The sequence below is a fragment of the Paenibacillus sp. FSL M8-0228 genome (genome assembly GCF_038007385.1).
Lineage (GTDB): Bacteria > Bacillota > Bacilli > Paenibacillales > Paenibacillaceae > Paenibacillus > Paenibacillus polymyxa_D.
In genome coordinates, this window is record NZ_JBBOXA010000001.1 from 4,151,418 (window position 1) to 4,209,088 (window position 57,671).

The window sequence follows — 57,671 nt, forward strand, 5'->3', positions numbered from 1 at the left end:
GATGCTTTTTGGTATGGAACCCCGTTTTTGTTCTACCTTTGAGTGAATAACTTGTTTTACACTTTTTACGTTTGTTGATCTTGCAATGTACGGTTCTTTTTCCTTGCCTTCTTAGTGATGAATCGCGTCTCCTCATACCAGTCGTATACACCTCCTTCTCACATGCTTATTTATGTATTGTATGCATATCCCTCTTTAGGGTTTTAGGCATTTGTAGGATGCCGATTCCAAGTATTCGCTTCCATCTGTATTTGTAGCAAAATAGGCCTTCTCCATTCACCCTATTATTAATAGAAAGGTTAATATGCCGTTTCCGAATAGGTTGAGAAATCATTTATTGATTAAGAGCCACCGAATGGCTCATACCAGTAAAGAAAGGAGATGAAAACTATGCCCATCATAAAACCTGTGTACACAGCAGTAGCTACTGCTCCCGTAGCAACTGGTGGTGCCATAAGCACGACTGTAACCCCAGCCGTGACTCGTTTTTTTGCAACAATTACAGCCGGGATGATCGGAGCAACAACAACAACTATTCCTGCTGCAAGCTTCGTAGATGACGCCGACGCTCCCGTTGTTGCTTTACCAACATTAACGGCTACTGATTCTGCTAATTATTATATTAATGGAGTTATTCAGCAGAGCTCCTTATTCACCCTGACCACGGCAAGTCTGGTCATTGCCTCTGTAGATATTACACCAGGTGTCCCCGCTGTCATAGAAATATCTGATTTTAGCGGCACAACCTCCACCATATCAACTCAGCCCACCATCTCTGCCCCTACCGTAACGATTATCACTTAAGATGTTTCATCATGTTGATTCAAAGATGGACTGAACGGTCATTCAGGCTGTACATTCCCCGTATAAGCTAGAAAAGACCGATTCAGATGTCGATATCTGAATCGGTCTTTTAAGCTCAAGATGAATATACAATCGTTTTCAAATGACTGGGTACTGTATGATTAAGGCAAAATAGCAAAGGAGCGCACTGGAAATCCGGGGGAATCTTGAATGCTCGGAACGATATTATATATGACCGCCCCCGTCGGGGGCAACTTGTCCAAATTCGTCAGCACCTCAACTTGATACCGATCCTGCTCCAATATGTAATATTCCCCTACCAGCTTGCCAGCTTTGCGATAAGCTACAGAAGAATCCGTATCTAGCGTTTCATGTCCAATGGCAGCCACATTCCGTTCTTCTACCAAAAAGCGTAGCGCCTCTAGCGACCAGCCCGGACAGTGTGCATCTCCGGCGTCATCCTTGTTCGAGAAGGCATCTGAATCAGGCCAACGTTTGCTCCAATCACTGCGAAAAGCGACAAAGGACTGATCAGCAATGCGTCCATGCTCTTTCTCAAAGTCCAAAATATCCGCAACCGTAAGTTCATAGTCAGAATTGGCTTCAACGGCTGCTGAACGGTCAATGACAACGAGCGGCAAAACCAGCTCCTTCAACGAAAGCTCATGCAAGTAACGTTTGCCCTTCACAAAATGAACGGGTGCGTCAATATGAGTCCCATACTGACCTGGAAAGCAGTATTGTTTTACAAAAAAGCCATCGTCGTGGGTAAACAGGGTATCCACCTGAACATTATCGAATACTGGAAAATGAGGGATTTCAGGATAAAAAGCGTGGGACAAATCTACCCAGTCTTTTTGCTTCAACAACTTCAAGATATCTGCTAAATGCTCTGCCATGATGCCCATTCCTCCTCAGCTTTATTACAAGCCATTTTACCTGAGGATTCTGCAAAAATCTATAAATCGACCTTCCAGAATGTATAGATTGAAATCGTTAACATTTTGAGAAAAAACACAAAAACAATTCCATATATTCATATATACATTTCCTATTCCGTGTGATTGTTAACGTTTTCATTATTACATATACGTCTTGATTGGAAAAAGTAGGGGTCTATTGAATTATATAAAAAATTCGACAAAAATTTTAGTATGTAACTTTTATTATATTAACAAATACTGGAACACGAAGTATGATAGAAAATGTAGAAACCACAGGAGCACCCGGGACTCCCTTCGTTTGTCTACTCTATTCATCCAATATACGGAGGTATTTTATGAAAAAGAGATTTTCACTCGGAATTGCAGCAGCTCTGCTATTCACTACCCTGTCCCCTCTTGGTTCACCTGCTCATGCAGCCAGCGATATTGGTAAAGAAACGCTTGGTAACAAAAACGGTTGGGCAGCCTTTTCTACAGGCACAACAGGCGGAGCTGCAGCCTCTTCTTCTAATATTTTCACCGTAACGAATCGCAAGCAATTAGTCGATGCTTTGGGCAAAAACAGCAATAGTACGCCTAAAATCATTTATGTCAAAGGCACGATCAACGCCAACGTCGATGACAATAACAAGCCGTTGGGATTGAACGATTACAAGGACTCTAAATATGATTTTGACGCCTACCTCAAAGCTTATGACCCATCCACTTGGGGTAAAAAGGCTCCGTCCGGCACATTGGAAAAGGCACGTGAGGCTTCACAAAAAAATCAGGCCAGTCGTGTCGTCATTGAGATTCCTTCTAATACAACGATTGTCGGTCAGGGTAGCAATGCCGTCATTAACGGCGCGAACCTTCAACTAAAAAAAGGGACAGATAATGTCATTATCCGTAATATTGAGTTCCAGGATGCCTACGATTATTTTCCTCAATGGGACCCAACGGACGGCAGCACAGGCAATTGGAATTCGGAATATGACAGCATTACAATTAACGGCGCCACACATGTATGGGTAGACCACAATACCTTCAATGATGGATCTCACCCAGATAGCCAAAACGGCTCCTTTTACGGTCAAGAATACCAGCATCATGATGGGCTTCTCGATGTGATTAACCAGGGCGATCTGGTTACGGTTTCTTACAATCATTTTTACGATCATGATAAATCATCGATTATTGGCAACAGCGACAGTAAAACAGCAGATGAAGGGACTTTACGTGTAACCCTGCATCACAATTATTATGAAAACACGGTACAACGCACACCACGCGTGCGGTATGGACAAGTCCATCTGTACAACAATTACTATACAGGTGATGTAAAACGCTCCGAATATCCTTCACTGTATATATGGGGCGCAGGTAAATCCTCCAAAATCTTCGCCGAAAACAATGTTATTGACGTTGCCGGTTTATCTGCAGCTAAAATCGTGACTGTCTTTGGTGGAACTGCCCTGTCAGATACGGGCACAATCCTGAATGGACAAGCTGTTAATGCAGGCTCCAGTGCGGGTCTTAGCTCCTCTGTAGGCTGGAAACCATCGCTGAACGATAAAATTTCCCCATCCGCCAGTGTGAAGGCAGAAGTCACTTCCCAAGCTGGCTCTGGTAAGCTGTAAACACTGCCCATTAACACAAATAACCGCAGACGCATACAACCTGCGATTTTACACCAAAAAGGCTGCTTCCTCCGTAGAATGATTCCACACGGAGAGAACAGCCCTTTTTTTTATTTTTCATTTTTTTAATTACAAATTATAGCGCACATTAACTACCGTATTGTTCTACCAAAACCGGCTTTTCAAATGCGTTATCCAGCTTGCGAAGCTTAGCCTTTACCGCATCTGGTGGCTCAACCGCTGGCGCATCTGGATGCAGCAACCATGATTTCACAAAATGCGTATCGGATAATTGAAAGAGTGGAGGCTCTTTCTCAAAGTCAATTTTCATAGCATAAGAACTGCGAGCTGCAAAAGCATCCCCTACAGGTGGGTGAAGCAGATCCGGAGGTGTTCCCGGAATAGCTGCCAGCTTCTGACCATGGCTGTCCAAACTTGGCATAGAGGCGAGAAGGCCCCATGTATATGGATGTTTCGGGTTGTAGAAAATTTCATTAACCGTACCTGTTTCCACGATTTGTCCTGCGTACATAACGGCAACGCGATCAGCCATCTTCGCTACAACACCGAGGTCATGAGTAATAAAGATGATGGAAGTATCAATCTTTTTCTGAAGATCTTTCATCAGTTCCAAAATTTGAGCTTGAATCGTTACGTCCAACGCAGTCGTCGGCTCATCGGCAATCAGAAGTTTCGGATTAGCAGCCAATGCCATCGCAATGACGACACGTTGACGCATACCGCCACTAAATTCATGCGGATATTGGTTAAAACGCTGTTCAGGATGTGGGATACCTACTAGATTCAGCAACTCAATACCCCGCTTGCGAGCAGCATCCTTGGATATTTTTTCATGCTTGAAAAGCACTTCCGTAATCTGCTTGCCCACTTTCATCGTCGGGTTAAGCGAAGTCATTGGGTCCTGAGAAATCAGGCCAATTTCCTTACCACGAATTTTTTGCATCTGCTTTTCCGTTTTATTAATCAGCTCTTGTCCGTCAAACATAATTTGACCCTTTTGATAAATGCCCGGAGGGGTCGGAATCAACTTCATAACAGCTTGTGAGGTTACGCTTTTACCTGAGCCGGATTCGCCCACAATCGCCAGCGTCTCTCCTTTATTGACATGAAAGTTTACGCCACGAATGGCCTGCACTAGTCCCTGGCGGGTCTTGAAAGATATCGTTAAGTCCTTCACTTCCAAAAGGCGGTTCATCTCATCACTCTTTCATTTATTATTCATCACTATTATTGACCACTATCTAAAAAAACGACGTCCATGAGTCAAGGTATATACGATTAATTTTACTCAGTTTAGTACCTACCAGTCAAGCTATATCTCAAATATCACCGAAAAACTTCCATTCGATGTTAGATAAATGAAATGTTTCTCCGAAAAAACGATCATTTTTAACCATTTTTGTACTCATTTATAACATGCGCTGGATATAGCTGAAGCGTGCTCCACCCAATGGCGAACGTGTGCAGAGTAGTTCTCCATTCAACCGGGTAGCAATTTGACGACAAATAGCCAATCCAAGACCTGTGACACCATTCGAGCCCGCATAGAATCTTCCGAACACCTCGGTTGCCTCTTGTTCGGTCAGCCCTTCCCCATCATCATCCACATGTATAACCCATACAACCTCCGGTGTTGTCCCTGTCTCCAAATGAATGACAACCTCCGTAGAGGTATGCCGAACTGCATTTTGCAGCAAATTCAATATCATGCGGAACAATTGCTCGGCCGGAACGGCCACATGCAGACCCTCTCCCTCCACTCGGAGCGAGATAGAACGTTCAGCAGCCACCGGCATCAATAGATGAACAGCATCCTCCGCCATGCTTCTAAGATCAACCAGAGAGACAGGCCATTCTTCATTCAGCGCCTCCAGCCTCGATAGCTGCAGCAGCTTTTCCACCATGTCAATTAACCGCTGGGACTGCACTTTGATGATACTCAGTCCCTCGTCCTGGGATACCACTTGATCCTGAATGGCATATACATAGCCTTGAATCGACATTAACGGTGTCCTTAGCTCGTGAGATACATTTTGTAGAAATTCAATTTGACCGTGATGGTGCTGCTGAATACGGGCGGACATGGAATGAAAGGTGCCGATCAGCTCGCCAATCTCACTTTTATCCGCCTGCGGAAAATCACTATCCTGCGGCTGATTCGGCTCATAGTTGCCAACCGCCTCCTTCAATCGTTTGAGCGGACGCACCAGACGTGAGACCACCATCAGACCAATGACGAGAATCACTAAAAAACCCGCGATGATAGACAGTAATGTGGTTCTCATTAACGGTACATACAGGGCTCTCAAAGAAGATAAAGGTGAGTATACAAAAATACGAAAAGGTTGTCCGGGCAATTCTTCATTCGTAAACAGTACCTTTTTACCTTGAAGCACAGCCACCCCTTCATGTGTAGCGGTCAGATCCTGGGCAGACGGATGAACCGATGCAAAAAATCCCTGGCGGATCAAAAGCAAATGTTCGATCTTTTTGCCTTCCATTCCAGAAACGCTTGAGTCGATGATGTGGTTATCCGTGCTTAAAATAAAGTAATCGGTAGATAAAAGCACGCCCTTGATAACATAGTTAAATTCAGCATTATCCAGTCGATCAAAGCCTCCATCGCTCATAATATGGACGGCTTTGCGTGCCTGCTCATGAAGTTTGGATTTGGCTTGATTCACCAGAATGTCGTCGATAAGCCTAACGAATAAAACCACCGTAATACAGACGGTAATAAGCATGGCGATGGACAGGGAAAGCAGTATTTTAGCTCTCATCGTACGCATGATTACAACTCCTGAACCGTTGCTTTATATCCGAAACCCCATACGGTGTTAATGACGAGCGTAGAGTGATATTCAGCTAACTTTTTACGAATCCGTTTGACCAGATCATCCACGACTCTCACATCACCTATAAAATCATAGCTCCACACCTGCTGAATCAGATGTTCCCTGCCAAAAGGTCTTTCCAGATGATTCGCAAGAAACAGCAACAGATCGAATTCACGTGAGGTTAAATTCAGCTCTTGTCCGTCCACTGTGACTTTACGAAAGTCAGCAAAAATACACAGATTGCCCGCATGGCATAGATCTGCGTTTTCTGCCGCTTGCCTATCGTCCGATGCAGACATTCCGGCCTTGCTCAGTCTCAGCATCGCTTTGACCCTTCCTACCAACTCCCTTGGATTAAAGGGCTTGGTCAAAAAATCGCTGCAGCCCAGCTCCAGCCCGTGAATACGGTCGTTCTCTTCTCCACGGGCAGAGATCATAATGATCGGCATTTCCGTAAACTCACGAAGCTGAGTCAGTAGAGAAAGCCCATCAATGCCAGGCATCATAATATCAAGAACGAGACAATCCGGACGGTTCATACGGATATGCTCTACCAGTGTTTTACCGCTGGAAAAGGAAGTCACCTCGTAGGATTCTTTTTTCAAATATTCAGATATTAATTGCAGAATGAACACATCGTCATCCACTACTACTATTTTTGTCATGGCCTTAACCCCTTGCCGTTGTTCTGGATGCTTCCATCCTCTCTTTAAGCTTAACAGAAGCCTAGCAGAATAGACAAAAGACGGGTATACCGTTCCCGGTCCCGTCTTTCTTATCATGAATCGCTGCTGTATATGCCAGGCGAGCTGAGTGCTAACTACGCATCAAACTTATTTCTTGGTTGTTACTACTTTGGCTGCTGCTTTTGGAGTTGTTTTTGCTGGGACTGCTTTTTTAACTGGAGTTTTGTGGGTCACTTTTTTAGCTACGACATGATGTGTACGAGTTTTATGAGCTGTTGCTTTGTGTTTAACAACATTATGTTTTTTGGCATGATGTTTAACTGTACGGTGCTGCCCTTTCACTGCTTTTGTTTTGTGGCTTGCCGCTTTTTTCGCAACGGATTTTTTGGCAGGGGCTTTCTTCGCTTTGGTTGTTGTTTTATGAGCTGTTACAGCTTTTTTAACCGGTGTTTTTACCACAGGTGTTTTCGTCACAGGTGCTTTTGCCGGTGTTTTGGTAGCCGGTGTCATAACCGCAGGAGCTTTGGTTACTGGTGCAGTGCTCGCTAGAGTCGTTGTTGCTGTAGCGGCGAATGCGCTGCTTGCTCCTCCCAGTACACTTACTACGGTCAATACGGCTGCTGCATTTTTAGTCCATTTTTTCATGATTGAATCACCTCTCCTTTAAAGTATCTTTAGCTTATCAGGAGAATTCGGCATAATTGTGTAGCAAATGTGTGAAAAGTATATGAAAAAGCGTGCAGCTCTGTACTTAGAAAATACATGAGTCTGCACGCTATGAGTTTTACAATAACCGTCTTCACTAGCCAATGGCGATCCAGGAAATAATACCGTAGTTATGCGCGGTTTCGTTCCACTTGGTTACGACGATCACTGCTCCATTCGGCGTCTGAGATTTCAGCGTCGCATGAAAGAGAGGGTGGTTCGTCATCGCTACTAATGTGTAGTCCGGGTTTACAAAAGGCTCCCCGAATACAATGGTCACTTCCGTCTCTCCTTCACTGCCTTTCAAAAGAAACGGCGCTCTGCCGAACTGCTGCAATGCGGGCTGATTCGCACACGTACGAACCGGAGTGATGCTCAAATGCTCCGGCTTCACTGCGTTCAGCTCCAACTCACGTGAGCCTACAGTGCCTTCCACCAGATGATGGCCTTCAATGCTCTGCTCTGCCACATGATGGCTTTGTACCGCAGCGGCCTGCAGATGCTCTGCTCCCACAGCTCCCGGGCTCAGCACCTCGCTGTCGACGGCCTGAGCTTGCAGATGGTTTCGAGATATACTGTTTGCCTGAAGTCTGTCGCCACTGATACCTTCCTCTGGCAAAAGTCCCGAGAGATGAATATCTGTGGACAGCTGAGCCCGTGTCACTGAACCCGGTTTTAGGTGATGCGAATCAATAACTTCCTCTCCAATGTGGTGGCTCTCAATAGCCTCCTCAGCCACATGACGGGACTGTACCGTTCCATCTGCCAGCTTGCTGGATGTTACCGCTCCTTCTTGTATAGCATCCTCAACCACCGCCTGCCAGCCTACATGCTGTGGTTGAATAGCCCCTGCTTGCAGATGCTCCGACTGGACTGAATCCAGCGCGATATGCCTGGACTGCACCACGCCTTCTGCCAGTGCGGACCCTTGGATCGCCCCCTCGGCCAAATGCTGAGCGTGTACGGCATGCTCCGTTAAATGCACGGAGTTTATGCTGGCTTCTGCCAAATTCGAAGCACGCACCGCCCGAAGTGCAAGCTTCTCAGCGTTTACGCTGCCTGCCTGGAGCGCGTGAACCGATATACTCCCCGGCGCAATATGCCGAGTCATCACTGCCGAAGCCTGCAAATGATCAGAGGTGACGGATTCAGGAGCCAGGTGGCTCGACTGGACGGCCTCTTCTGCCAAATGATTGGCTTGCACCGCTTCGTCTGTAATGTGCCACGGCTGGACCGAATGAGGAGATATTTTAGCGGCAGTTACGCCGTCATCCGCCAGTTTGTCGGACGTAACGGACTCATTCTGCAAAGCATCGGTCGATATTGCTTGTGAGGCGATATGCACACCTTGAATAGTTCCAAGGTGCAGATGGTGCGGTTGAATAGACTCCGGTGCGATATGCACGGACTTCACCGCCCCCTCTGCCAGCGCTCTGTCCTGTACAACACCGGGTGCCAAATGCCGAGGGTGTACGGCATGCTCAGACAGCTGTGAAGGACCAACACTTCCTTCCGCGAGATTCGTCGCGTGCACCGAGCGTGCCGCCAGTTTTTCCGAGGTGATGCTTTCTGCTTGAAGCGCACGACCTGACACACTGTCCTGGGCCAGATGTCTCGCAAATACCGAGGAAGCCTGCAAATGATCAGAGGTGACGGATTCAGGAGCCAGATGGCTCGACTGGACGGCCTCTTCTGCCAAATGATTGGCTTGCACCGCTTCGTCTGTAATGTGCCATGGCTGGACTGAGTGAGCAGACAGCTTGGCGGCAGTCACGCCCTCATCCGCCAGTTTGTCGGACGTAACGGACTCATTCTGCAAAGCATCGGTCGGTATTGCTTGTGAGGCGATATGCACACCCTGAATGGTTCCCATTTGCAGATGATGCGACTGGACGGACTCCGGTGCGATATGCACGGATTTCACTGCCCCTTCTGCCAGCGCTCTGTCCTGTACTGCACCAGGTGCCAAATGCCGGGGGTGTACGGCATGCTCAGACAATTGTGAAGGGCCGACGCTTCCTTCCGCGAGATTCGTCGCTTGCACCGAGCGTGCCGCCAGCTTTTCCGAGGTGACGCTTTCTGCTTGTAACGCACGGCTAGACACACTATCCGGGGCCAGATGGCTCGCAAGTACCGCCGAAGACTGCAAGTGGGCAGAAGTGACAGATTCCGGTGACAGATGGCTCGACTGGATGGTCTCTTCTGCCAAATGATTGGCTTGCACTGCTTCGTCTGCAATGTGCCACGGTTGTACCGAGTGAGCCGACAGTTTGGCAGCAGTCACACCCTCATTCGCTAATTTATCAGACGTAACGGACTCATCCTGTAATACATCGGTCGATATCGACAGGGATGCCAGATGCTCGCTCTGAATAGTTCCAGGGTGCAGGTGATGCGGCTGGATGGATTCCGGGGCAATGTGTACTGACTTCACTGCCCCCTCAGCTAGCGCTGTATCCTGCACAGCGCCGACTGCCAAATGCTGAGTGTGTACCGACTGTGCAGATAAATGCGAAGGACCGACGCTGTCTTCCGCAAGATTCGTCCCTTGTACCGAGCGTGCTGCCAGCTTTTCCGAAGTGACGCTTTCCGCTTGTAGCGCAAGACCGGATACACTATCCGGCGCCAAATGACTCGCAAGTATCACCGAAGACTGTAAGTGGGCTGAGGTGACAGATTCCGGCGCCAGATGACTCGATTGAACGGCCTCTTCTGCCAAATGATTAGCTTGCACTGCTTCATCTGTAATGTGCCACGGCTGTACCGAGTGAGCCGACAACTTAGTGGCAGTCACACCCTCATCGGCCAATTTATCAGATGTCACAGACTCATCCTGTAAAACATCAGTCGATATCGACTGAGATGCCAGATGCTCGCCCTGAATGGTTCCAGGGTGCAAATGGTGTGATTGGATTGATTCTGGAGCGATATGCACGGATTTCACTGCTCCCTCTGCCAACGCTCTATCCTGTACCGCTCCGGCTACCAGATGCCGGCTGTGTACGGAATGTGCAGACAGATGTGACGGTCCGATGCTGCCTTCCGCAAGATTCGTCCCTTGTACCGAGCGCGCTGCCAGCTTTTCTGAGGTGACGCTTTCCGCCTGTAGTGCACGACCGGATACACTATCTGGCGCCAGATGACTCGTAAGCACTGAGGAAGCCTGCAAATGGCGAGAGGTAACGGATTCGGAAGCCAGATGGCTTGACTGGATGGATTCTGCTGCCAAATGATTTCCTTGCACTGCTTCGTCTGTAATGTGCCACGGCTGTACCGAGTTGACCGCCAGCTTGGCGGAAGTCACACCCTCATCCACCAATTTATCGGAGGTAACAGACGCATCCTGCAAAGCATCGGTCGATATGGCCTGGGATGCGATATGCTCGCCCTGAATGCTTCCTGTGTGCAGGTGATGTGGCTGGATTGACCCCGCGGTAATGTGTACCGACTTCACTGCTCCCTTTGCCAGCGTTGTATCCTGTACTGCGCCAGTTGCCAAATGCCGGGCGTGTACCGACTGTGCAGACAAATGTGACGGGCCGACGCTGTCTTCCGCAAGATTCGTTCCTTGCACCGAGTGGGCTGCCAGCTTTTCCGAGGTGACGCTTTCCGCTTGTAGCGCACGGCCGGACACACTATCCGGGGCCAGATGGCTCGTGAGCACTGACGAAGACTGCAAGTGGGCTGAAGTGACACTTTCCGGTGCCAGATGGTTCGACTGGATGGATTCTGCTGCCAAATGATTTCCTTGCACAGCTTCGTCTGTAATGTGCCACGACTGTACGGAGTGGGCCGACAGCTTGGCGGCAGTCACGCCCTCATCTGCTAGTTTGTCAGATGTCACAGACTCATCTTGTAAAGCATCGGTCGAAATGGCCTGGGATGCAATATGCTCGCCCTGAATGATTTCAGTATGCAGATGGTGTGGTTGGATCGATTCCGGGGCAATGTGCACGGACTTCACCGCTCCCTCTGCCAGCACTCTATCCTGTACCGCTCCAGCTGCCAAATGCCGCGTGTGTACGGACTGCACAGATAGATGTGAAGGGCCGATACTGCCTTCTGCAAGGTTCATTCCTTGTACCGAGCGGGCTGCCAGCTTTTCCGAGGTTACACTTTCCGCTTGAAGTGCACGACCGGACACACTATCCGGAGCCAAATGTCTCGTTAGCACCGAGGAGGCCTGTAGGTGCACCGAGGTGACCGCTCCAGATGCCAGATGGGTCGAGTCCACAACCGCCACGGCCAAATGGTTGCTTTGTACAGCTTCATCCATAATATGCCCGGACTGCACTGCATGGGCTGACAACTTGGTAGAGGTTACACTTTCCTCTGATAGTTTGGCAGAGGTAACCGCTTCATCCTGTATGGCTTGAGTCGCTATAGCCTGCAATGCAATATGCTCGCCCTGAATGATCCCGCTTTGCAAATGCTCGGATTGGATGGATTCTGCTGCAAGATGCTCAGACTTCACAGCATTCTGGGCTAATATCGTGTCCTCTACTGATCCTGCGGCCAAATGCCTGGTTTGTACGGCCTGTGCAGCCAAATGCCCGGGTCCCACGCTGTTTTCCGCCAGGTTGGAAGCCTGCACAGCCCGAGCCGCTAACTTCTCGGAAGTGACGCTTTCCGACTGAAGGGCATGGCCGGACACACTATCTGGGGCGAGATGTTTGGTTTGGACCGAAGCAGACTGCAAATGGTTGGAGGTGACGGATTCCGGCGCCAGATGATTCGCCTCCACTGCTTCAACAGCCAGATGGTTGCTCAGTACTGCTTTATCCGTAATATGCCATGGCTGCACCGAACGAGCAGACAGCTTGGAGGAAGTGACACTGCCCTCAGCTAGCTTAGGCGCAGTAATCGCCAAATCATTAATTTTATCCGTAGCCACACTTTCCGGCGATAGTTTCAACGAAGTAACGGCATGATCCTGTAAATGGTGGGAGTATACCGCACCACTGGCCAAATGCGCGGTATGAACAGCGCCTTCGCCTAGTATGTCTGCGGTAACGGACTGTTCTTGCAACGCCGCGGTTCCGACACTGTCTTCCCCAAGATGCTTGCTCTGTACAGAGCTCTGGGCCAAATGGGTTGAATCCACCGATTGAGCCTGTAACGCCTTTCCGCCCACACTGTTGTCGGCAAGGTGGTTTTCACGGATTACTCCCGTTGCAATGTGTACGTGGGTAATGACTTGCGACGCAATTTTATTTCCGGTTACCGCCCCTTTACCAATTTTAGTTTCTACAACCGCCTCGTCAGCGATTTTGTCAGACTTAATCGCGCTCGAAGCAATGTGATTTTCCTTGACAGCCTGATTCGCCACATGGTGATCCAGAACTGCACCCTTCCCTATTTTCTCGCTTGTCACAGCCCCGGAATGCAAATGTTGCTCCGTAACCGCCTCTGGTGCAATATGATCTTTCCGAATAATTTCGGATTGAAGATGCACGGAAGAAACTGCCTCTGGAGAAATCTGAGGTCCTTGTATGGCTGCTGTTGCAATATGTCTGGTAAGTACTGCCTCATCGGCAATTTTGTGTGGGAGAATGCTCTGATCCGATATTTTGGATGAAGTGACGGATTGATCAACAATCTGTAATGAGCCTACAGACTGATCTGCCAGTTTATTGGATTGAATACTCCGATCCGCGATATGCCGGGCTGTTACTTGGCCCGTTCCAAGCTGCTCTTCCCCGATGGAGCCAGGACTGAGATGCTTTCTTTCAATCGCTCCTGCCTGAATGTGCGTACTGGTGACTGCCTCAGACTCCAGATGACGCCCGCTGACAACACCTTCCTCCAATTGTTCCCTGCCCACAATTCCGTCGGATAGCTGCTTGCGATTAATCGAACCGGGGGCCAAATGCCTTGCATGAACGGCATGCTCGGTCAGGTGCGCGCTCTCAATGCTGCCTGCCTGGATTTTAGTTCCATCCACAGCCCCATCCCGCAATTTGGAGGTGGTCACAGACTGATCGCCCAGCTTGGAGCTATCAACAGCTTCATTCGCCAAATTGTTCGATTGAATCGTACCGCTGCGAATTTTATCGGAGGTGACCGACTGATCTTGAAGCATATCTGAAGACACGATCCATTGCTTGAAATGACGGCTTTCAATCGAGCCATTGGCAATATGATCGCCGCTGATAATTTTATCCGCCAGCTTTTCTGGAGTGATGCTGCCATCACGAAGTTTTTCACCACTAATAGAGCGATCCTGCAATTTACTGCCTGCCACTGATGCGTCTGACAGATGCTCGACCGTAATGGAGTCGGGAGCAATCTTCGAAGCAGTCACAGCACCGTCAGCTATTTTAATTGTATGAACAGCATAATCTGCTAGAAATTCCGTTTGGATACTCTCTTGTTTCAGCTTGCTGGAATCTATGGAAGCGGGAGCGATCTTTTCACCTGTCACAGCGAAATCACTCAAATCGTCTGTATAGATGAAAGCATTGTTTACATGCGGAGCCTTCTTATTGTTCAAAATTTCTTCCACATCAATTGGATCAGGTTCTGGTTCTGGTTCCGGCTCTAGCTCTATCTCTGGCTCTGGCTCTAGCTCTGGCAGTCGGGGTTCTTCCATCAAAGCTGGAGTCTCCTCTACATCTGCAACCTCAATTTCTTTCTCGTGCAGAGCCTCGACTTCAGGCTCGACAACTGTCTTTAGCTCCGACTCCTCTGTAGTTGGGGGAGGCGGAGAAGCAACTTGATGAAGTCTTGCTTCTGTCTCCCTCTCCGCAGGCAGTGGTTTTGAGCGTTGTATCATACTTAACTCATTCATATCCGGGTCAATTACACGATAGAGCGGCTTTTTGTTTCTGTTGGTTTTTCGGCTCTTGTTCTTCAAGCAGCTCTCTCCCTTCTCATGTTTATCGTTACAGCATCATATGCAGACCCTTAGGCACTTGCCACCCTGTACAGAGATTCACTTTTGGGTAAAAAGGATACTTACTAAAATCCACGTTTGAAAAAAAATAGTTAAAAGTTAAAATAGTAAGGGTGAAGATCGCTACAAGAAGAGAGGAATTACAATAACATGATTATCAAACCAAGAACACGTGGCTTTATCTGCACCACTGCTCATCCGGTGGGCTGTGCCCAACATGTTCAGGAGCAAATTGACTATGTACAGGCCCGTCCTGCTATCCAAGGCCCCCGTAATGTACTTGTAATCGGGGCATCTGCCGGATATGGATTGGCTTCTCGCATTACTGCCGCCTTCGGTGCGCGTGCCAATACAATTGGCGTGTATCGTCCTAGCAATGCTACGGCAACACGTACAGCATCGGCAGGCTGGTACAATTCTGCTGCATTTGAAAAAGCTGCTCAGGAAGCTGGGCTTAAATCCTTAAGCGTGACAGGCGATGCCTTCTCGGATGAGGTCAAGACCAAAACGGTGGAAGCCATTCGCGAAGAACTGGGACAAGTCGATCTGGTGGTTTACAGTGTCGCTTCAGGTCGCCGTACAAATCCCCACACAGGCGAAACGTTTAATTCCGTACTCAAACCTATTGGTAAGCCTTACACAAACAAGACCGTTAACTTCCACACCGGGGAAGTCAGCAGCGTGACGCTCGAACCCGCAACAGAAGAAGAAGTACAAGCAACTGTAGAGGTTATGGGTGGTGAGGACTGGAAATTGTGGATTGACGCCTTGCGTGAAGGCGGTGTATTGGCTGATACTGCAACGACCTTCTCCTTTTCGTATATTGGTTCGGATATTACGCAAGCCATCTACAGAGAAGGCAGTATCGGAAGTGCAAAGGATCATCTGGAGGAGACAGCACATCAGCTGAACGATCAGCTGAAAGTTACAGGCGGACGCGCCTTCGTCGCAGTCACCAAAGGACTCGTTACCCAATCTAGCTCCGCTATCCCTGTCGTTCCTCTGTATATTTCTGCTTTATATAAGGTAATGAAGGAAAAAGGGCTGCATGAAGGGTGCGTAGAACAGAGCTACCGCCTGTTTGCTGAGCGTCTGTACGCACCAGAAACTCCTGTAGATGAAGAAGGACGTATTCGTATTGATGATTGGGAACTACGTGAAGACGTGCAGGCAGAAGTTGCAAAAATATGGGAGGCGCTGACGACCAACAATATCTACGAATTGTCCGATCTTGAAGGATATCGTCGCGAATTTTTCCAACTGTTTGGCTTTGAGTTCGAGGATGTAGACTATGATGCTGACATTGATCCCATCGTAAATATTCCTAACGTGCGCTAAGTCTTTTAATATCGTCATTATGTCAAAAAACAAAAAAAGCTGTTCTCCAGCAGAGAAACATTTCGTTCTGCATGGAGGACAGCTTTTGTTTTTAATTAAAAGGGACACTTATGTCCGCTTTGAACTGCAAATGATGCTAACATTGCAATTTTAAATTTCATTTGATATTGTACAGGTAGGCATAGCAAAATCCCTCTTCCTAACAAGAGGGTAAGCACAGTTGGACAAGTCCTACCTTGACTGACCGTGATACTATTTGCTCAGCCCATCACACCCATATAAGGAGGTGTACAACATGGCAAAAGACGTTCTGTGTGAAGTCAACTCTTGTACGTACTGGGCCCAAGAGAATAAATGCAGCGCTAGCTCCATTTACATCGTAAGCAACAGACCTGAAGACACTCACAAATCCGAAGAAACAGACTGCAAAACCTTCGAAGCCAAGTAAATCTTTGATTTCAAGCCTAGCTTTATAATGAAGGAGCCCATGCCCGGGTTCCTTCTTTCTTATGATATTCTAACAAGAATGATAATTATTATCAAGTCCTTTTTCGGTACAGAAAGGCGCTTTTCGCTTGTATACAATCATTTCTCTGCTACTTTATAAATCCACGCTGAAAAGGACACTGCTGTTCTCTCTAAAGACAAAAAAAAGAAGCGTCGCTCTGAACGATTCGCTTCTTGTGCTTGACCTTTTGTAATTGTTCCTGCTTGGTCGGCTTCATTCGTATGTGCTGTGAAATCTCGCCATAATGGTCATTTGTTTTGCGGCTCTGTGCCGCGCAATAGATTCCAGCGCGTTTTGCCTTGCTTAGCGCTTTTTGTGTTTGAGTACGTGCCATACGGCTTCACTCTCCTTCATTGGACTCCTTTTATCATAGCATCCAATAGTCAAATCGTGAATGGTTTGTCTGACTCAAGCATTCTTCAATTCATTAAATGTCTGAAAAAATATCCGGATCGCCACTGGAGGCCGCTACAATAAAAACAATAACTATAAAAATGATGATCAGTGTATAAATCAGTGTACCGATAATACTACATACCAGTCCAGCAATGGCCATACCTCTGCCTTGCTCGCCATGACGATTAATTTCCTTCAGGGAAAGACTGGACAAAATAATACCCACAATTCCGATAATCAACCCAAGATAGGGAATGACAACAGATAAAATCCCGAGCACCATCGAGGCAACAGCTTTACTATTGGTAGGTGGAACTACTGGGGGCGGGTTAAATGGGGCGTTATAATCGTTCGTCTCCTGAAAAGGATCGGAAGATCGAGGCTCCTTGTACAAATCACTCATCTGTTAAATTCAACTCCAATACGAAAAATAGCAATTATATAAGTTCTAGGGTACCACAATCTTACAAATCAGGACAGTACTTATTTCGAATTTTTAAATTAGAACGTTAAAAAGAAGAAACATAGCGATATTAGCACTTTTTGAGGTAACTGGGCATACAGTATTTTACCTGTTACAGATCAATTGTGCTCCATGAGAGCATCCTGCCAAGGAGGTCGGAGCTATGCTATATCGTGCAACATCCCACAGAAAGCGCTCGCCTCACAAACGTTTAAATGCAAACACACTTAGGATAATATCCACTGCTATGCTGCCATTTTACAAAGCTATTGCAACCCGACGTGCTTTTGCCGTCCAATGGTCACGAGCTGTCGTTCAGGCGAATTTGGATCGGATGAAATCCCTTCTCTGCTCAGTAGCTCCATTTGCCGCCAAACAAGGCTTAGGCACGAACGGCATCGGCTACTTTATTTCCTTTTTAGCTCAGCCACCGATGCTCTATTATACGAATGGAACAACGATTCCACCGGGGACTGTGCAGTTTACATTTGAGCCGAGAGTTCATCGCGCCATCGCAAAAGCCGTTTTTCCGCTGTATCGCGAATTGGCACGTAATCCATGTTTTGCTTCTGCCTTAGCCAAAGCGATCAACAGACAAGACCAGCGTGCAGTTCATGTCATGATCCGTAGTTTGATTCCATCCTCTGCGCTGAAATCCGTACAAATTGAGGACGATGGCTTTGCATTGCTTTTTAAGTATTCCTTTAGTAAATACCCCTATCGCAATCTGCTCTTTCGAGAGTTCACTTAAAAAGGTTGCTACTAGCGTGCTTGCTTGAGTTCTCCAATGAGCTCTTTTCCCAGTTGTATGGCCATATCTGTCAGCACTCGGATTTCGTCCTTGGATGCATGGTCCAAATGTGTCCCGCAGCAAATGGCAAAATTGCCCGCAAACTCTTTTCGTAAGCGAACTGCAATTTCTTCGGTAATATAAAACTCCTTGTGATTTTGCAATTGCACAGTTTGAATCGGCTCGAGTCTGGCCCCTGCTGTAATCGTTCCCAAATGGGGCTGATCACCGCCAGAAATGAGTACAACGATATCTTCCCCCATAAAATAGGCATCCAGTACAAGACGGATACGTCCGCTTTCTTTTTGCAAATGAATCATATGATCCTCTCCTGCTAAAATATTATTGTGAAACGATTCACTTTATAGAGTTCTACTCATTGTATCGCTTCCTGAACGGTTCGACAATTAAAAATGGCCCACAGCAGCCTATAAACCGTAGCTTGCTGTGGGCCTTCATTGTTATTCTAAAACAAGCATTCCATTTCCTACTGGGTGTTAACGGATCGTGATCGTATGCACAGTCTTACCGCTTGCGCCGTCATTATCCGTCACCGTTAGCTCCACGGTATACGTTCCAGCTGTGGTGAATTTATGCTTCACCTTGGAACCGACCGCCGTATCACCATCCCCAAAATTCCAGCTGTAACTGACGATCTCACCGTCTACATCACGGGAAGCTTTGGCGTTAAATTGTACATTTTTGTTCTTCTTAGCGGATTCATTAGCCTGAATAATGGCTACTGGCTTCTCATTGGATGTAGGTGGATTCGGATCAGGGTTCTGTCCCCCACCATTGGTTACATACAATCTTCCCGGCGCCTCCGTCTCCACTTCATTTCCCGCTGCATCCCTTACCCGGATCACGATGACTCCGCCTTCCAGGTTCAGAGAAGATGAAGTGAAATAAGTACCTTCATAGTGGCCTGACGAAGTCTCATTTAATGGAATATCGTTGCGGCCCAAAGTGGACAGGTTGAAAGGCAGCTCCACATGGAAGGACGCCTCCAAACCGGATGCACTGTCAAAAGATACCCGTACTGACTGCCCTGGAGTAATACGCACATCCTCAGCAGGGTTAATGTTTTCAAGCTTCGGCAGAGCTGTATCGACATACACCGAGCGCGTAACGGTTGTTTCGTTTTCGGCAAGATCCTTGGCCGTCACCGTAATTTGATTTTCACCTTCGTTGATAAGCAATCGCTTGTTAAAGGTGCCGTCACTTCCAAATTCGGCTGGCTCGCCGTTAATCGTCAAATCGGTGAGGAATTCGTCATACACCGTACCGGTGACGCTCACGACACCCGCATTCGTACGGGCTCCTTCATCTGGCGAAGTCAGGATCAGACCCGGTTTAGTCTGGTCAAGTGTCACGACCACCGGTTCGGAACGATCCGTTATTTTGCCGTATACCGCTGCTTGGACACTTAGCGGATTAGCACCTGGTTGAAGATCAACCGACAAACTGAACTGGCGATCCTTCACCTTCGTTGTGCCAGCCAGCTCCTTACCGTTAAAGAGCTGAATATCGGCTCCTTCTGCCGGAGAAGTTCCTGTTACGGTAATCGTCTCTTCCTGCGTATAGGTAGCCTTCGTAGGAGTCGTAATCGTTGGAGCATTCACCGGATATCTGACGATAGCCCGGATCATGTAGTTACCCTCCTCCTCAGGTGATTGGCTCCATGTGCCGCTTACACCTTGCCAACTTCGAAGCGCATTGGGACTGCTTTCATCTGTAGCAAGACCCGGCGACTGTGTGCCTACAGCAGACTGTGTATATACGATGTAGAAGTCACCTTGAACCGTCACCGGCTCTGGGAGCTGTACCGTCGTCCATTGTGTCTCATCCCGTACGGCAGTCCCGTCGAATGGACCAGCCAACAATCGTCCAGGTGCTCCTGCGGCACCGGAGGCGTCATAGACAGAATATTGGAATGCCGTTCCTCCCGGATTCGGGAAGGCAGAGTTCCAGAACAAAAGCGATGCTCCTGTCACTTGAGTCACTTCCGACTCAGGTGTCATTCTGACTGCCCATGAATTGCCTGCCGCGTTAAAGGCTCTAGCATTTTCTCCTGTCCCGTCATCGTAAGCAATGCCTCCTTGGAACCCGATAAAAGGTTTCAACATGACATTCGCTTCCACACTACCGTTCGGAGGAGCAGTAACGGATACACTGTCGCTATAATAATTTTCGGCTGCAATGGACAACGTGTATGTTCCTTCCAGCACGTCCAGCGTAAATTCTCCAGCCTCATTCGTTTCGACCGGAGCAATGCGTGCATCCTCCACCACCAACACTTTCGCTTTTTGGATCGGTTCACCGGATTGCTTGTCGGTAATGACCCCGTGAATCGTACCGTGAGGTATGGCCTGAAGACTAAAGTTTGCTCTGATGACTTTGTTATTCTCAATCGTGACTGCTTTCGTTTGAGGAACGTAACCGTAGGCTTCAGCCTTCAGCGTATAGTCGCCGGCTACATGGGTGAAGCTGTATTTGCCCGTGGTCGGATCCGTTTTTACCGAACGTCCGGTTTCCAATACCGTAACCGTAGCGCTGGCTGGAAGACTGTCGAGACCGACACGTCCACGTTCCACCGTTGTTTCTGCCGGCTTCACTTTCTCCTGGAATTCACTCTTTTCAGTACTTGTAATTTTGTACAGCGGGAACTGTTCTTCCGCTTTTTCCAGCTTGATATTCGACTCAGGTACGATGTCCTTAGTCACTGTCGTAGCTGGAATGCCAAGCACACGGAAATCGTCAATATACCAGCCGTTCTTGTTCACACTGTTATCCGATTTCAAACGGAAGCGAATTTGGATTTCATTGCCGGCGTAGCTATCCAGATTGTAATAAACTGGAGCCCACTTTTTCCCGTTCGTATTGTGAGAGAATTTGCCCAGCTCGCTCCACGTGTCACCATTGTTTTTGGACACTTCCACATAACCGTAATCATAGCCAGCCTCAATTTCAAACCAGTGATTGAAGGTCAGTGTTGCGTTGCGTACAGCTTGCAAATTAATTTTTGGTGAAACCAGCGAAAATTCAGCTCCGTTCTCATAATTGCTATCCAGATCGGTTGCCCACACATTGGGTCTGGACGCTGCGCTCTCTGGTCCTACTTCCTTGGGAATGCCGCGTTCCCACTCATCCTTAGTACCAGAATGAGTCCAGCCATTATCCGAGCTGCCGTCAAAATGATCGCTATACAGCGTATCCGGCACGTCTACTCTCAGAGAAGCCTCATTCGACTTGATTCCTTCATTACCACTATAATCCTCAGCCGCCACTGCATAATGATAGGTCGCTCCACCGACCGTGATGGTATCTGTGAGTGTCAGTGCTGAGGTTGTACCGATGGAAGTATAATTTTTGCCTGATTGGGTAGAACGATACACCTTATACTGCTTCACATCTTCATCGGAGGAAGCATTCCAGGCCAGTGTGACGTTGCCTACAGTATCTGCTTCAGCAGTCAAATTGCTCGGCGCAGCAGGTGCAACGGTGTCTGGCTCCTGAATCGACAGATCGTCAATATACCAGCCATCTTTCACAACCGTATTGTCACTAGTAAAGTTGAACAGGAGGTATACCTTTTGACCCGCGAATGCCCGCAAATCAAGATATTGTGTTTTCCAGCCGTTGCTGGCGCCGGTAAATGATAATACCTGCTCAAACGCATTCTGATTGTTTGTGGTTGCTACGTACACTTTGCCGAAATCAGAATTGTTTTCAAGATCGTACCAATGCTTGAAGCTAACCAGTGCCCCTTTTGAGCTCTCGGTCAGATCAATCGGAGGGGCCATAAAATAACTGTTGGAGTTGGTCTGATATTGGCCTTCGAGATTGGTCGCGATGACCTTTGTACCCGAATGTGCGCTTTTAGGGCCGCTTGTTGGAGTTCCCCATTTCCAAACACTGCCCTGTCCACCGATATTAATACCGGCAATGTCTTTTTCAAAGTCTTGTGTGTAGCCTGGTTTTACCCCTTTAGAGATTTTCACCTTATATACTTCAGTTTCAAATCCGTTATTACCGTAATCATTTACACGAATATAGTATTCCAGACCAGCGCTATCCACCAAAAAAGTCGGGATGGATGCTTGATATGTACCATCTTTGCTGTCGCCGGAGGTCCGTTCCAACGGAATATATACATAATTTGACGTACCCGCTGTTTTGGCAAATGCCTCAACGGCTGTCACGCCGACATCATCCGTTACATGAGCAGTCAGAGGTATATCAATACCCTCGAATGCCGCAGCGGGCGGTGTATGCTCGAGAACAGGTGCTTCCAGATCGTCGCCACCCGTTACAACTTTACCAGACACGGAGCCCAGACCCTGCATGACCGAACCGACCGCATCCAGCGCATTAATGACACCATGTCCGTAGCCATTGTTTGGTGAAGTAGGATATGTGCTGTCCGTTCGTGGTGTAGCCGTATTCATCAAAATTTCCTCAAGTTGATCTACGGTAAGCGAATGATTCGCTTGCAGCAACAGCGCTGCAAGGGCCGCAACATGAGGTCCCGCCATAGAAGTACCGTTATATCCGCCTTTATAGGCGCCACCAGCAACAGATGACCGGATATTAACACCCGGCGCGGAAACTTCGGGCTTCACTTCACCATAGGGTGAGGGTCCTAACAATGAGAAGCTGGCCAGATTATCATTGCTATCCGTGGCTCCAGTAGCGAAGGATTCCGGATAGTTCGCCGGATTGGCTACTGAGGCAGGTCCGCCCGGATTGGAAAGAGAGGTGTTACCTGCAGAGAATTCGGGGAAAATTTGAGCATCCCGCCATGCCTGAACCACAGGCCGGAACCATTCATCAAGACCCGGTCCGCCCCCCCACGAGTTGTTCACTACGTCTGGAGCAAGCTCGGGATGAAGATTCCCTTGGGCATCTTTTGGCGCAAGCAGCCATTGACCGCCATCCAGTATAATTGCATCCGTCGTTTCCGGATTAAAAATCCGAACCGCAATCCACTTCGCGCCAGGTGCAACGCCCACTCGGTTCGTTCCGTTTTCCTCAGAGCCGACCATCGTTCCCATCGTGTGCGTACCATGGGAATCGGCTTCCTGATCGACCGGAAGCGTCGAATGACTATGCGGATCGTACCAGCTCAGCTCGGGATTCACGACATTGCCTGCCGCGTCCAGACCCCGCCATTTGCGATGAAGGGCCGGATGTGTATAATCTACACCTGTATCCAGATTGGCGACCACGATTCCGGTTCCGTCGATTCCTTTTTCCCAAACTTGTGGTGCGTTAATATGGGATATGTTCCATTCCACCGTAGATGGGTCTACAGCGTTCTTACCTGCATTGCCAGGCTTAGCCGATGTTTTGCCATCGTCCTTCTCCAGCTCTACAGCTTTCTCTACCGATGCAGACTTCGCCGTTGCTGCTGTCGCTGTTGCAGCTGTTTCAGCCGTTTTGGCATTTGCTCCCTCTGCTTGCTTGTCAACTGTCACCTTTTGCAGATAACGCGTTTCATTCGGTAAGACTTTATCGACCTCAGGTAGTTTCGAAATATGATCCAGCACCTCCTTGGTGCTTGTTACAGCCAATGCATTGACAATAAAATAGCTTTTATATTCCTTCACTCCGCCGCTCTCTGATTGCTTGTCCAAGTAATTTTCAAGCCCATATTGGGTTCTTGAAGCGGTTTCACGCAGAGAGCTGATCACATGGCTGCGTGCAGCCATTTTGGCAGCGGAGGGTGTTATTTTCTCAAGTGAGGCCTTTTGGAGAGCATTTTTGGAAACCTTGTTGGTGTCTACCTGTTCTTTTAATTTGACCAGATAGGTAACATAGTTATTCTCCTCAAACTGTTTGGTCAGTTTCGGAGATACCTTCGCGGTCGTGACCTTGTGAGAGGCTGATTTCAGCTCCAGCTTGGAGCCATCCGGTGTGTTATTCGCCAAAGCAGGTTGAACAAAGGAAAAGGCCATTAGTAAAGATAGTCCGATAGACAGTGGTTTCTTGAATCGTTTAGGTTTAATCAATTACTTTTCCACTCCTTTTACTAGGTTTAATGTTTCTGAAATAACCTGTACAGAGTAAGACCTCATGCCTTGCACATCAAACACACGGGTTGCGCAACATGATGTGGTTGGCGACCACCTCCTTCATAGAATATAGAGGCACAAAAATATTTGGCTGTTCATAGATGGCAGTACTTCATAGGCGAGTTTACAATCCCAATAGAAGAGCGATGAAATTCAGTAGAAACCAAGGAGAAAAAGCAGGAGAACTTCGAAGAAAAACATGTTATATCATTACAGTTTATATTAAAAATTGATATATAATCATATATTATGGAATAGTATAAAGTTATCAAAACAGATATACAAGTCATTTTTTTGCATTTTTCTTGAAATTCTATGACTTTTATATTCTTTTATGTACGAAAACCCCTTTTTAGCGGCTACGTAATTAGTGCATTACACGGTTAGCAGGTGTATGCAATCTCTGTACGAGCCGCTCAAAGGGATTTTCGGAAGACTTTCTTAATCCTGTCTGATTATTTTTACTTAAGTACGGAGTTCACCGCAGCAAGCGCGTCGATCAGACCATATCCGTAACCATTGTTCGGTGAAGTCCGATACTGGCTGTCTGTCAGCGGAGTTGCTGTTTTTGAAATAACATCCTCCAGTTGGTCCACGGTCAAAGATGGTTTGGCCTGAAGCAGTAATGCTGCTAATCCGGCAGTATGCGGGCCTGCCATGGAGGTACCGTTCCATCCCCCCTCATACACTCCGCCCGGTACAGAAGAACGGATGTTTACACCAGGAGCCGAAATTTCAGGCTTCACTTCGCCATAAGGAGAAGGACCGCGCAGCGAGAAGCTGGCTAGCTTGTTGTTAACGTCCGTGGCTCCTGTCGCATAAGCCTCCGGCAGATTTGCCGGATTGGCTACAGACCCAGGTCCGCCCGGATTGGACAGTGTTGTGTTGCCTGCGGAGAACTCAGGGAAAATCTGAGCCGCTCTCCACGCCTTGGTGACTGGACGATACCATTCATCCAGGCCAGGTCCACCGCCCCAAGAGTTATTCACCACATCCGGTGCAAGCTCAGGGTGCTTTTTACCGTTTTTATCTACAGGAGCAAGAATCCATTGTCCACCGTCCAGTAAGATGGAGTCGGTGGTATCTGGATTGAATACTCGAACCGCAATCCATTTGGCGCCAGGAGCAACACCGATTTCATTCGTACCGTTGCTGTCCGAGCCAACGCTTGTACCCATCGTATGTGTACCATGTCCATTTGAATCAGTTGGCAGCGATGCTCCATCAACCGCATCATACCAGCTCAGTTCTGGATTCACGACCTGACCGGAAGCATTCAGACCACGCCATTTTCTTTTCAACGCCGGGTGAGTATATTCAACGCCTGTATCCAGATTGGCGACAACAATGCCTTTGCCGTCAATGCCTTTGGCCCAAACCTGTGGTGCTTTGATTTTAGAGATATTCCACTCGACACGGCTTGGCGTTACCGCATCCTTATATACGGATTCTTCCACCGATTTTTGCGCATTCTCTTCCGTCACAGCCGTATCTACAGCGGCCTGATCTGCAACCACTTGGTCAGCTGTAGATTCCTCAACCACAGGCTGGGCATCCTTATCTATTTCTACCTTTTGCAGTTCCCGCTTTTCATCCGGTAAAATTTTGTCGATCTCAGGAAGTGTGGCCAGATTATCCATGACCTCTTTGGTGCTGGTGACCGCAAAAGCGTTCACGATAAAGTAACTCTTGTACTTTTTGACGCTTCCGTTATTAACTTCTTTCTTTAAGTATTCTTCCACGGATTGTTGCGTTTTTTCTGCTGTATCCATGAGAGAGTTCACAACTGTTGTACGTACAGAAAGCTTAGCAGCAGCGGGTGAAATCTGCTCTGCAGAGGCCTTTTGGAAAGCATGCTTGGCAACGGACTCCGTATCCACCTGATCCTTCAATTTAACCAGATAGGTGACATACTCACTGGCACTGAATTGTTGGTTCAGTTTGGCTGAAACCTTGGCGGAAATGGTTGATCCTCCTCTGAGGTGGTTGTGCTGGAATCCCCATATACCGGGGAAATTAGAGAAAAGGCAAGAAGAGCGGTAAAACTGACCGACAGCGTCTTTTTGATATTTTTCGACTTAATCAATACTTTCCATTTCCCTTTACTTGGTTTTTTAATTCTCAAGGACAACCTTCCGGACAGCTACGTCAAAAGCTCACAAAATAGCCTCTGGTACTCACCTCCTTTAAAAAATATAGATTCCGCCGGGGTGAAATCCATAGATCATCATTCTGAGGTGAACAACCCTTGGTGCAGACCGTAAAAAACGAGCATCGGGTAGAAACAGGTGGACAAGTTTGAAAATGATAAGTGAAAAAAATGAAGAGAAAGGTAGGATAAGAAATTTAGAAGTAATCGAGGAGGTTAATGTGCAAGTATTAAAATACAATTTAAAACAAAAGAATGAAACATATGGTATCTTTTGAATCTAGTATAGTGTCATAAAATCAGATATTCAAGCATTTTTTTGAATTTTATTCCTTTTTTCCTTGAAGAAAAGAAAAATCTCTTCCATTTTCGAAGCAAATGCAAGTCTTCATTGTGCACTTGGTTTCGGAGATCAGAAGAGATTTTTCGACATTCAGCAAGAAACTTAAAAGAGTGTTATCTGCCGCTATTTACAGGTATGGGAACCGAGACGGCTCCATCTGGAAAGGATGATTTGGTTGGCTGCGGTCTGCGGCACAGACTCGTACATTCTCGGAAAGCCATTTGCCTGCATCCACAGCAATGATCCTGATTCACCAGTGCAAGAGCAGCCGTAAGGGCCTCTCCTGTGTGTTCAAAAAAATGCTTTTGTCCAATCATGTCGTAGCATCCAGTTTTCTGTAGTAATGCCAGCGGTTGAGGCTGGAGTCCGGAAACAAGCACTGTCCCGCCAGACTTCCGGTATTTCTGAATTAATGCAGTAAAGTTACCTTCTCCCGTCATATCCATAAAAGGAACCTTTCCCATACGTAACAACAAAATCCCTTGTAGGTGATCCGTCCGGCCTCCCACACCTGAGTTTTCCAATACCGAGGCTGCACCGAAAAATAGAGGGCCTTCCACATTGTAAATAGCCACTTGTGGACAATCATGCTGATCTGTAACCATATGCGCGCCTACTTTTTCATGTTTTACAGAAGGATCAGGAAGTACCTTGTCTACTGAAAGTGTACTGCTCATACGTTTAACAAACAATACAACCGCTAGAATCAGGCCTACCTCCACAGCCGTTGTCAGCGTCGTAAAAACCGTCAACAAAAAGGTGACAACCAGCACAATAGAATCCGCTGTCCGCGTTTTGAGAATGTGCGCAAAATGCTTGCGCTCACTCATATTCCACGCTACTACCATCAGCACCGGAGCCATACTGGCCAACGGAATGTTAGATGCATAAGGTGCAAAAAGCACCAGAATGAGGAGCACCACGAACCCATGTACGATGCCTGACATAGGAGAAACAGCACCATTACGGATATTTGTGGCGGTGCGGGCAATTGCACCTGTCGCAGGAATACCGCCGAACAGCGGTGTCAGCAAATTAGCAATCCCTTGTCCAACCAGTTCACGATTGCTGCTATGCCGGGCTCCCGTCATACCGTCAGCTACCACCGCTGAAAGCAGAGATTCAATAGCTCCCAGCATTGCAATAACAAGTGCTGGCGGCAAGAGTTTCACGATCAAATCCCACGTCACCGCAGGAATATGTAGCTCAGGCAAAGATGCTGGAATTGCGCCATACGCAGAGCCAATCGTAGCCACCTGCCCTGGAAAAAGTAAAGCTGCCACCAGCGTTGACAAGAGTAGACCAACCAGTGATCCGGGTATCTTGGGCCATTTTTTAGGCACCAAAATAAGCGCGGCAAGACAGATACAAGCCGTCAGGATACTATACACATTCAGTGAAGGAAGTCGATGGATGAGCTCTGCCATGGAAGGCAGAAAAGTTTCATGCCTCTCTACCCCGCGCAAGCCGAGAAAGTTAGCAATCTGACCACTGAATATCGTCACGGCAATTCCGGCCGTAAAGCCAATCGTTACTGGCTTGGGAATAAACTTGATCAATGCCCCCAGCCTGAGTACACCCATTAAAATGAGCATAATGCCCGCCATAAAACCGGCTATGAGTAAGTTCTCATAACCGTATTGCATGACAATAGCTAGCAAAATCGGAATAAACGCGCCTGTAGGTCCTCCGATCTGGAATTTGGATCCTCCCAGCAGCGAAACCAAAATTCCCGCAACAATGGTCGTATACAGCCCATATTCCGGCTTTACTCCTGATGCAATGGCAAACGCCATACCGAGTGGAATCGCCACAATCGCTACAATACTTCCGGAAATGAGATCCTTTCGCAAAGCCCCTGCGTTATAGCCTTCGAACCTTCCTATCCACTTCATTCCTGTAACCCTTCTTTTCTGTAATAGCATTACTTCTCGTTACGTATACCTTCCAGCAACGAGATAGCTTCGACCAAATGATTGTCAAAAATCCGTCGCGCCACTGCAAGCAGCTCCGTCAAAAGCGGATCACGTAGTGAATACACAACCGATGTACCTTCCTTGAAGCTGTTCACCAAATTTTTGGCTCGTAAAACGGCCAATTGCTGCGATACGGCAGAACCTTCAGAACCGAGCGCAGTCTGCAGCTCGTTCACATTCCGTTCCCCTTCACTCAGCACCTCCAAAATGCGGATGCGCAGAGGGTGAGCCAATGCTTTGAAAAAGTCGGCCTTAAATTTCTGGAGATCTCCTTCCATGCCTGCTCCGTCCCCCTCACAGAATTGTCCTATAAACGATCAACAATATCTGAATATTTGAATATTTAGTACAATAACAGCTTCGGGCCAATTGAACTATGATGTTACTCACACTTCACCATGAGTAAAGTCACATTTTTCCACACTTCTACCTTTCAGGGGTTGACAGCTTCCACAGGTTTCCATTAACATAGCAATTAACTTTAAGAAAAGGGGGCCGACAGACATGACCGTGCTTTACATGATAACGACAGACAGGCAGCATGATACAACCACATATTTGAGTTTTCGTCTCATCGGCCCCGTTCGGGCGACATGATGGGTGATATCACGCTGTCTGACGGCGTGATTAGCCAGGCTTTTTTATTTTTTTATGCTATTGGAAGAACAAGTTATTTTACGTATTTATGATGTGTTGATCATAAAATGTAATAACACTTTCGGTGCAAGAAGCCGTAGACGACAAGTCTGCGGCTTTTTTTGTTTTTTAAATCTTTTTATGCAAGTATTTATGAATTTACTTGAAGAAGGGAACTACCCATTTATATGAATATACAACATACAACCGACTCGTCCTTGCATGAAGGACCATACAGCCATCTGATGAAGCTTCCGGCAGGTGATCTAACCGTCTATGCTTCTCAGCAACTTTTCTCCTCACTGGATTACAAAGTGTTCGAGATGGCTAATAACAATTTACAAATTCCAGGTATCCGCTATATGGGATACACACCAGATGTACATGTAGGCGTCGGAACCTGCATCGGTACGACTGCTGTATGGGGAATGGAGGATGGTTACGTATCTCCCTCCATCGTCGGCAGTGATATTGGCTGCGGCATGCGCGTACACCTGACCAATCTGCACAAGGATGCTTTGAAGGAAACCAAGCTGCGCCGTAAGCTGGTCAAAACCATCGACAAATATTTGCCCATGGAAGCCCACCAACGCGGGCATTATTCGGATATCCGACTGGAGCATATTGTACGCAAGGGTCTACACGGCTTACCCAACAAATATATTCCGGACAGCTACACTCCTAAGAAATCCACCTCACTCACCCATGTAGAGCACAGTAAGTTCTCCTTTGACGAGGAGGTGCTGAATCTTGTCGAAGACCGTACATGGCACCGGGCTCACCGACAGCTCGGCACACTGGGTGGAGGCAATCATTTCGTCGAAATTCAGGCGATTGAAATCGCGGAGGAAAACCGTGAAACAGCTGAAGCTTGGGGGATGTTCGACGGTCAGGTGGCTGTGATGATTCATTCTGGATCGCGGGCTTGGGGTGGAGCAGTCAGCCAGGCTAGTTCATCTGCCATTGCCAAGACGATGAGCCGTCTCGGACTCGGTACCTCTGACCCGAGACTGGTATTCGCACCGCTGGACCATCCCGAAGCTGCACATTATGTCGATATGATGTATTCGGCGCTGAATTATGCCGTGGTGAACCGACATCTCATCGCATACTCCGTGCGTGAAGCCTTTCGCGATGTCTTTGGTACAAAGTGCGAGTTGCGTACTTTGTACGATCTAATGCACAATTATGCTTGGGAGGAATCCCATCCGGATCACGGTAGTGTGTTTGTGCATCGTAAAGGTGCTACGCGTGCTCTTCCAGCAGGACACCCCGACAATCCGCGGCCTTATCAGGCGACAGGGCATCCGGCCCTGATTCCCGGCTCTATGGGAACAGCCTCTTATATTATGGTAGGCTTACCGGGCGGTCAGGATAACTTCCACTCCATTTGCCATGGAGCAGGCCGTATTCGTTCGCGTTCTGCGACCAAACGACTCGTCAGTGTGGACGATTTTGCAGGGGCCCTGGGTGTAGGGACAGACGACGAAATTGTGGTCAATCAGGCATCACTGGAAAGCATTATCGACGAATCTCCGCAAGCCTACAAAAATGTAGATGATATTATCGAAAGTGTCACCGGGGCAGGACTCGCAGCAGTTGTAGCCAAATGCAAGCCGCTAGCTGCCCTGAAAGGAGCCAAATAATTTGAGTATAGACATCCCAGCTATTTATGAATTTGATGAACGTACAGATGGACGCATTACCGGTTATGCCGCTTATGCCCGTCTGATCGACGGTATCAGTGAAGCACTCTATAACCGCTATGGCGTAAAATACGTGCTGTATGCCAGCGATGATCCCAATATTGAGTATTGGGATCTGCTGGAGGAGGATATTCGTTCAGGCAGTCCCGACCTGGAGCATGTGGCACGGGTCTTCGATCGTTTGGAGGAACGCACCATCCAGTATGACGATGACGGGCCGACTCCTGAATACGGCGTGCATCTGTCGATGCGTAATAATGTATTCGCCTATCCCAAGTGGGGCATCGCGCTGGCGCGAGTTCCCTTTTTCCGTGATAATGGCGTGTACAATGAAGATTACGTATTTGCGATAGGCGACCAGGAGCTGCAAGGCTTCCTCGCGGGAGTACGCGGTCGTGAACGTAAGCAGAATATGAAGCGTGTCACCGTGTTTACCGACACAAGCCGTGGACTTTCTCGGCAGGCAGAGCCGATAACCCGCGCAATTACGCGAGATGACGTGATTTTGAAAGCGGAAATCAAACGGGATATTTTCCGATCACTTGATCAGTTTTTTGAAGCGGATCGTACCTTCTATCAGACTTATAACATTCCTTACAAGCGCGGCATTCTGCTATACGGCCATCCGGGCAATGGTAAAACAACACTTGTAAAATCAATTGCCAGCAGTGTACCGGGTCCGGCAGCCTACTGGCAAATTACGGAGTATACAACCAGTGAATCGGTCAAAGAGGTGTTCGAGGCGGCTACTCGCCTGGCTCCGATGGTGCTGGTCATTGAGGACATTGATTCCATGCCTCAGGAGGTGCGTTCTTTTTTCCTGAATACCCTCGACGGTGCTACATCCAAGGAGGGCATCTTCCTGATCGGAACGACCAATTATCCCGAAAAAATCGACCCGGGTCTGATGAACCGGGCAGGGCGTTTCGACCGGGCTTATGAAATCAGTTTGCCTGACGAAGCGCTGCGACTGGCATATCTCAAGTTGCGTAACTTCCTTGTTTTTGCAGGAGAAACGGGTACACAGAAGGCGGCAGCCATGACTGACGGGTTTTCGCTGGCACAGCTCGGAGAACTTTATGTCAGCACGGCTCTGGAGTGGCATGAGCAGGGAAAAGCCGATATTGAACTGATTATCAAAGGTATGCGAGGCGAGCTCGATAAGAGCCGTAAGCAGGACTGGCTAAAAAATGTGGCCGAAGGACGAGTCGGGTTCTTCTGATTTATCCTTTCATTGCCTTATCAAGAAATTTATGTTACGTTGATAAACAATAAAGTATCGAAAGGGTGACCTTAAGCCAATGATCTACTAATCCTATTCCACCAAAGAAAAAAATCGTAATCTTACGAATTTTCTGGATAGGATTAGTGTAGGCTTTTGGGTATTAACGATAAGAGCATTGCTTCTTTGACGGGAGCAGTGTATCTTCTTGTTCGTATGTCTGCCTCCTATCCAGAAACCAATGGATAAGGAGGTTTTTTGCATGAAAAGAATACTTGGGATTCTAATGATTAATATCTTCATTGTTATGGTGGGCGTGGGTTTAATTACCCCCATCCTGCCGGAACTGATCATTGAGTTTGGAGCCAGTGGGCGGGCAATCGGTTTATTGGTAGCAGCCTATGGCATAACGCAGTTCCTGCTCTCTCCCCTGACTGGACAGCTGTCTGATCGATATGGGAGAAAAGTTTTTATCCTCGTAGGTGTCATTGTTTTTGCTGTAGCTAAATTTATCTTTGCTATCGGAGATGAATTATGGATGCTGTATACCTCAAGACTTCTGGAAGGAATGGCAGCAGCCTTGATTGTTCCACCCATGATGGCATATGTAGCGGATATTACAACAACCGAAGAACGCGCCAAAGGGAACAGCCTGCTCGCCGCAGCCATGTCATTCGGATTTGTTATTGGACCTGGATTGGGTGGTCTTCTTGCAGGATATGGAACGAGAGTGCCGCTTTACACAGCGACAGGTGCTGCTATAGCTGCTGTTATTTTTTCAGTGTTTTGTTTGCCTGAAAGTTTATCGAAAGAGCAAATGAAAGCAGCACGGGCAAGAATGATTCAGAAGGAATCTATTTATAAACAATACGCGAGATCATTGAAGTCAAAATATACAATGCTCTTTGTACTTGTCCTGGTGATGACCTTTGGACTCGCTAATTTTGAATCTGTTCTTGGTTTATATGTAACGAACCGCTTCCAATTCTCGCCGCAAAATATTGCTGTCATTCTGACCGCAGGTGCTGTGATCGGAGTCGGTATGCAAGCATTAGTTGTTGCTAAAATAATCAATAAGTTTGGTGAACAAAGAGTGATCAAAGGATCGCTTCTTTTCACCTCTGTTGCTTATATTTTATTTCTCTTAGCCAAAGATTTCTGGAGTATCTTCCTTGTCACTTCCCTTATTTTCTTTGCCACAGCTATGCTTCGTCCAGCTCTTAATACACAATTATCGAAGATGGCCGGGAATGAGCAAGGATATGTAGCTGGTATGAATAATGCCTATATGAGTGTTGGGAATATTTTAGGCCCTACTCTAGCGGGTTTTTTATTGGATGCAAATCTGTTCGCTCCATTTATAGCAGGCTGTTGTATTCTGTTGATTACTTTTTTGCTTACATTAAAAATGAAATAAAAGAAGACAACTGATGAGCAAAAGGCAGCTACGGGTGCGAGGCTTATTTTTCAATGCCCGGCTGTAGCTGCCTTTTATTCAGTCTAAACGCTTATTTTAATAAATACTGTAGTTCCCTTTATTCCACTTCCCCGCTCAGACGATTCAAAAACTGAATAGCCCGTGGACTGGTGGGCTGCTCCAGAACCTCATGCGGCGTACCCTGCTCAACGATTATGCCCTGATCCATCAAAATCACATGGTCCGCGACCTCGGCTGCAAATTTCATTTCATGGGTGACAATGACCATCGTCATTCCTTCAGCAGCCAGTTTCTTCATGACCTTGAGCACCTCGCCTACCAACTCAGGATCGAGCGCGGAGGTCGGCTCGTCGAACAAAAGCACCTCAGGTTCGACCGCCATTGCCCGGGCAATACCGACCCGTTGCTGCTGTCCTCCTGATAACTGATGCGGATAGGATTCGGCTTTATCAGCCAACCCCACTTTTTTAAGCAATTCCAATGCACGTTTGCGCGCCTCGTCCTTGCTCTTTTTCTGAACCGTGACTTGTCCCTCCATCACATTTTGTGCTGCTGTCATATGTGGGAAAAGGTTGTAGGATTGAAACACCATCCCTGTCCGCTTGCGCAGCGCCAAAATATTTTCTTGCCGGAGCTTCGTTCCTTTCGCAAAATTCAGTGCAATATCCCCTACTTGAATCTCTCCTTGGTCAGGAATCTCCAGCAAATTTAAGCAGCGTAAAAACGTTGTTTTACCAGAACCGGAAGGACCGATGATAACAAGCACCTTCCCCTTACCCAACGTTACGTCAACACCCTTAAGCACTTCCAGCGAGCCGAACGATTTGTGTATATTCCGAATTTGGATCACCGGTACAATCTCCTTTATCTGACGGAAAAACGGCCTAGTCGCTTCTCCAGGTAATTTTGCAGCACAGTCAAAATAGTGCTAAACAGCAGATAAATAACCCCCGCCTCGGTATACACCAATAGCGGTTCGTATGTGGTAGCTACAATCTGGTTAGCCGTTCTGAACATTTCCACATAGGTGATGGTCGCAGCCAGTGAGGTATCCTTCACCAAGCTGATGAATGAATTAGCCAACGGAGGTATGGACACACGGGATGCTTGCGGTAGCACGATACGTCGCAATACTTGCCAGCGCGTCATCCCCAGGGAGTATCCCGCCTCCCATTGGCCTTCCTGAATAGATATGATAGCCGCACGTATAATTTCAGAGCTATAAGCCCCTACGCTGAGGGTAAAACCGATTACTGAAGCAATAAACGGGTCCAATGTAATACCTACGGAAGGTAAACCATAGAAAATAATATACAATTGCACCAGCAACGGAGTTCCTCGAATCACCCATACATAGAAGCCGAAAATCAGCTTGAGTATTCTCCATTTGGACAGCCGGGCTAACGCTGTAATCAGCGCCAGCACGAGTCCCAGAGCAAAGGAGATAAGCGTGAGCGGAATCGTAAAAGAAACCCCTGCTTTTAGCAGAGGCAATAATGAATCCATAATGATTTGTATTTGGCGATCATCCATTGTACAGACATCCTTTGAAAAGATAGGTTTGAGAAGATTCGGTTCGCCTTGGCGAACGTTTGGTCTTCATTTATTATTTGGATACGTCGGCTCCAAAATATTTCTCGGAAATTTTCAGATACGTACCGTCAGCCTTCATATCAGCCAACGCTTTGTTTACTTCCTTGATCAAATCTTCGCTGCCTTTATTGAATACAGCTGCGCTGTGTGAAGCATCTGGAGATTCGTCCACCTTTTTGATGGGTGCGTCTGGCTTTTGCTTTTTCAGATCGAGATAGGATAATCCATCATTGACGGTCGCATCCACCCGTTTGGAAGTGAGGAGGTCAATGGCTTGGTTGAATCCCTCTGTTGCCACAATTTCCGCACCGTTGCTTTTCGCGATTTGAGTCAGGTTGCTGGTCAGGGATTGCCCGGACTTTTTCCCTTTTAGATCAGCAAATCTATGGATGTCTGTATTGTCTTCGCTTACGATCAGAACTGCCTTGGAGACAATGTACGGATCGGAAAAATCATATTTTTGCTTGCGCTCGTCTGTAATGGATACTTCATTGAACACTGTGTCAAACCGCTTGGAGTTCAACCCTGCGAATATGCCGTCCCATTGCGTCTCGATAAACTCCGGTTGTACACCCAGGCGTTTGCTCACTTCAGTCGCAATATCGACATCGAAGCCCGTCAGTTTACCAGCAGCATCATGGTAGGTAAACGGAGCATAGGTGCCTTCCGTGCCAATTCTTAGCTTGCCGCTTGCTTTTACAGATTCAAGAGTAGCTGTAGCAGTGGTATCTGCTTTTCCATTATTAGATCCGTTTTCTCCGGTAGATGCATTATTGGTACTGGCGCCTTTATCGTTGTTCCCGCAGGCCGAAACCAGCAATGCCATCACGATGAGTACAATCGGCAAAAAACTAAATTTTTTCATGGTATCCACACTCTTTCCCTTTTCTTGATAACCTAGCACGCGGCTGGTCATTGAATAGTACATCATTCATTTTCACGCGTCAATGCTTTTATCCAATAATCCCTATGAAAAAGGTAAGTTATATATTTTTGTGGCCTAAAGTTATTCTAGGTTGACTCTTTCATTGGCAGGTTATTCATTATAACTCCCCTCACAGCAACTTTTTCTGTACCCTCACGTTGGAGATTTCGTATAATAGGTTTTAATATGCAATTTAGAAATATGTACCGGAGTGTGATCATGGATACCCAGAATTCAACCTTATCCTCTACTTCACCTGAAGGCAGTCCCTCGGCCTGGGCTACTTTCACTTCACCCTTAAAACAATCCAAAGCGTTCACCTTGTTGTGGCTTGGACATTGGATCGCAATGTTGGGGAGCTCAGTCACCACAGTCATTTTGCCACTGGTTATCTATTCCCTAACAGGCTCGACTACTATCATGGGACTGGCGATGACGGTTTATATGCTGCCTAATGTACTTATTCTGCCTTTCGCAGGAATGATTGTGGACAGAATTGACCGAATCCGTCTCCTTCTGTTTACGAATATCGCCCGGTTTGGGCTGATGTTCATTGCGGCCGTGCTGATGTTTACGGGCGGGATGAAATTGCCGTTTCTATTCGTTGGCCTAGCGTTATACGGATTGATGGACGGTATCTTTAATCCCGCTTATTCTGCCTTACGTGCACAGGTGTTCACACCGGACATACGCAATGCAGCCAACGCGCTTAGCCAGATTAGTATACAAGCCGTCCGTCTACTTGGTCCTCCGTTAGGAGGCTTCATTGTATCTTTTTCCTCACCGGGTGTGGGCTTTGGGCTGGATTCTATCGCTTATCTGATATCTTTTGCCTGTTTTTGGATGCTGAGCGCTCATTTGGCCTCCATCATCGGCAAAGGTCAGGTAGATCCAGAACAGCAAGATCAGGGGGGACAGCATTTTCTCAAGGATTTTATCGCAGGCTTTACCATTCTCAAAAGCCATCCTTGGCTATGGATTACGATTCTTGCCTTTTCATTCATTAATATTTGTTATTCAGGCATTATCGCTGTACTCATTCCATGGCTGTTCAAGGTTCATCATGGCTACAATCCAGTCGTATATGGCATTGCGATGGCAAGTAGCGGTATTGGCGCCATGTTGGGGGCCTTTGTGTATGGATCACGCAAGCATTGGAAGCATCGTGGCCTGCTCGCTTACTTAGGAGCTTTTGTCAGCGGTCTTGCTTTACTACTGTTGTCTGTAGTCACTTGGATGCCAGGACTGATTATGAGCATGATGCTCGAAGGGTTTGGCATTATGATATTTGCGATTATCTGGGAGACGAGCCTTCAGGAATTAGTCCCAGCCGAGTCTTTTGGACGTGTAGCTAGTCTGGATCTAATGTTTTCCTTTGCCCTGCTCCCTGTCGGCTATCTGGCAGTAGGTGCTGTGGCGGATAAGCTTGGTGGTATGTTCACCATGGGTATGTTTGCAACCATCGGCATGTGTATCGTGCTAGGCGTTCTGAGTGTTCCTCATATCAGGCGTTTTCAATAGGACTTTTCCTCAAAAAAAAGCTGCTCCCACAGGTTCATTTGCGAACCTTGCGGAAGCAGCTTCTTTCCATTTTAGCCTTGTGCCCCATAGGGGCTAGTCTATTCAATGATTCGTAAAGTTAGCCTCTAGTCCGTCCAACGGAACGGAAGATCAAGCTTACAATCACGACCAGCACAATCGCACCAATTAATGCAGGAACGATGTAGAATGATCCGATTTCAGGACCCCAGTTTCCCAGAATCAAGCTACCCAACCATGCGCCGATAAAACCAGCGATGATGTTACCTATCACGCCACCCGGAACATCACGACCTGCAATAATTCCTGCCAACCAACCAATAATACCACCAACAATCAATGCCCATAACCAACTCATTTTGCGTCACCTCGTTTAAGTTTTTATCGTTGTGTTCTATTATTAACCACTCGAACTCCTTTTGAACACACAAAAGACGATTGGTTAATATTACCACAGTATGGAACACTGATTTAGGGACTTGATACCATCTTACGTGCCTCTACGACTATTTATACCCCTTGTGTGAAAAGTGTGTCTCATATGCGTTTATCCTTGTATTCCTGCTTTTTTTGTGCCATCCTCACATTATGGCTTCATCAATGTCACTTCATGCATAAGTTACAAAAATAACAGATTATTAAGGAGTGACCCCAACTGGAGTGTCGAGTAGGATGTGCCGCGTGCTGCATTGCCATTACGATTTCTTCCCCTATTCCCGGCATGCCAGATGGAAAACCAGCTGGTGTTCCTTGCCCTCAGCTAACTTCCGATTACCGTTGCCGATTGTTTGGCAAACCTGAGCGCCCAGTTGTATGCAGTGGGTTCCATGCTGATGAGGATACGTGCGGAAGCACTAATGAAAGAGCATATCAGCTACTGAGAGAGCTAGAGGAGTCAACTTTACCGGGTAAAACTTAAGGAGAAGTTCATTCTATATGAAGGAGAATTTTGATTATGAACGTTATTGAAAAAAGAATTGCCGAATTGAAGCAATATCGACCCGATCTTACCGCCCCGAAGGATATAGATTTATTCTGGGCCAAAACACTGGAAGAAGTCCACGCCAAACCTGTACATGCGTTCAAAACTCTCGTAGAAACGCCATATCCTCATATTCTTGCCTACCGGGTTACTTTTGAGGGTGTCGATGATACGCCTCTGCATGCCTGGTATGTACGCCCCCGATTTGCCGGAGATCAAAAGCTGCCATGTATCGTTCTGTTTCATGGCTATACAGGCGGAAAAGGCTATCCTGAAGATTATTCCTCCTGGCTTATGCTTGGCTTTGCTGTATTGGCAGTAGATGTACGTGGTCAAGGTGGAGAAACGGGAGACCGTCTGGGTGATGCTCATGGTACGGTTAAAGGCTGGGTAACGAAAGGAATATTGGACAAAGATACCTGCTACTACAAAACGATTACAACTGATGCCCTTAGAGCCGTAGATTGGGTAGCGGAGCAGTCGGATGTCGATTCGGCTAAAATCGCAATCAGTGGCGCCAGTCAGGGCGGCGGACTTTCATTAATGGTGGCTGCGCTCAGCGATAAAGCTGCTATTACAGTAGCGGATATCCCCAATATGTGTCATATGGATTTTGGTATGATGAATTCTACCAGTTCGCTGACGGAAGCAGCTGAATTTGCTAACCGATTTCCGGAGCATTTGGAGCAGGTGCTACATACATTAAGTTATTTTGACGTGATGAATCTTGCTCATCGTATTCGTATCCCGATCATGGTATCGGTAGGGTTCAAGGATACTGTGTGTATGCCAGAGACGATTTTCGCCGCTTATAACCGTATTGAATCACCGAAAACGATTGAAATTTATCCGTTTACCGGACATTGGGTTGAAGGCTTTCAAAGACGTAAAACAGTTGAATTTTTAGTGCAGCATTTTTCATAATTCCTCCGGTGCACAAAAAAAAGAACACCACGCATCAACCTGCGTAATGTTCTTTTCTGCTGCATCGGGGCCAGTCCCGCTTACGCCAGACAAACTCCTCGACAACTCACACAAAACAAAACTTCTAAGATTACGATGCAGCTCGCTGTTCTGCTGCCGAATCCCCTGTCCATTTTCGCACCCAAACAAAATCCATAATCATCAGACCAAACGGAATGAAGGAGGCAAACATAATAAAAAGAGGCCGCCGTATAGACCAATGCAGTGCTGTTTTCCCATAGATCAAAGCAACGAGGAGCAACAAAAAGCTCACCCGGTATATGTTACCAATCACCATAACCGCCTGGGCCATGCCCGCTGCTTGCAGCGGCTGGTGGGTGAATAGTATCGCCAAATAAGCTATAGCTTGAATCCAGAGCATGAGTCGGACACGCCCTAAAGGTGTTCTTAACACAATTTCAATCCCCTCTCCATTAGCAAGGATGTACTCTCATCCTTTACACATCCTTTATTATAACGAAAAGGTCCCCAAACTCCAACCTATCCATTTTGAATTTTGACCTAGTGAGTTGTGTCTGATAGAGTTGTGTAAGAGGTGATTATAAATGCTTAAACTGGGTATACTGGACCAGTCTCATATTCCTGAAGGCGGTACTGCTCAGGATGCATTATCCAATACAACAGATTTAGCCCGCGAAGCTGACCAACTGGGGTACAGCCGTTATTGGGTATCCGAACATCATGCTTCCAAAACACTAGCGCATTCCAGCCCTGAGGTGCTGATTGCGCATTTGACTGCTCACACATCACGCATTCGTGTGGGTTCAGGCGGTATTATGCTGCCACACTATAGCGCGTATAAAGTCGCCGAAAACTTCCGTTTGCTGGAGGCACTCCATCCAGGACGTATCGACCTGGGAATAGGACGGGCTCCCGGCGGTTTACCGCTTGCTACTCGCGCCCTGCAGGAAGGCAAGTACCAATCTGTCGAACAATATCCACAGCAGATTCTCGATTTAATCGACTACTTCCATGATTCGGTGCCTGACAATCATCGGTTTGCCGGTCTTCATGCCTCCCCGATGATATCGACCGTTCCTGAATTATGGTTGCTCGGCTCCAGCGGAGAGAGCGCCCGATTGGCCGCGATGATGGGGGCCTCCTATGCCTTTGCCCAATTTTTCGGGACTCCAGGCGGTGTAGAAGCTACTGCACGTTACCACGAGCAATTTCAGCCTTCGATCCTGGGTGATAAGCCCCATTCCATGGCGGCAGTTACGGTGGCCTGCGCTGAAACCGAAGAAGAAGCTGAGCAGCTGGCGTCCAGTGCTAGTTTGTATTTCCTTTTGCTCATGCAAGGTAAAGAAATGAGTTCTCTTCCGTCGGTGAAAACAGCAATGTCCTATCCATACACAGAGTTGGATCGTGAGCGGCTGCGTCAGTCCGCAGCATGGCGTGTTGTTGGTACCCCTGAACAGTGTAAGGAACAGCTACTAAGACTGGCTGAGCAGTATCGTACCGATGAGTTACTGGTCGTTTCATCCATTCATGACTTTGATAAACGTGTTCAGTCCTACCGTCTGCTGGCCAAAGCTTTTGATTTGGTATAGACAGCCGTTGAACGGAGGCTGAGCTTCAGAAACATAAAAAACCCCCGCCAGCCTATAATGGCAACAGCGGGGGTTTGTCGTAGAGAAGGGTTCATTGGAACCAACCCATCTACACTATGGAAGTAATTCAAGCACTACAAAAGTCTAACACCATATGGTACTTTGGTAGTATACACATCGAAACTAAAGTTCCAGTTGTTACCTCCTAAAGTTCCAGTTCGTATATACCAAAGGCGCATATTCTATACTCCAAACCTTGGAAAAATTGCACCCAAAAGTCCCATTCTTTACTCATTCCGATAAAGTTAATAACGGTTAAATTCTAAGGTTCCTAAGGTTCTATACCCCAAACCAGCTTACCCTGCTGATATACAGTGCCATGGTCCCAGTCTGCAAATGCTTTTTGGGTAGCACCATAGGAGTAATCGTTGGTCTCATCAAAATTGCTCCAATTTGCAGCATGAATACGGGGTTGAATTTCTCCGCTTTCCCCACCGGGCTGAATCGTTCCGGCTCCATCTGTGAAAGAAATCTCCACATATTTATCAGCCTTGGCCTTTGGATTCGGCAATGTTACAAAAGTTGCTTTTACCTTCTCATTGCCAATCCTGGCCCAGTCTACAAAAAACTGCTGAGCTTGTTTGCTTTCATCTGTGTAATAGTAGCGAATTTTTAGATCGCTCAACTTCACAGCTGTTTTCCCTGTATTTTTGATATTAAATTCAGGACGGATTGCGTTATCCTTGGCATTTGTGTCACCGGTGCGATACTGTAGCACAATTCCTTGATCGTTACTGCCTGGTGTACTTCCTCCGTTGTCGTTATCGCCGCCGTTGTTGCCACCACCGTTATTACCGCCAGTGTTGCCATCTCCGCCGTTATCCCCACCGTTGTTTCCGCCTCCACCAATGTTGCTGGAGCCTTCCAGAATCGCCTGTTTTACGAATTTTCCAGAAGCGGACAATTGTGAATCAGGCCATCCGCCCTTACGGTCAGCACCAGACATCAGCGCAGCAGAGGTCTCATTTTTATCTGACAGCGACCAGTTAGTCCAACTGATTCCACGGCTAGCCAGAAAATCAGTCCATACTTTGGATTCATTCAGGAACGGACCACCGTTACCCGAAGCATCGCTTGTACCCCACTCGGTAGCAAATATGCCCACGCCTTTGTTCAGTGCATAATCGACCCGATCGCGCAAGAATTGTCCATGCGTACCCGCATAGAAATGTACGGTATACATTGTATTCTTGTCTGGAAGTGGATGGTCTGCTGCATCATGTACATCCTGACTCCATGTGCCTGTTCCTACAATAATAATATTGTCCGGGTCCTTAGCGCGAATAACCTGAGATACCTCAGACGCATAAGGTCGGATTTGATTGTTCCAGTTCACATTTCCATTCGGCTCATTGGCAAGTTCATAGATTACGTTAGGTAAATGGCCGTACTGAGTTGAAAATTCATTAAAGAAAGCTTTGGCTTCATTTTTATGAATGTTCGGATCGCCATCTGAAAGAATGTGCCAGTCGATAATGACGTACAAGCCCAGTTTCTGTGCTACCTCAATCGCTTCTTTCACTTTATTTTTCAAAGAAGGATTGGCGATATAACCACCTTCTTCAGTGTACAGTGCAACCCGAAATACGGAAATGCCCCAATCGTCCCGTAGCCATTTCATAGAGTCCTGATTTACCAGATCCCCAAACCATTGGACGCCGTGAGAGCTAATACCTTTGAGTTGCACAGGTTTACCGTTTTTATCCACCAATTTACCATTCTTTACTGAAAGTTGTCCGTAACGTTCCACAGGTGTCGTCCCAGCAGCCTCTGCTGTTTGCGTATTCCAGTTGAATCCGTTCGTTAACGTTAATAGTAATACTGCTGTTAGCATCACCGCTACTCTTTTTGCGATCCTTGACAGGATCCATTGCCCATTCATCATTTACACATTCCTTCCTTTTTATAAAGTAGATGAGACTTATCAGTACGTTGTTCTCTGCTCTTTTACCCCCTCCTTTATACAACAAGAGGATCAGGTCCAAACATCGATGTCACTTACCTGTATATGGATGATACTACTATTATAGTTAGTTCCATGTTACATTTCGACTTTATGATAGAAAATGAACAGGAAGTCACGGTTTTGGGATGTGTTCTACTTGGTTGGCTACTATGGAGTACTAAAGGGACAAAAGACTCATTTACTAATTGCAAAATTCGGAGAATTTTAGTTATTTTAATAAAAAAAGACCGCTTCCCGTGCCTTGGCTCGGTAGCAGTCTTATAGATGATCTTATATGTGATCGAATAATGTTACAAATATCGTCTTAACGTATGATCTCCCTATTACCCCTGAGCAGTTGCTTGAGGTTCTTTGGTCGTCTGATCTTTCTTCATATCGCCGCCATCCGTCGCTTGCTCTGTCAGTACAGTCTCAGATGAGTTACCTATTACCTTGTCAATAAGTTGTAGCCAAGGTTCTTCACTACCTCCACAGCTCTCAATATCACCGAGCAGGGACTCTAGCGTGGTTCCTTCTTCTGGCAAATCAATAACTAAACTGTCTTCGTCAACTTGGATGGTGCAGCAGGTTTTCATTGTAAATCCCTCGCTTAATTCATATTTGAGCATGCAGTAAGCTAGCTCAGATGGGATGAACTCCCATGGATTCCGGGATAAGCCCGTTGAATCCGTCTGAAATTATAAACCTAATGCACATCAATTGCAATGAACAAACCTTGAATTTTTAAGAATTAGCGAGTGGTACGGGCAGGAATGGAAATCTAAACGAAGTGTTCGTGCCAGTAATTTTGGATTTATAGAAAATCAGTTCAAACAATCAGCAAGCTCCGTAAAAATCACGCCAAGCGCATAAGCCCCCGCGTCTGGATAACCAAGGCTTCTCTCTCCTACCGTTCCGGCACGGCCCATACGCGCCACGATGTCTTCCGTCTTTTTGGCCCCTAATACAGCGGCTTGAGCACCACTTACAAAGGCTGTCTTCACGTCAAAATCTAATTTTGCGCTCTCCAACCAGCTATCTGCACATGGCACTAATGCATCTATAAGTGTTTTATCGCCAACAACGGCTCCTCTGCCGAAAGAACGTTCGCCTGTTGATTGTATGCCTTGCACCGCAGCCTGCATCATATCTGCGAATTCGGAAACGGTGAGTTCGGTTCGTTCGCCAGCAGATCGTGCCGCTGCGCGAAATGCTGAGCCCCAGATCGGACCCGAAGCGCCACCGCAGTATTCCATGATGACGAGCGAGCATGAATGAAGAAAGGCTCCCATCGTCAAAGAGTCTTGATTCAGGATGTCTCTCCATTCCCGTTTCAGCTGACGAAATCCCTTAGCAACGCTCATGCCAAAGTCGCCGTCGCCTGCATGAGCGTCAAGATCGCAGAAAGGTACCTCATTCTTGATGATAACCTCACTCATCTTATCGACTAGGTAGGTAAGATTGTTCAACGTAATTTTGTTGTTTTCAATAACTGCGAAGGCAGGGTCCGTTTCTACCTCAAAGGATACTTGCCGCTTTTCGTCTGCTACAGTTGAAATATCCGTGAATACGACATGATCAACAGGTCCAGCCACCTTGAACGCAGGCGCGTTGCTTTCATGAGAGAGGAGCGTTTTCAGTTCCTTGTCCAGCTTCATGATGGAAACCGAGATACCTGCCATATCGATACTCGTCATATAATTGTTGACAAAAGTACGATCAATCTTGACCCCCTTCGCTGCTAGTTCGCGAGTGACCGAATGGTTGAAGAGGTACAGTTCTTGCAGAGGCGTACCGCCGAAACCATTGATCAACAGGGCGATTTCTCCGCTGAATCCAGTTTCGATCTGCATGTCTCGAAGGAGATCGGTTACCATTCTGGCTGCCAGCGTATCTGCATCCGTCAGCTTCTCGCGGCTGGTCCCAGGCTCGCCGTGAATGCCAACACCGTACTCGATTTCATCATGCCCGAGCTCTAATGTTGGCGTGCCCTTCGCCGGCACGGTACACGAAGTCAATGCGAATCCGATACTGCGTACATTCGCAGCGGCTTTCTCGGCTACTGCTTTAACTTCCGCCAGACTCCGGCCCTCTTCCGCCGCTGCACCCGCGATCTTGTGGACGAGTACCGTTCCCGCCACTCCGCGCCGTCCGACTGTATATAGGCTGTCTTCTACCGCGATGTCGTCCTCAACCTTTACATAGTCCACTTCCAGACCGTCTTCAGTGGCCAGATGGGCGCCGTTTCTAAAGTTCATAATATCGCCGCTGTAATTTTTGATAATCAGCAGCGCACCTTTTTTCCCGGTCGTCGCTCGGATGGCCTGATATACTTGAATTTGTGAGGGAGAGGCGAAGACATCACCGCAGACCGCGGCATCGAGCATCCCTTGGCCAACGAAGCCGGCGTGGGCGGGTTCATGCCCGCTGCCACCGCCGCTGATGAGCGTTACTTTCTCCGCGTTCAATTCCTTTTTCTTGAGCACTTTGTATTTTGGCAGAAATTCCAACTCAGGATGCGCGAGCGCAATACCACTGCACATCTCAAGGACCAAATTTTCCGCACGGTTGATGACCTTTTTCATGCTACTTTACCTCCGCTTTGTACTGGCTCCCGATACGGTTGGCCGCAGCGATTGCCGCTGCAACCTGCTCCACTGTGACCGGAAACGGCATGGAATGAATCGATTCCTCCAAAATGCAGGCCTTTGCAGCTACTTCCATAAGTTCTTCCTGGCTGATATGATCGACGCCGATATCAGCCAAGCAAACCGGTAAACCGACGGCTAAACAGAAATCAAGTACCTGATGTAATTCTTCCGTCGGTGCGTTTTCGAGCACCAGCTGTGCGATCGTGCCGAACGCAACTTTCTCTCCATGATAATAATGATGCGTGCCTTCCAAAATCGTGAGTCCATCATGAATCGCATGGGCCGCCGCAAGTCCGCCGCTCTCGAAGCCGAGGCCTGAGAGTAAAATATTAGTTTCAATGATATTCTCGAGTGCTTGCGTAACCTGGTTTTCATCACATGCCGCTTTTGCTTTGGCACCGTCTTTCAACAGCATTTCATAGCATAGCGTTGCAAGTGCAATCGCCGCATTTGTACCTACTGCTGGCGCACACTGTCCTTCGCGTACTCCGTTAGGCAGTCCGGCATTGACCCTGGAGTAAGAACGGGAGGTCGCACGGGCTTCAAAGTAAGTCGACAGTGCATCACCCATACCTGACACAAGGAATCGGGTTGGTGCATTGGCAATTACGGTGGTATCGACTAATACGACACTCGGACTTTGCTTAAAATAGGCGTAATCGTCGAAAGCACCTTCCGGAGTGTACAGAACGGCCGAGTGACTTGTCGGTGCATCCGTCGCAGCAATCGTCGGACAGATGATAAGCGCTTCCCCTTGAGCCACACATTTCGCCGCGTCGATCGCTTTCCCGCCGCCGAGACCTACGATACAATCGCATCCGTTTGCAGTAGCAATTTCCTGAAGTCTGGACACTTCCTGTCTGGAACACTCACCCATAAAACCGCTTTCAATAAAGGTCACGTTATATTTACCCAAAGTGGAATCGAGTTTATCTTTTACCCGCGCCACATCGGCAGGATGCGCAATCAGTAAAGCGGATTTGCCGAAGGTGCTCACATAGTAACCCAAATTCAACAATTCGTTTTCACCTTGTACATATTTGCTTGGGCTGATAAAAGCTTTTCTCATCTATAATTCCTCCTTATGATTGTGTTGGCTTCGTTCTGATTAAAACTATAACCGAACCATGTAAACTTTACATTGGAGGAATCAAGGAATATATTATAATCTACAATCGTATTTTTTTGCACTAAGGATCACGAATTGTACTTTTTTGTTATCGCTTACAAGATAATTTACTATTAAGGGATGAGATCTTGATACGTGAACATTTGAGCATCCAGAAAATCTTTGATTTAAAAAAGTGGGAGCAGTTGCAGGATTCATTAGCATCCGTTACCCAATTAGCCATTCTCACCGTCGATTATAAGGGGAATCCCGTAACTAGCCACAGCCAATGCCAATCGTTCTGCAAGAAGGTTCGTCAGAATGAGAATCTTCTTCCCTACTGCCAAAAATGTGACTCTCGCGGTGGACTTGAAGCGGTACGTTCCAACAAACCTTATATTTATCTCTGTCATTATGACATCGTCGACATCGCGGTACCGATCATTATTGACGATAAGTACATTGGCGCCGTCATGGCAGGTCAGGTCCGCTTAGCCGATCCTTCGAGTGCCCTACAGCTGGAGCAAATCCTCACGTCAAAAAATGAAAAACTGTACAGTTCCAAATGGGAGGAACTTAAGAACGACTACGCCGATCTGCCCTCCATGACCTATCAGAAAATTCAGACGATCTCCAACATGTTATCCTTACTGTGTAATTATATTGTTGAAGAAGCGATGAACAAAAATCTTCTCGCAGAAATGTTCGAGAAGGCGTCGGCCACACAGTCCACTCCGCAGTTGTCCGAGATCCTTCCTGGCTACTCGCTGGAGCATATTGAAAACCTTAAGAAAGAAATGAATAATTTCTTAGCAAATGCCTATCTGAATTCCTCAGGAGATGTGGATATTTCGTGCGGAAATCCCGTACTCAAACCCGCCTTCGAATATATCTTTGAGCACAAGGGTGAAACTTTTTCTTTGAAAGCCATGGCTGACTTGTGCCACATTAGCCCAAGCTATTTTAGTCGGCTGTTTGCCAAGGAAACGGGTGAGAACTTTTCCAGCTATCTTTCCCGCCTGAAGATTAAATGGGCGAAGCAGTTGCTCGAAGCTACAGATATTCCTGTATCTCAGATCAGTAGCGAGCTCGGCTTTAATGAGCCGGGGTATTTCATTAAAATATTCAAAAAGTATGAAGGAACAACGCCCGCGGTGTACCGAAAGTATTACAAGGGATAAAACAAATGAAAAACAGATGATTCACGGGTCTAACGTCACCATGATCATCTGTTCATATTGTTCTGCTCAAATTACGTATCCAGCTTGTGCTTCTCAGGCTACCTGAGATTGTGTTTTACGCTCAACACCATCTCCTTTTTATCAGCAATTTTATGGAGTGTTTTTTATCTTTACTGTAGTGTTTCTGACTGATCCTGGGCGTTCGTTTCATTGTGCATGGATTCCGATTTTTTCTTGCGAAATAATTTGGCAAAAAACTTGCCTATCACGCCAAACACACCTGCACAAGCAGCACCAATAAGTAGGATAACCTTAATTCCCGCGCCCTTAAAAAAAGCAATGAGTAATGCCAACAAGCCTACTTTTTTAGCTACTGCCAAGCCTGCTCCTCCCAAAATCAACCCGGTTAGGCCGTATTCGGAAATTTTGTCCGTTGAAGCATTAAAATCCTCGTACCGCTCACCTGATTTGACTGTCAGCTTGGGTAATATGTTCTCATTCAAAAACTTCTTATCTGCGTCCAAATGCGCAGGATCGGACACTAATATTGCAGAGATATAACCCTGACGAGTGAGCAAGCGAACATTATAATTGATCAGCTTTTCCTTGTTCCCATCCTCCGCCAACATAGACCAGGTTAGATTATGGGTCGCTTCATTATAAAAAGGCTCGACATCCCAGCCCGTAACATACAAGCGATCACTTTCCGCTTTTTCCTTATTACTCTCTTCCGTCCCCTTTTTATAACTATCTAGAATGGCATCCGCATCGATATCTTCTTTTTCATCATCCTTGATGTGTCCAAGTTCATCGTATTCAAAAACAACTTCCCAATTTTGATTTTCATCTTTCGGAAATATACTCCCAATCTCCTTACCAGATGGCTTGTCATGATTCATCTCGTTTGCCTTTGCTGTGTTAGCTGCATCCAAGAAAAGAAGAGATGAGTCCAGTTCAACCGCAGCCATTTTTCCCAAGTCTACCTTTCGGCCGCCCTCAATCCAATTTAATTGTTCATTAGATGAGGCCCACGCGTTACCCCCACTGAGTAACACCAGACTAAGCGCCAACAGCGCTCCAAAAATCGTTTGGCCCCATTTCATTTTGTTACTACATCTGTTATCTAGTCTCTTGTTCAAAACTCATTACCCCTTTATAAATTCCAATATCTCCCGTGTCCCCAACCATATTAGCCACTGCTTCATATTTTGTCAATTCACAGTAGCAAAGGGAGTTTCCGAGACTTAATACTCATTTTTATACATATGTATGCAAATATTCTAATCTAATCGAACTGAATTTATAACATGTGAATAAGCGATAAGAAAACCTCATAAAGGACAAGCACAATTGCGCAATAGCACTACTTCTCCGTTCCAGTTTCCTACTTATGAATTCCTAAAAGAGGCTTATTCCTTGATACGACAACCCCATTGACTTCTAGCTTAATTTCGAACAATCCATCTAGCATAAAAAATGTCGAATTTCATCAGATTAAGGAATGCATAATTCATCTAACAAGAGACTTTAGTCTTAGTGACTTTTTGCCTGTTTTTAGACATATGTCAACTTTTTTATTTAAAAGAATGTATAGGCTTTCATAGAGTCGATTTAATTAGAAATAAGCTAATAATTGAGTAGCCTTCTAAGAGTTCACTGCTTGTTTTGGAGACTAGGGACTATTCACCAATACTTTATAGTGTCACCATAGCGCACAACTGGTTATTCTCTACGAGAAAAAAACTTATTCCTCTCATGTTCGAGTGAAATAAGTTTTTTAAGATAAATTATAATTTTGGGGCCAATTAATTGTGTGAATTCTTTTTACAATCTGTTATTCTCGCTCTTTTAATTAGCTATTAATATCTTTATTTACATGCATTTAATCTATTAACTTCAACAATATCATTTACGTTGTATTCATCAAACTTTTCAAGAAGAGCACCAAAACCTTTTGATAGTTGAAATTCCATTTCTTCCTGATATATTGGACAAACAACTAAAAATTGTATTGTTTTATCTTTACTTAACATTAACGAGCTAAATCCTTCATCTTCACGAATAGGAGGTAATAATAGCATACAAGTGAAATTATTGTCATTTGCAATTGGTTCTGGAGGATCCCCATTAGGTATAGTGTCTCCATAACAAAACCATGTGTTTCTTTCATGCGGGAACTTGCCAAGTTTTCTTAGCCAACCAAATGGCCAATAATCTTTAAAATCTTTAATATCCTCTTTAGCCACAGGCCATGATGCCGGAAGATACATGATAAGTTCTGTATATTCCCAATCTTTATTATCTTCTGAAACTTGTGCAGGTAATAAGCTCATTCCTGACGTTATAATAGTATGAAAGTCTCTTTGGTCGTTTGCTCGAAAAATGATTAAGTTTATATTTAGACTTTCTGAAACGGTCTCTATATTTATTAAATCTGGCTCACCAATGTATTTCTTATAATGTTCTAATAATTGATTATTTATATCCAATATTATCACTTCCTCTTATAAGCAATCTCTTTGTATTGAAGTCCTCCCATAGGCTGTTAGAATACCAATAGGCTTCCTTGAGGCCACTTCCCTTTCCAACCACAAGGTATATGTCCTGAATTATATATTTCCAACAATTCTGTATGAAAGCCTGGTTTTACATACGTGCTATAGGCATATTCCATCATTGCAGTAAGCAAATCCCACTCAACGCTCTCATATATACAATTGTTTAATTTATTTCTTTCTATAAAAGTAGAAATATTTTTAAGGACTCCATCCTTAAGTAATAATTTAGCCTCCATAGTAATATTATTCCACTGTCTGTATTCTTCTCGCCAATTCTCATGTAGAGTCGAAGTTAGTTGATTTCTTATTTGGAGTCTAACATTATCCCAAGTAGAATTAACTTTTTTTTCAACATCAACCCAGTTACGTATTTGCGTAACATTAACATTGAGTGTAGCATTAATAGCATCCCCACAGTTACTGAAAAAGTCAATTTTAGATATTGTATTATCGTAAAAATCCTTTACTTCGTTCATTTTCTTCCCCTCAGTTTAGTTTTATTTTTTGAAATAAATATTTATATATAGAATTTATTTGTCCTGGTATTTTTGGTATTGGATCATCATCTTGTAAACCATATTTTAACCGTTGGCTTCTAGCTTTCTCCACTACATCTAAGGTTTGTTTTTCGGTTAATCCGGCCTTTCTCAACGATTTATATAATGCTACGTTATATTCAGCATTTGTAGGAATTAAACCTATTTTATCCCCTTTTCTATATCTATTAAAAAATTCTTCCATAGTTTTATGTGCCATAAAATGTGGTGAACCAACATCCTTAAATGCATTGCCCTCTAATTCGATAGTATATCCTTCATCTGACGGGATTACCTGTTTGCCATTCCCATCTTTTTTAAATGCAGCATCTTGATTAAGGTGATGCTTTTGCTTCCCAGATTTATCATATTTCCACTCACCATACTTCTTAACAGTTACTTTTTCTTTACTTCCTACTGTTCCCTCAACCTTTTTCGCCGCGTTCTCTTCCATTTCCTTCATGACCTTGTTGTAATTCTTCTGCACATCCGTCTGTGGAAGTGGTCCGCTGTCCATCTTATTAACGTGCGGAACTGGCGCTCCGTTGGCTGTGGCCAACTTCCCGGGGCTGAGGCCGTCTGCCATTTTACTCAGCTGCTCATTGAACTTCTGTCCCAGTTTACTGCCGGCCTGCTCCAGCTTGGTTACAGCTTTGCCAAAGCCTGCCCCGACTGCATCTACACCTTTGCTAATCCATTGCGGTGTAACTTTGCTGCCTACTTTTTCAGCGAATCCGCCAATGGCCTTGCCTACTTTGGAATCCAGTACGCCTACGGTGACAAAACCCAATCCCGCGTCCTTTGCTACTGAGCCCCAGTTGATCTTTTCACCACTCAGCACCTGACTCGCTAGATTTTCCGCGGCATTTGTGACACCGCCGATCGCTGCTTTCCTCAGTAAGGTTCCCCCTACACCGAGAGGGCCAAAGATTGCTCCAGATACCGCCCCGATTCCCGATTCCTTCAAGCCGGTCAGGGCATAGTCGCTGAAGTCGCTCACTTCCCCTCGGGCGATATCTGATGCGGCCAAGCTTGCTACACCCAAGCCACCCGCCAGCAGCGCTCCTCCGGCTACCGCTGCAATGACCACCGTACCCGCTCCAAGCGTCGCTACCGTAATGGCTGCTACCACGGCTACGGCTCCCACAACTGCCAAACCGCCCAAAATATTCATCCCCAGCTTGCCCCAGTTAAACGGTTCAGGGGGTGGCGGCGGTGGAGGTGGCTCGCCTTCCTTCGGTTCATCATCAAACGGCGGGTATGCAGTTCGGTCGCTACCGTCCGCCCAGACGTTTCCTCCCAACACGTGGTATTCGTTTTCTACCGAAAGCCCCGTGCTTCCTCCCGTTTGATACGCCATGACCTGGCTGGTTCCATCAATAATGATTTTCTTCGGCGTATTCAGAATGATTTCTTGCTCTGCTTCTAACGATAACTTCTTGGGACTAGTTAATTCAATCCCAGTAGCATCGTCCAGACTCATCTGCAATGTCCCACCCGGATCACCCATGATATGGATGCGACCCGGTGCCATTTTCAGCTCACTTCCATGCTCCGTTCCAAAATATCGATCATTAGGATTACTCGTTTTCGCGCAACCGTCTCCATTTGTACGAACCGCACCCAAAATCATTGCTCTGGAACCAGACGCATCTGGAAAGTACAGGCTTGCCTGTGTTCCCACCTTCGGCATACTGTACATCGCACTTCCCGTTGGGGGAGCGAACGGATACCAATGCGGCTCGGATACCCCATCATCCTTATCAATCGCCAGCCGCAGCTTCACTTCCTCTCCCCGTACCGCAATGACCTCTCCTTCCAGAGAAATTCCGATTGTTTTGGGATTGGGGATGAAATCACTGCGAATGCCCTCTGCGCGGGCCAACACATAACTGAATAGCAAATGCCCCTTTTCCATGCGGCTTCGCAATTCAGTTACAATCATTATTTTCTGGCGAAATTGCACCTCGTCTCCAAGAGCATACCGTTCTCCGCTTTCAATCTCGTATTTGAAAAAGTCGGTATCATGTAGCCCGGCTGACTTTCCGCCTGCCCGCTGATAGCCCTTTAAATCCTTACTTGCCGTATATGGCGTATCCTTCCGAATTGTTCGCTGGGTGCCAGCAGGCATGCCGAAATACAGCTTCGGCGATGCGGACTCCCATATGTCGCTGACCACCACTGTATGTAAACGGCTCGCCATCCGTTTCATAAACTCCCAGTCGGTTTCATCATACTGTAAAATGGCTTCGCCTACCGACTGCTCTCCAGTCTGGTACAAGACATCACTTCGCTCATAGCCTTGAGCAAGCTTATTCACTAACTGTTTATATGTGTGTTTCTCCTCAGGAAAAGACCGCTTTCTTTTGACAATATCCAGCTCAAATGAGCCACTGATTCCTTCCAGTGTAAGTGTATACACTCCATTATGGTTCTCAACTTCTACCGTATGGACGACACCCTTAAACAAGCTGATTTCCTCTTGTCCATTCTGCGCATACACATGTAGCTGATCCTCTGAGGTCGCATCCAGCGCAGCCGTGGCATGACTCGACTCCTTACAAATGCCTGTGAGTGTAATACGCCCATGCTCACCCGGCTTCCACTCGATCTGAACATCCTTTAAGACCTGAATGGGGTAGGGGGAATCTATTCGAATCTGATCATATCCTATCATGTTTCAAACCTCCCTTCCAGCTACTCCTCCTGCTGGCCATTCGTATGAAATTCGATAAATCCATGATATAAACAACTCTGAAATGAAGAGGTCGTCAAGGCTGGCTGGCCTTCCACCTTTGTCGGTTCTTTTGTGTTTTTCCACTTATCCGTCAGCATTGGTAGGCATGGCTTCCCTGAGATTGTGGATCCATCTTCGGCGATCAGATATATAGTCTCGGCACTCGGCTGTTCTGGACTGGTACAAATTCCAAAATGAGGGACATTCTCAGGAGAATAATCTCCTTCATTCATCATGGGTTTACCGTTAACATAAGCCCCGTGGCTGTTCGGCAAATTGATCTTTCGAGGATGGGTCCCGCAAGTGCAACGCATACAAGCCCCCCGTACGACATAATACTCATTGTCTGACATGTGCCCTTTCCCTCCCTATTTCACCTGAATTTGCTCCAAAGCGATCCCGGTATAATCACGCCGCAGTATACTTTCTGCAATGTCCAAACGGACGATGATCATCGGGATAGCACTCTCCTGGATTGTAAATATCTTGTGGCCCCGAATAGCATCTGCACGTAATACCAGCTTTCTAAGCACACTTTGATCTAAATTCCATTCGCTTTCTGGATGTACTGCTGCAAGCCGCTCCACAAAAGGAATATAGTAATTCTTCTGTATCCTCTGTTCGATCTGAGTAAGTATCGTTAATTTCATAGGCATCTCCGGCACATAGGCCTGGACAAGGCGTTTTAAAGCATCTGAAATGAGTGGGATGGGACTTTCTAGATAATCAATAAAAATACTTTCTGCATCTGCCTTCACGTGAAACATCAATGGCTTGACAATATCCTCCGGCTGCAAATCATACAGCTTCCACGGATCAATCGTTTCCATCACCTTTTGTAGCGCAGGAACATGGGTATACCGCACATCCTGTTTTAAGAGGAAATAATCCATAAAGATTCCTCCTTTCGTGTCTCAGCTCCCTCACTACGCGTAAAACGGCACAATATTTCGCTATCATCTCGATACTCTCCAGCAAATATCGTGCATACATTTGCTTTTGGCATCCTTTCTAACGAAGGGGAAGCTATAAAAACTGGCATCTGGCTTTTCAAGAACTCTACAGTGAGCAGATGGTATTTGACCGCCTCAATTTGTTGAATTTGTTCAATATCCATCGTCGAGATCTTACGGGCATAATCTGATTTAAGCTTTTCCAGCTTAGTCATACGATTGAACAGAGGCTCGAAAACAAAGTCTGCCGACCATTCCACAGCGCATTCAGTCTCATCCAGAAACCAATTTTCATCATAGGCATCTAGACGATAAACCGCTTTATTTTTCGCAACACGAGTTCTGAGCAAGGAGATATAAATATATCGAATATCCCCCTTACGACCTTGCTCGTGCTGAAGGGTAGCGAGCTGGCATAGCGACTCTAGAGCTGCTATAAGCTCGTCTTCAATGGCTTGCTGGCGCGTCAGAAAGTTGTTTTCAATAAGAGCCAAATCATGTATCCATTCCGTAAATACGTGCTTTTCCAGCAAATCCTGCAACGCAGCATCCCGATCCATGAGCTTCATTCAATGTTCACCTTACCCCCGGTTAATCTCACATCGTCCATGATGTCGAGTTTGGCTCCGGATTGAATAAAACTTACGCCTTCTTTCCCCTCCATAATAATTTTCGCTCCCCCTGTAATTTGGATATCTTCCTGAGCAGACAGGGTTATTTTTTTGTTACTATTAATTTCGATCCCGCCTTCATCCGTGAGACGCATGAGCATTTGCCCACTGTTGATAATTTCTACTGCACCAGGCTTGAAAACGACTTGTTTGCCGTATTTGGTGCTGATACTTTTAACCGCAGGATCACTTCTTTTAACAGGATCAGAGGAGGCAAGATCGACAGAACTGGCGGCAAAAGCATGCTGCTCCCGTTCATCCGGAAAGTACAGACGGATTTGATCCCCTGCTTCCGGCATAACATACCAGCCGCTGCCATCAGGAGAAGAATAAACCGTAGAATAGGGAAACCACATAGCCCCGGATGCACTCGAGCCTTGATCAATTTCCAGCTTGATTTTTACTTTCTCTTTGGAAATATCAATCACCTTGCCAAACAGAGAGGCTCCTGACAGATCATAGGCATAGACAGTTGGGCATTTTAACCCATGTTCATCACGTAAAATGTAACGATTCACGATCAGATTTCCTTCTGTGGTCGTTTCCGCCTTGGCTATGTAAAGCGTTCTTTTGTGAAAAATGACGGAACTACCGAGTTCTAGCACTTTGTTGCTGGTCACTTCATAGCTCAAGCTGTTAGACTCGCCATATTCCGGCAGTCCGTTACGGGACATGAGCTTGTGCTCCTTCAAGTCTTTTTTTATGGAATAGTTATGTTCGTTCAGCGATTGAGGGGCACTAGAATGGGGGACACCAATCACATATTTCAGTCCTTGTTGCATCGTAATTGGAATTAAAGCAGCATGTAGCCGAGAAGCAATTCTTTTGACAAAGGCCCAGTCCGTTTCATTATATTGCACTAATAATTCACCGATAGCTGCGCTATGAGAAGCCTCATCAATCACTTCTGCATCAGTATATGAACTTGTAACATGCGAAAACAGTTTGTTATACGACTCTCCTGTTTTTTGGAATGAACGACGTTTAGGGCGAATGTCCATCATTAAGGTTTCACTGCTAGCCTCAATCGTAAGCTCGCGTACTCCGTTTACAGCTTTTACAGCAATATTCGTGACGATTCCCTGAAAAAACCGGATCTCCTTGCCTTCACTTTTTAAGAAGACTTCGATGTGCTCATCTTCATCTGCTTTTTCTACGTATTGATCCAGCTTGTCCTCCGAAACAATTCCACGTATGCAGAAGCTCACATGTTCGTTTAACTGTTTAATGAGATGGATACTTAATACACGCTGAAACTGATAAGGGGCCACTTGTACATCTGCCGTGGTGTAAATGGGGTTACTCATTCATATCCCTCCTTTTCTGCCTCGTCAACCGTTTGAATGGTGCGTATCATCTGTAGGGCGACATCCCGCCATTCAGCATACTGCTTATACGGACAACAAAATGTTCCCATGACCGTCTTTCCTTCCAGCTCAAAGTAAAACATATTGTGGTAGATGGGCTGGTCCAGCGCAGGACTTTTAAAGTCAAAATAGCCAATCTGCTTACCATGTACCTCTTCTATTTTTTCTTCATAAAATACATGGGCAGGATTCATATTTTTCATCATTGCCTTCATGCCAGAAGTGAGCTGTTCCACCCATTCATCTTGTAGCGTCTGGTCCACCCGATTCAGGGTAACATCCACACTGCCCAAATCATTCGTCAAAATCATTTCTGGACGTTGCTCATGAGGATATTTAATCTTTTGCAAATGCTTGGGCATTGGACTAAAGATAGAGGGGACATGCATTTTCAGCCGATCCTTAAAGAAAGACCGCTCTTCAAACACATAGGATTGACCGTCAATGATTATGGGTCCTGCTAAAATATTGTTAGGCCTCTTCAGCTTCTCCATCTCACGGAGCTGATCCAAAATCTTTTCATCCTCATATTTCATAATGCACACTCCTCTACCTGATTTTCTAATCCACAATCATCCGTCCGGCTCCGCCGCCCTGCCAACGGCCTGCTGTTCGTTTTCCACGTCCGGCGCCTTCCAGAATAAGAACTAGCTGTCTATGCAACTGAGCATGAGAATAATCTCTGTATTCCGCACCATTTCGGTTTGCGATGTAATGCTGAATGGATTCCCTGTCTACAACTTCCGAGTTCAGGCACATCAACGCAAACATACAATCCATC

At 46.5% G+C, this 57,671-nt stretch carries 44 protein-coding genes and 1 pseudogene (1 of these 45 only partly in view); 13 read left to right on the plus strand and 32 right to left on the minus strand.

What is annotated here, in order from left to right; translation table 11 throughout:
* Window positions 1-390 precede the first annotated feature (390 nt).
* Complete coding sequence (locus MKY98_RS18585) at window positions 391-804, plus strand: DUF4183 domain-containing protein (protein ID WP_013311418.1); 414 nt, start codon at window positions 391-393, stop codon at window positions 802-804.
* Between the two features lie 161 nt (window positions 805-965).
* Here MKY98_RS18585 and MKY98_RS18590 read toward each other — a convergent pair whose 3' ends face one another.
* The gene (locus MKY98_RS18590; protein ID WP_069012518.1) at window positions 966-1,703 is read right to left on the minus strand and encodes a cyclase family protein; all 738 of its coding nucleotides are present in this window, start codon (window positions 1,701-1,703) and stop codon (window positions 966-968) included.
* A 380-nt stretch (window positions 1,704-2,083) separates the two neighbouring features.
* On the opposite strand from MKY98_RS18590, the gene MKY98_RS18595 reads away from it, so the two are divergent.
* Window positions 2,084-3,367 carry a pectate lyase family protein gene (locus tag MKY98_RS18595; RefSeq protein ID WP_029515634.1) on the plus strand — a complete coding sequence of 428 codons (1,284 nt, stop codon included), beginning with the start codon at window positions 2,084-2,086 and terminating at the stop codon, window positions 3,365-3,367.
* 148 nt (window positions 3,368-3,515) lie between these two features.
* Here MKY98_RS18595 and MKY98_RS18600 read toward each other — a convergent pair whose 3' ends face one another.
* The 5 genes from MKY98_RS18600 to MKY98_RS18620 all read right to left on the minus strand — a co-directional run bounded on the left by MKY98_RS18600 (window position 3,516) and on the right by MKY98_RS18620 (window position 14,472).
* Window positions 3,516-4,583 (minus strand): ABC transporter ATP-binding protein, encoded by a 1,068-nt coding sequence (locus MKY98_RS18600; protein ID WP_029515635.1) that lies wholly within the window; start codon window positions 4,581-4,583, stop codon window positions 3,516-3,518.
* 214 nt (window positions 4,584-4,797) lie between these two features.
* On the minus strand, window positions 4,798-6,177 hold the full coding sequence (locus tag MKY98_RS18605; RefSeq protein WP_069012517.1) for a HAMP domain-containing sensor histidine kinase: 1,380 nt from the start codon (window positions 6,175-6,177) through the stop codon (window positions 4,798-4,800).
* 2 nt (window positions 6,178-6,179) lie between these two features.
* The gene (locus MKY98_RS18610) at window positions 6,180-6,890 is read right to left on the minus strand and encodes a response regulator transcription factor (RefSeq protein WP_039272977.1); all 711 of its coding nucleotides are present in this window, start codon (window positions 6,888-6,890) and stop codon (window positions 6,180-6,182) included.
* Window positions 6,891-7,058: 168 nt separating this feature from the next.
* On the minus strand, window positions 7,059-7,556 hold the full coding sequence (locus tag MKY98_RS18615) for a hypothetical protein (RefSeq protein ID WP_069012516.1): 498 nt from the start codon (window positions 7,554-7,556) through the stop codon (window positions 7,059-7,061).
* Between the two features lie 157 nt (window positions 7,557-7,713).
* Complete coding sequence (locus MKY98_RS18620; protein WP_208332643.1) at window positions 7,714-14,472, minus strand: WIAG-tail domain; 6,759 nt, start codon at window positions 14,470-14,472, stop codon at window positions 7,714-7,716.
* A 189-nt stretch (window positions 14,473-14,661) separates the two neighbouring features.
* Here MKY98_RS18620 and fabV point away from each other — a divergent pair, with 189 nt between their 5' ends.
* Both fabV and MKY98_RS18630 read left to right on the plus strand, forming a co-directional pair.
* A complete protein-coding gene (gene fabV, locus MKY98_RS18625; RefSeq protein ID WP_069012514.1) occupies window positions 14,662-15,849 on the plus strand; it encodes an enoyl-ACP reductase FabV in 1,188 nt (395 codons plus the stop codon).
* Window positions 15,850-16,144: 295 nt separating this feature from the next.
* On the plus strand, window positions 16,145-16,297 hold the full coding sequence (locus MKY98_RS18630; protein ID WP_013311427.1) for a DUF1540 domain-containing protein: 153 nt from the start codon (window positions 16,145-16,147) through the stop codon (window positions 16,295-16,297).
* A gap of 190 nt (window positions 16,298-16,487) precedes the next feature.
* Here MKY98_RS18630 and MKY98_RS18635 read toward each other — a convergent pair whose 3' ends face one another.
* Both MKY98_RS18635 and MKY98_RS18640 read right to left on the minus strand, forming a co-directional pair.
* A complete protein-coding gene (locus MKY98_RS18635) occupies window positions 16,488-16,691 on the minus strand; it encodes a hypothetical protein (protein ID WP_049816899.1) in 204 nt (67 codons plus the stop codon).
* Between the two features lie 93 nt (window positions 16,692-16,784).
* A complete protein-coding gene (locus MKY98_RS18640; RefSeq protein WP_029515642.1) occupies window positions 16,785-17,156 on the minus strand; it encodes a DUF4190 domain-containing protein in 372 nt (123 codons plus the stop codon).
* A gap of 223 nt (window positions 17,157-17,379) precedes the next feature.
* Here MKY98_RS18640 and MKY98_RS18645 point away from each other — a divergent pair, with 223 nt between their 5' ends.
* Complete coding sequence (locus MKY98_RS18645) at window positions 17,380-17,967, plus strand: hypothetical protein (RefSeq protein WP_029515643.1); 588 nt, start codon at window positions 17,380-17,382, stop codon at window positions 17,965-17,967.
* 11 nt (window positions 17,968-17,978) lie between these two features.
* Here the strand turns inward: MKY98_RS18645 and lpdD are convergent, their stop codons facing one another.
* The 5 genes and pseudogenes from lpdD to MKY98_RS18670 all read right to left on the minus strand — a co-directional run bounded on the left by lpdD (window position 17,979) and on the right by MKY98_RS18670 (window position 28,826).
* Complete coding sequence (gene lpdD / locus MKY98_RS18650; protein WP_029515644.1) at window positions 17,979-18,326, minus strand: prenylated flavin chaperone LpdD; 348 nt, start codon at window positions 18,324-18,326, stop codon at window positions 17,979-17,981.
* A 177-nt stretch (window positions 18,327-18,503) separates the two neighbouring features.
* Window positions 18,504-24,017, minus strand: a complete 5,514-nt coding sequence (locus tag MKY98_RS18655) for a S8 family serine peptidase (RefSeq protein ID WP_069012513.1) — start codon at window positions 24,015-24,017, stop codon at window positions 18,504-18,506.
* A 524-nt stretch (window positions 24,018-24,541) separates the two neighbouring features.
* Window positions 24,542-26,166 (minus strand): annotated as a pseudogene (locus tag MKY98_RS18660) (S8 family serine peptidase).
* Window positions 26,167-26,685: 519 nt separating this feature from the next.
* Complete coding sequence (locus MKY98_RS18665) at window positions 26,686-28,467, minus strand: SulP family inorganic anion transporter (protein ID WP_029515646.1); 1,782 nt, start codon at window positions 28,465-28,467, stop codon at window positions 26,686-26,688.
* A gap of 29 nt (window positions 28,468-28,496) precedes the next feature.
* A complete protein-coding gene (locus MKY98_RS18670; protein WP_013311437.1) occupies window positions 28,497-28,826 on the minus strand; it encodes an ArsR/SmtB family transcription factor in 330 nt (109 codons plus the stop codon).
* A 546-nt stretch (window positions 28,827-29,372) separates the two neighbouring features.
* On the opposite strand from MKY98_RS18670, the gene MKY98_RS18675 reads away from it, so the two are divergent.
* The 3 genes from MKY98_RS18675 (at window position 29,373) to MKY98_RS18685 (ending at window position 33,529) form a co-directional block, all read left to right on the plus strand.
* Entirely contained in the window at window positions 29,373-30,830 is a 1,458-nt protein-coding gene (locus MKY98_RS18675) for an RtcB family protein (protein ID WP_029515647.1), read from the plus strand.
* Window position 30,831: 1 nt separating this feature from the next.
* Window positions 30,832-32,112, plus strand: a complete 1,281-nt coding sequence (locus MKY98_RS18680; protein WP_029515648.1) for an AAA family ATPase — start codon at window positions 30,832-30,834, stop codon at window positions 32,110-32,112.
* A 262-nt stretch (window positions 32,113-32,374) separates the two neighbouring features.
* On the plus strand, window positions 32,375-33,529 hold the full coding sequence (locus MKY98_RS18685; protein WP_069012512.1) for an MFS transporter: 1,155 nt from the start codon (window positions 32,375-32,377) through the stop codon (window positions 33,527-33,529).
* A gap of 118 nt (window positions 33,530-33,647) precedes the next feature.
* Here the strand turns inward: MKY98_RS18685 and MKY98_RS18690 are convergent, their stop codons facing one another.
* From MKY98_RS18690 to MKY98_RS18700, 3 genes are all read right to left on the minus strand, one after another.
* A complete protein-coding gene (locus tag MKY98_RS18690) occupies window positions 33,648-34,400 on the minus strand; it encodes an amino acid ABC transporter ATP-binding protein (protein ID WP_069012511.1) in 753 nt (250 codons plus the stop codon).
* Window positions 34,401-34,414: 14 nt separating this feature from the next.
* The gene (locus tag MKY98_RS18695) at window positions 34,415-35,083 is read right to left on the minus strand and encodes an amino acid ABC transporter permease (protein ID WP_069012510.1); all 669 of its coding nucleotides are present in this window, start codon (window positions 35,081-35,083) and stop codon (window positions 34,415-34,417) included.
* Window positions 35,084-35,156: 73 nt separating this feature from the next.
* Window positions 35,157-36,008 carry an amino acid ABC transporter substrate-binding protein gene (locus MKY98_RS18700; protein WP_069012543.1) on the minus strand — a complete coding sequence of 284 codons (852 nt, stop codon included), beginning with the start codon at window positions 36,006-36,008 and terminating at the stop codon, window positions 35,157-35,159.
* Between the two features lie 279 nt (window positions 36,009-36,287).
* Here MKY98_RS18700 and MKY98_RS18705 point away from each other — a divergent pair, with 279 nt between their 5' ends.
* Window positions 36,288-37,589: an MFS transporter gene (locus MKY98_RS18705; RefSeq protein ID WP_069012509.1), complete on the plus strand. Its 1,302-nt coding sequence runs from the start codon at window positions 36,288-36,290 to the stop codon at window positions 37,587-37,589.
* A gap of 118 nt (window positions 37,590-37,707) precedes the next feature.
* Here the strand turns inward: MKY98_RS18705 and MKY98_RS18710 are convergent, their stop codons facing one another.
* Window positions 37,708-37,965, minus strand: a complete 258-nt coding sequence (locus MKY98_RS18710; protein ID WP_013311445.1) for a GlsB/YeaQ/YmgE family stress response membrane protein — start codon at window positions 37,963-37,965, stop codon at window positions 37,708-37,710.
* A 297-nt stretch (window positions 37,966-38,262) separates the two neighbouring features.
* Here MKY98_RS18710 and MKY98_RS18715 point away from each other — a divergent pair, with 297 nt between their 5' ends.
* A complete protein-coding gene (locus MKY98_RS18715) occupies window positions 38,263-38,526 on the plus strand; it encodes a YkgJ family cysteine cluster protein (RefSeq protein ID WP_238437904.1) in 264 nt (87 codons plus the stop codon).
* A gap of 36 nt (window positions 38,527-38,562) precedes the next feature.
* The gene (locus MKY98_RS18720) at window positions 38,563-39,513 is read left to right on the plus strand and encodes an acetylxylan esterase (protein ID WP_069012508.1); all 951 of its coding nucleotides are present in this window, start codon (window positions 38,563-38,565) and stop codon (window positions 39,511-39,513) included.
* A gap of 130 nt (window positions 39,514-39,643) precedes the next feature.
* On the opposite strand, the gene MKY98_RS18725 is transcribed toward MKY98_RS18720, so the two are convergent.
* Window positions 39,644-39,967 (minus strand): DUF3817 domain-containing protein, encoded by a 324-nt coding sequence (locus MKY98_RS18725; RefSeq protein WP_029515655.1) that lies wholly within the window; start codon window positions 39,965-39,967, stop codon window positions 39,644-39,646.
* A gap of 151 nt (window positions 39,968-40,118) precedes the next feature.
* On the opposite strand from MKY98_RS18725, the gene MKY98_RS18730 reads away from it, so the two are divergent.
* Complete coding sequence (locus MKY98_RS18730) at window positions 40,119-41,123, plus strand: LLM class flavin-dependent oxidoreductase (RefSeq protein ID WP_069012507.1); 1,005 nt, start codon at window positions 40,119-40,121, stop codon at window positions 41,121-41,123.
* 331 nt (window positions 41,124-41,454) lie between these two features.
* Here the strand turns inward: MKY98_RS18730 and MKY98_RS18735 are convergent, their stop codons facing one another.
* From MKY98_RS18735 to MKY98_RS18750, 4 genes are all read right to left on the minus strand, one after another.
* Window positions 41,455-43,068, minus strand: coding sequence for a cellulase family glycosylhydrolase (locus MKY98_RS18735; RefSeq protein WP_069012506.1), 1,614 nt, complete (start codon window positions 43,066-43,068; stop codon window positions 41,455-41,457).
* Between the two features lie 404 nt (window positions 43,069-43,472).
* Window positions 43,473-43,724 (minus strand): hypothetical protein, encoded by a 252-nt coding sequence (locus tag MKY98_RS18740; RefSeq protein ID WP_039273050.1) that lies wholly within the window; start codon window positions 43,722-43,724, stop codon window positions 43,473-43,475.
* A gap of 228 nt (window positions 43,725-43,952) precedes the next feature.
* Complete coding sequence (dhaK, locus tag MKY98_RS18745) at window positions 43,953-45,713, minus strand: dihydroxyacetone kinase subunit DhaK (RefSeq protein WP_069012505.1); 1,761 nt, start codon at window positions 45,711-45,713, stop codon at window positions 43,953-43,955.
* A 1-nt stretch (window position 45,714) separates the two neighbouring features.
* Window positions 45,715-46,848, minus strand: coding sequence for a glycerol dehydrogenase (locus MKY98_RS18750; RefSeq protein WP_069012504.1), 1,134 nt, complete (start codon window positions 46,846-46,848; stop codon window positions 45,715-45,717).
* Between the two features lie 188 nt (window positions 46,849-47,036).
* Between MKY98_RS18750 and MKY98_RS18755 the strand changes: the two genes are divergently transcribed.
* Window positions 47,037-48,068: a PocR ligand-binding domain-containing protein gene (locus MKY98_RS18755; protein ID WP_069012503.1), complete on the plus strand. Its 1,032-nt coding sequence runs from the start codon at window positions 47,037-47,039 to the stop codon at window positions 48,066-48,068.
* Window positions 48,069-48,238: 170 nt separating this feature from the next.
* Here the strand turns inward: MKY98_RS18755 and MKY98_RS18760 are convergent, their stop codons facing one another.
* From MKY98_RS18760 to MKY98_RS18805, 10 genes are all read right to left on the minus strand, one after another.
* Window positions 48,239-49,171: a DUF2167 domain-containing protein gene (locus MKY98_RS18760; RefSeq protein WP_069012502.1), complete on the minus strand. Its 933-nt coding sequence runs from the start codon at window positions 49,169-49,171 to the stop codon at window positions 48,239-48,241.
* 765 nt (window positions 49,172-49,936) lie between these two features.
* Entirely contained in the window at window positions 49,937-50,557 is a 621-nt protein-coding gene (locus MKY98_RS18765; protein WP_051718019.1) for a suppressor of fused domain protein, read from the minus strand.
* A gap of 56 nt (window positions 50,558-50,613) precedes the next feature.
* The gene (locus tag MKY98_RS18770; RefSeq protein WP_069012501.1) at window positions 50,614-51,102 is read right to left on the minus strand and encodes a hypothetical protein; all 489 of its coding nucleotides are present in this window, start codon (window positions 51,100-51,102) and stop codon (window positions 50,614-50,616) included.
* 10 nt (window positions 51,103-51,112) lie between these two features.
* Window positions 51,113-53,839, minus strand: a complete 2,727-nt coding sequence (locus MKY98_RS18775; protein ID WP_245231610.1) for a hypothetical protein — start codon at window positions 53,837-53,839, stop codon at window positions 51,113-51,115.
* A 20-nt stretch (window positions 53,840-53,859) separates the two neighbouring features.
* On the minus strand, window positions 53,860-54,252 hold the full coding sequence (locus MKY98_RS18780) for a DUF4280 domain-containing protein (RefSeq protein ID WP_069012500.1): 393 nt from the start codon (window positions 54,250-54,252) through the stop codon (window positions 53,860-53,862).
* Window positions 54,253-54,267: 15 nt separating this feature from the next.
* Window positions 54,268-54,792: a hypothetical protein gene (locus tag MKY98_RS18785; protein ID WP_069012499.1), complete on the minus strand. Its 525-nt coding sequence runs from the start codon at window positions 54,790-54,792 to the stop codon at window positions 54,268-54,270.
* Window positions 54,774-55,421, minus strand: a complete 648-nt coding sequence (locus MKY98_RS18790; RefSeq protein ID WP_069012498.1) for a hypothetical protein — start codon at window positions 55,419-55,421, stop codon at window positions 54,774-54,776. Before MKY98_RS18790 ends, MKY98_RS18785 begins: the two co-directional genes overlap by 19 nt.
* A complete protein-coding gene (locus MKY98_RS18795; protein WP_069012497.1) occupies window positions 55,418-56,830 on the minus strand; it encodes a contractile injection system protein, VgrG/Pvc8 family in 1,413 nt (470 codons plus the stop codon). Before MKY98_RS18795 ends, MKY98_RS18790 begins: the two co-directional genes overlap by 4 nt.
* On the minus strand, window positions 56,827-57,426 hold the full coding sequence (locus tag MKY98_RS18800; RefSeq protein ID WP_039272935.1) for a hypothetical protein: 600 nt from the start codon (window positions 57,424-57,426) through the stop codon (window positions 56,827-56,829). Before MKY98_RS18800 ends, MKY98_RS18795 begins: the two co-directional genes overlap by 4 nt.
* A 25-nt stretch (window positions 57,427-57,451) precedes the next feature.
* A protein-coding gene (locus MKY98_RS18805) for a DNA and RNA helicase (RefSeq protein WP_069012496.1) crosses the window boundary here: on the minus strand, window positions 57,452-57,671 show its final stretch. 557 nt of this gene lie beyond the right edge of the window; only the last 220 of its 777 coding nucleotides appear in the window; its start codon lies beyond the right edge, outside the window; it ends in the stop codon at window positions 57,452-57,454.

Excerpts from the sequence above, each read along its gene's own strand:
- MKY98_RS18615 (WP_069012516.1), bottom strand. The coding sequence starts at position 7,556 with ATGAAAAAATGGACTAAAAATGCAGCAGCCGTATTGACCGTAGTAAGT.
- MKY98_RS18730 (WP_069012507.1), top strand. The coding sequence starts at position 40,119 with ATGCTTAAACTGGGTATACTGGACCAGTCTCATATTCCTGAAGGCGGT.
- MKY98_RS18665 (WP_029515646.1), bottom strand. The coding sequence starts at position 28,467 with ATGAAGTGGATAGGAAGGTTCGAAGGCTATAACGCAGGGGCTTTGCGA.
- MKY98_RS18735 (WP_069012506.1), bottom strand. The coding sequence starts at position 43,068 with ATGATGAATGGGCAATGGATCCTGTCAAGGATCGCAAAAAGAGTAGCG.
- dhaK (WP_069012505.1), bottom strand. The coding sequence starts at position 45,713 with ATGAAAAAGGTCATCAACCGTGCGGAAAATTTGGTCCTTGAGATGTGC.
- MKY98_RS18610 (WP_039272977.1), bottom strand. The coding sequence starts at position 6,890 with ATGACAAAAATAGTAGTAGTGGATGACGATGTGTTCATTCTGCAATTA.
- MKY98_RS18775 (WP_245231610.1), bottom strand. The coding sequence starts at position 53,839 with ATGATAGGATATGATCAGATTCGAATAGATTCCCCCTACCCCATTCAG.
- MKY98_RS18590 (WP_069012518.1), bottom strand. The coding sequence starts at position 1,703 with ATGGCAGAGCATTTAGCAGATATCTTGAAGTTGTTGAAGCAAAAAGAC.
- MKY98_RS18585 (WP_013311418.1), top strand. The coding sequence starts at position 391 with ATGCCCATCATAAAACCTGTGTACACAGCAGTAGCTACTGCTCCCGTA.
- lpdD (WP_029515644.1), bottom strand. The coding sequence starts at position 18,326 with ATGATTCATTTGCAAAAAGAAAGCGGACGTATCCGTCTTGTACTGGAT.
- MKY98_RS18720 (WP_069012508.1), top strand. The coding sequence starts at position 38,563 with ATGAACGTTATTGAAAAAAGAATTGCCGAATTGAAGCAATATCGACCC.
- MKY98_RS18595 (WP_029515634.1), top strand. The coding sequence starts at position 2,084 with ATGAAAAAGAGATTTTCACTCGGAATTGCAGCAGCTCTGCTATTCACT.
- MKY98_RS18710 (WP_013311445.1), bottom strand. The coding sequence starts at position 37,965 with ATGAGTTGGTTATGGGCATTGATTGTTGGTGGTATTATTGGTTGGTTG.
- MKY98_RS18645 (WP_029515643.1), top strand. The coding sequence starts at position 17,380 with ATGCTATATCGTGCAACATCCCACAGAAAGCGCTCGCCTCACAAACGT.
- MKY98_RS18685 (WP_069012512.1), top strand. The coding sequence starts at position 32,375 with ATGAAAAGAATACTTGGGATTCTAATGATTAATATCTTCATTGTTATG.
- MKY98_RS18795 (WP_069012497.1), bottom strand. The coding sequence starts at position 56,830 with ATGAGTAACCCCATTTACACCACGGCAGATGTACAAGTGGCCCCTTAT.
- MKY98_RS18705 (WP_069012509.1), top strand. The coding sequence starts at position 36,288 with ATGGATACCCAGAATTCAACCTTATCCTCTACTTCACCTGAAGGCAGT.
- MKY98_RS18780 (WP_069012500.1), bottom strand. The coding sequence starts at position 54,252 with ATGTCAGACAATGAGTATTATGTCGTACGGGGGGCTTGTATGCGTTGC.
- MKY98_RS18740 (WP_039273050.1), bottom strand. The coding sequence starts at position 43,724 with ATGAAAACCTGCTGCACCATCCAAGTTGACGAAGACAGTTTAGTTATT.
- MKY98_RS18640 (WP_029515642.1), bottom strand. The coding sequence starts at position 17,156 with ATGAGTGATTTGTACAAGGAGCCTCGATCTTCCGATCCTTTTCAGGAG.
- MKY98_RS18675 (WP_029515647.1), top strand. The coding sequence starts at position 29,373 with ATGAATATACAACATACAACCGACTCGTCCTTGCATGAAGGACCATAC.
- MKY98_RS18785 (WP_069012499.1), bottom strand. The coding sequence starts at position 54,792 with ATGGATTATTTCCTCTTAAAACAGGATGTGCGGTATACCCATGTTCCT.
- fabV (WP_069012514.1), top strand. The coding sequence starts at position 14,662 with ATGATTATCAAACCAAGAACACGTGGCTTTATCTGCACCACTGCTCAT.
- MKY98_RS18605 (WP_069012517.1), bottom strand. The coding sequence starts at position 6,177 with ATGCGTACGATGAGAGCTAAAATACTGCTTTCCCTGTCCATCGCCATG.
- MKY98_RS18760 (WP_069012502.1), bottom strand. The coding sequence starts at position 49,171 with ATGAAATGGGGCCAAACGATTTTTGGAGCGCTGTTGGCGCTTAGTCTG.
- MKY98_RS18635 (WP_049816899.1), bottom strand. The coding sequence starts at position 16,691 with ATGGCACGTACTCAAACACAAAAAGCGCTAAGCAAGGCAAAACGCGCT.
- MKY98_RS18770 (WP_069012501.1), bottom strand. The coding sequence starts at position 51,102 with ATGAACGAAGTAAAGGATTTTTACGATAATACAATATCTAAAATTGAC.
- MKY98_RS18670 (WP_013311437.1), bottom strand. The coding sequence starts at position 28,826 with ATGGAAGGAGATCTCCAGAAATTTAAGGCCGACTTTTTCAAAGCATTG.
- MKY98_RS18700 (WP_069012543.1), bottom strand. The coding sequence starts at position 36,008 with ATGAAAAAATTTAGTTTTTTGCCGATTGTACTCATCGTGATGGCATTG.
- MKY98_RS18630 (WP_013311427.1), top strand. The coding sequence starts at position 16,145 with ATGGCAAAAGACGTTCTGTGTGAAGTCAACTCTTGTACGTACTGGGCC.
- MKY98_RS18695 (WP_069012510.1), bottom strand. The coding sequence starts at position 35,083 with ATGGATGATCGCCAAATACAAATCATTATGGATTCATTATTGCCTCTG.
- MKY98_RS18790 (WP_069012498.1), bottom strand. The coding sequence starts at position 55,421 with ATGAAGCTCATGGATCGGGATGCTGCGTTGCAGGATTTGCTGGAAAAG.
- MKY98_RS18800 (WP_039272935.1), bottom strand. The coding sequence starts at position 57,426 with ATGAAATATGAGGATGAAAAGATTTTGGATCAGCTCCGTGAGATGGAG.
- MKY98_RS18750 (WP_069012504.1), bottom strand. The coding sequence starts at position 46,848 with ATGAGAAAAGCTTTTATCAGCCCAAGCAAATATGTACAAGGTGAAAAC.
- MKY98_RS18600 (WP_029515635.1), bottom strand. The coding sequence starts at position 4,583 with ATGAACCGCCTTTTGGAAGTGAAGGACTTAACGATATCTTTCAAGACC.